The sequence below is a fragment of the Streptomyces sp. NPDC107546 genome, from assembly GCF_055639175.1.
The window spans coordinates 1-44,609 of the sequence record NZ_JBVKBA010000044.1; the positions used below are offsets into that span (position 1 = coordinate 1).

Annotated in this window: 45 protein-coding genes and 8 pseudogenes; 34 read left to right on the forward strand and 19 right to left on the reverse strand. The window is 68.7% G+C overall.

Annotated features, from left to right (window positions below; all coding sequences use genetic code 11):
- Positions 1-91: 91 nt before the first annotated feature.
- Positions 92-1,195, reverse strand: a complete 1,104-nt coding sequence (locus ACZ7L1_RS35215) for a hypothetical protein (protein ID WP_471443253.1) — start codon at positions 1,193-1,195, stop codon at positions 92-94.
- 816 nt (positions 1,196-2,011) lie between these two features.
- On the opposite strand from ACZ7L1_RS35215, the gene ACZ7L1_RS35220 reads away from it, so the two are divergent.
- From ACZ7L1_RS35220 to ACZ7L1_RS35235, 4 genes are all read left to right on the forward strand, one after another.
- Positions 2,012-2,341 carry a hypothetical protein gene (locus ACZ7L1_RS35220; protein ID WP_471443254.1) on the forward strand — a complete coding sequence of 110 codons (330 nt, stop codon included), beginning with the start codon at positions 2,012-2,014 and terminating at the stop codon, positions 2,339-2,341.
- Positions 2,342-2,439: 98 nt separating this feature from the next.
- On the forward strand, positions 2,440-3,003 hold the full coding sequence (locus ACZ7L1_RS35225; RefSeq protein WP_471443255.1) for a PP2C family protein-serine/threonine phosphatase: 564 nt from the start codon (positions 2,440-2,442) through the stop codon (positions 3,001-3,003).
- Positions 3,004-3,601: 598 nt separating this feature from the next.
- Complete coding sequence (locus ACZ7L1_RS35230) at positions 3,602-4,612, forward strand: NADP-dependent oxidoreductase (RefSeq protein ID WP_471443256.1); 1,011 nt, start codon at positions 3,602-3,604, stop codon at positions 4,610-4,612.
- 22 nt (positions 4,613-4,634) lie between these two features.
- Positions 4,635-5,687, forward strand: a complete 1,053-nt coding sequence (locus tag ACZ7L1_RS35235; RefSeq protein WP_471443258.1) for an alcohol dehydrogenase catalytic domain-containing protein — start codon at positions 4,635-4,637, stop codon at positions 5,685-5,687.
- A gap of 44 nt (positions 5,688-5,731) precedes the next feature.
- On the opposite strand, the gene ACZ7L1_RS35240 is transcribed toward ACZ7L1_RS35235, so the two are convergent.
- On the reverse strand, positions 5,732-6,202 hold the full coding sequence (locus ACZ7L1_RS35240) for a helicase associated domain-containing protein (protein ID WP_471443260.1): 471 nt from the start codon (positions 6,200-6,202) through the stop codon (positions 5,732-5,734).
- A 964-nt stretch (positions 6,203-7,166) separates the two neighbouring features.
- Between ACZ7L1_RS35240 and ACZ7L1_RS35245 the strand changes: the two genes are divergently transcribed.
- Positions 7,167-7,574, forward strand: coding sequence for an alpha-hydroxy-acid oxidizing protein (locus ACZ7L1_RS35245; protein ID WP_471443262.1), 408 nt, complete (start codon positions 7,167-7,169; stop codon positions 7,572-7,574).
- Here the strand turns inward: ACZ7L1_RS35245 and ACZ7L1_RS35250 are convergent.
- Positions 7,514-8,212, reverse strand: coding sequence for an SDR family oxidoreductase (locus ACZ7L1_RS35250; protein ID WP_471443264.1), 699 nt, complete (start codon positions 8,210-8,212; stop codon positions 7,514-7,516). The two genes, ACZ7L1_RS35245 and ACZ7L1_RS35250, sit on opposite strands and share 61 nt — an antisense overlap.
- A 351-nt stretch (positions 8,213-8,563) precedes the next feature.
- Here ACZ7L1_RS35250 and ACZ7L1_RS35255 point away from each other — a divergent pair, with 351 nt between their 5' ends.
- Positions 8,564-9,535 (forward strand): ISL3 family transposase, encoded by a 972-nt coding sequence (locus tag ACZ7L1_RS35255; protein ID WP_471443266.1) that lies wholly within the window; start codon positions 8,564-8,566, stop codon positions 9,533-9,535.
- A 237-nt stretch (positions 9,536-9,772) separates the two neighbouring features.
- Complete coding sequence (locus ACZ7L1_RS35260) at positions 9,773-9,979, forward strand: hypothetical protein (RefSeq protein ID WP_471443268.1); 207 nt, start codon at positions 9,773-9,775, stop codon at positions 9,977-9,979.
- Positions 9,980-10,415: 436 nt separating this feature from the next.
- Here ACZ7L1_RS35260 and ACZ7L1_RS35265 read toward each other — a convergent pair whose 3' ends face one another.
- Complete coding sequence (locus ACZ7L1_RS35265; RefSeq protein WP_471443270.1) at positions 10,416-11,060, reverse strand: TetR/AcrR family transcriptional regulator; 645 nt, start codon at positions 11,058-11,060, stop codon at positions 10,416-10,418.
- Between the two features lie 149 nt (positions 11,061-11,209).
- Between ACZ7L1_RS35265 and ACZ7L1_RS35270 the strand changes: the two genes are divergently transcribed.
- The 4 genes from ACZ7L1_RS35270 to ACZ7L1_RS35285 all read left to right on the forward strand — a co-directional run bounded on the left by ACZ7L1_RS35270 (position 11,210) and on the right by ACZ7L1_RS35285 (position 14,402).
- Positions 11,210-11,728, forward strand: coding sequence for a carboxymuconolactone decarboxylase family protein (locus tag ACZ7L1_RS35270; RefSeq protein ID WP_471443272.1), 519 nt, complete (start codon positions 11,210-11,212; stop codon positions 11,726-11,728).
- A 137-nt stretch (positions 11,729-11,865) separates the two neighbouring features.
- Complete coding sequence (locus tag ACZ7L1_RS35275) at positions 11,866-12,516, forward strand: nitroreductase family protein (RefSeq protein ID WP_471443274.1); 651 nt, start codon at positions 11,866-11,868, stop codon at positions 12,514-12,516.
- Positions 12,517-12,640: 124 nt separating this feature from the next.
- Positions 12,641-13,036, forward strand: a complete 396-nt coding sequence (locus ACZ7L1_RS35280; protein WP_471443276.1) for an MmcQ/YjbR family DNA-binding protein — start codon at positions 12,641-12,643, stop codon at positions 13,034-13,036.
- 130 nt (positions 13,037-13,166) lie between these two features.
- Positions 13,167-14,402, forward strand: coding sequence for an IS701 family transposase (locus ACZ7L1_RS35285; RefSeq protein ID WP_471443322.1), 1,236 nt, complete (start codon positions 13,167-13,169; stop codon positions 14,400-14,402).
- 219 nt (positions 14,403-14,621) lie between these two features.
- On the opposite strand, the gene ACZ7L1_RS35290 is transcribed toward ACZ7L1_RS35285, so the two are convergent.
- The 5 genes and pseudogenes from ACZ7L1_RS35290 to ACZ7L1_RS35310 form a co-directional block, all read right to left on the reverse strand.
- A complete protein-coding gene (locus ACZ7L1_RS35290; RefSeq protein ID WP_471443278.1) occupies positions 14,622-15,494 on the reverse strand; it encodes a COG4705 family protein in 873 nt (290 codons plus the stop codon).
- A 478-nt stretch (positions 15,495-15,972) separates the two neighbouring features.
- Positions 15,973-16,705 (reverse strand): annotated as a pseudogene (locus ACZ7L1_RS35295) (response regulator transcription factor).
- Between the two features lie 56 nt (positions 16,706-16,761).
- On the reverse strand, positions 16,762-17,061 hold the full coding sequence (locus tag ACZ7L1_RS35300; RefSeq protein ID WP_471443324.1) for an FtsX-like permease family protein: 300 nt from the start codon (positions 17,059-17,061) through the stop codon (positions 16,762-16,764).
- Positions 16,998-17,549 (reverse strand): annotated as a pseudogene (locus ACZ7L1_RS35305) (helix-turn-helix domain-containing protein); the annotation flags it as partial. The gene ACZ7L1_RS35300 and the pseudogene ACZ7L1_RS35305, both read right to left, overlap by 64 nt.
- Before the next feature lie 103 nt (positions 17,550-17,652).
- Complete coding sequence (locus tag ACZ7L1_RS35310; protein ID WP_471443280.1) at positions 17,653-17,841, reverse strand: SDR family NAD(P)-dependent oxidoreductase; 189 nt, start codon at positions 17,839-17,841, stop codon at positions 17,653-17,655.
- Positions 17,842-18,097: 256 nt separating this feature from the next.
- Between ACZ7L1_RS35310 and ACZ7L1_RS35315 the strand changes: the two genes are divergently transcribed.
- Entirely contained in the window at positions 18,098-19,120 is a 1,023-nt protein-coding gene (locus ACZ7L1_RS35315; RefSeq protein WP_471443282.1) for an LLM class flavin-dependent oxidoreductase, read from the forward strand.
- Between the two features lie 51 nt (positions 19,121-19,171).
- Here ACZ7L1_RS35315 and ACZ7L1_RS35320 read toward each other — a convergent pair whose 3' ends face one another.
- Both ACZ7L1_RS35320 and ACZ7L1_RS35325 read right to left on the reverse strand, forming a co-directional pair.
- Positions 19,172-19,729: a hypothetical protein gene (locus ACZ7L1_RS35320; RefSeq protein ID WP_471443283.1), complete on the reverse strand. Its 558-nt coding sequence runs from the start codon at positions 19,727-19,729 to the stop codon at positions 19,172-19,174.
- A 197-nt stretch (positions 19,730-19,926) separates the two neighbouring features.
- Complete coding sequence (locus tag ACZ7L1_RS35325) at positions 19,927-20,451, reverse strand: lanthionine synthetase LanC family protein (RefSeq protein WP_471443285.1); 525 nt, start codon at positions 20,449-20,451, stop codon at positions 19,927-19,929.
- Between the two features lie 195 nt (positions 20,452-20,646).
- Between ACZ7L1_RS35325 and ACZ7L1_RS35330 the strand changes: the two are divergent.
- From ACZ7L1_RS35330 to ACZ7L1_RS35340, 3 genes and pseudogenes are all read left to right on the forward strand, one after another.
- Positions 20,647-21,108: pseudogene (locus tag ACZ7L1_RS35330) on the forward strand (CorA family divalent cation transporter); the annotation flags it as partial.
- Positions 21,109-21,190: 82 nt separating this feature from the next.
- Positions 21,191-21,484: a CorA family divalent cation transporter gene (locus tag ACZ7L1_RS35335; RefSeq protein ID WP_471443287.1), complete on the forward strand. Its 294-nt coding sequence runs from the start codon at positions 21,191-21,193 to the stop codon at positions 21,482-21,484.
- A 12-nt stretch (positions 21,485-21,496) separates the two neighbouring features.
- Positions 21,497-21,631, forward strand: coding sequence for a hypothetical protein (locus ACZ7L1_RS35340; protein WP_471443332.1), 135 nt, complete (start codon positions 21,497-21,499; stop codon positions 21,629-21,631).
- 482 nt (positions 21,632-22,113) lie between these two features.
- On the opposite strand, the gene ACZ7L1_RS35345 is transcribed toward ACZ7L1_RS35340, so the two are convergent.
- From ACZ7L1_RS35345 to ACZ7L1_RS35355, 3 genes and pseudogenes are all read right to left on the reverse strand, one after another.
- Positions 22,114-23,334, reverse strand: a complete 1,221-nt coding sequence (locus tag ACZ7L1_RS35345) for a metallophosphoesterase (protein ID WP_471443289.1) — start codon at positions 23,332-23,334, stop codon at positions 22,114-22,116.
- Between the two features lie 203 nt (positions 23,335-23,537).
- Positions 23,538-23,906 (reverse strand): substrate-binding domain-containing protein, encoded by a 369-nt coding sequence (locus ACZ7L1_RS35350; protein WP_471443326.1) that lies wholly within the window; start codon positions 23,904-23,906, stop codon positions 23,538-23,540.
- 51 nt (positions 23,907-23,957) lie between these two features.
- A pseudogene (locus tag ACZ7L1_RS35355) lies at positions 23,958-24,080 on the reverse strand (IS630 family transposase); the annotation flags it as partial.
- A gap of 180 nt (positions 24,081-24,260) precedes the next feature.
- Here ACZ7L1_RS35355 and ACZ7L1_RS35360 point away from each other — a divergent pair.
- From ACZ7L1_RS35360 to ACZ7L1_RS35385, 6 genes are read left to right on the forward strand one after another with little or no spacing between them, the layout of a single operon-like run.
- A complete protein-coding gene (locus tag ACZ7L1_RS35360) occupies positions 24,261-25,277 on the forward strand; it encodes a GlxA family transcriptional regulator (protein ID WP_471443290.1) in 1,017 nt (338 codons plus the stop codon).
- Positions 25,274-27,130, forward strand: a complete 1,857-nt coding sequence (locus ACZ7L1_RS35365; protein WP_471443292.1) for a thiamine pyrophosphate-binding protein — start codon at positions 25,274-25,276, stop codon at positions 27,128-27,130. The genes ACZ7L1_RS35360 and ACZ7L1_RS35365 overlap by 4 nt, the downstream gene beginning before the upstream one ends.
- Complete coding sequence (locus ACZ7L1_RS35370; RefSeq protein WP_471443294.1) at positions 27,105-27,755, forward strand: SRPBCC family protein; 651 nt, start codon at positions 27,105-27,107, stop codon at positions 27,753-27,755. Before ACZ7L1_RS35365 ends, ACZ7L1_RS35370 begins: the two co-directional genes overlap by 26 nt.
- The gene (locus ACZ7L1_RS35375; protein WP_471443296.1) at positions 27,752-28,768 is read left to right on the forward strand and encodes a 3-oxoacyl-ACP synthase III family protein; all 1,017 of its coding nucleotides are present in this window, start codon (positions 27,752-27,754) and stop codon (positions 28,766-28,768) included. Before ACZ7L1_RS35370 ends, ACZ7L1_RS35375 begins: the two co-directional genes overlap by 4 nt.
- Positions 28,762-29,796, forward strand: a complete 1,035-nt coding sequence (locus ACZ7L1_RS35380; protein WP_471443297.1) for an aminotransferase class I/II-fold pyridoxal phosphate-dependent enzyme — start codon at positions 28,762-28,764, stop codon at positions 29,794-29,796. Before ACZ7L1_RS35375 ends, ACZ7L1_RS35380 begins: the two co-directional genes overlap by 7 nt.
- Before the next feature lie 18 nt (positions 29,797-29,814).
- Positions 29,815-30,267, forward strand: coding sequence for a hypothetical protein (locus ACZ7L1_RS35385; protein WP_471443299.1), 453 nt, complete (start codon positions 29,815-29,817; stop codon positions 30,265-30,267).
- A gap of 178 nt (positions 30,268-30,445) precedes the next feature.
- On the opposite strand, the gene ACZ7L1_RS35390 is transcribed toward ACZ7L1_RS35385, so the two are convergent.
- Positions 30,446-32,155: an MFS transporter gene (locus ACZ7L1_RS35390; RefSeq protein WP_471443301.1), complete on the reverse strand. Its 1,710-nt coding sequence runs from the start codon at positions 32,153-32,155 to the stop codon at positions 30,446-30,448.
- 458 nt (positions 32,156-32,613) lie between these two features.
- On the opposite strand from ACZ7L1_RS35390, the pseudogene ACZ7L1_RS35395 reads away from it, so the two are divergent.
- The 10 genes and pseudogenes from ACZ7L1_RS35395 to ACZ7L1_RS35440 form a co-directional block, all read left to right on the forward strand.
- A pseudogene (locus tag ACZ7L1_RS35395) lies at positions 32,614-32,769 on the forward strand (hypothetical protein); the annotation flags it as partial.
- Positions 32,770-32,900: 131 nt separating this feature from the next.
- Positions 32,901-33,176, forward strand: a complete 276-nt coding sequence (locus tag ACZ7L1_RS35400) for a DUF4328 domain-containing protein (protein WP_471443328.1) — start codon at positions 32,901-32,903, stop codon at positions 33,174-33,176.
- Positions 33,140-33,753: pseudogene (locus ACZ7L1_RS35405) on the forward strand (transposase); the annotation flags it as partial. The gene ACZ7L1_RS35400 and the pseudogene ACZ7L1_RS35405, both read left to right, overlap by 37 nt.
- 1 nt (position 33,754) lies before the next feature.
- A pseudogene (locus ACZ7L1_RS35410) lies at positions 33,755-34,147 on the forward strand (zinc ribbon domain-containing protein); the annotation flags it as partial.
- A gap of 340 nt (positions 34,148-34,487) precedes the next feature.
- Positions 34,488-35,456 carry an ABC transporter substrate-binding protein gene (locus ACZ7L1_RS35415; RefSeq protein ID WP_471443302.1) on the forward strand — a complete coding sequence of 323 codons (969 nt, stop codon included), beginning with the start codon at positions 34,488-34,490 and terminating at the stop codon, positions 35,454-35,456.
- Positions 35,453-36,253, forward strand: a complete 801-nt coding sequence (locus tag ACZ7L1_RS35420) for an ABC transporter permease (RefSeq protein WP_471443303.1) — start codon at positions 35,453-35,455, stop codon at positions 36,251-36,253. The genes ACZ7L1_RS35415 and ACZ7L1_RS35420 overlap by 4 nt, the downstream gene beginning before the upstream one ends.
- Positions 36,250-37,095 (forward strand): ABC transporter permease, encoded by an 846-nt coding sequence (locus ACZ7L1_RS35425; RefSeq protein ID WP_471443305.1) that lies wholly within the window; start codon positions 36,250-36,252, stop codon positions 37,093-37,095. Before ACZ7L1_RS35420 ends, ACZ7L1_RS35425 begins: the two co-directional genes overlap by 4 nt.
- Positions 37,092-38,699, forward strand: coding sequence for a benzoylformate decarboxylase (gene mdlC, locus ACZ7L1_RS35430; protein ID WP_471443307.1), 1,608 nt, complete (start codon positions 37,092-37,094; stop codon positions 38,697-38,699). The genes ACZ7L1_RS35425 and mdlC overlap by 4 nt, the downstream gene beginning before the upstream one ends.
- 3 nt (positions 38,700-38,702) lie before the next feature.
- Positions 38,703-39,470, forward strand: coding sequence for an ABC transporter ATP-binding protein (locus tag ACZ7L1_RS35435; RefSeq protein ID WP_471443309.1), 768 nt, complete (start codon positions 38,703-38,705; stop codon positions 39,468-39,470).
- Positions 39,471-39,586: 116 nt separating this feature from the next.
- Entirely contained in the window at positions 39,587-40,051 is a 465-nt protein-coding gene (locus ACZ7L1_RS35440) for a hypothetical protein (protein WP_471443311.1), read from the forward strand.
- Between the two features lie 343 nt (positions 40,052-40,394).
- On the opposite strand, the gene ACZ7L1_RS35445 is transcribed toward ACZ7L1_RS35440, so the two are convergent.
- On the reverse strand, positions 40,395-40,685 hold the full coding sequence (locus ACZ7L1_RS35445; RefSeq protein ID WP_471443313.1) for an STAS domain-containing protein: 291 nt from the start codon (positions 40,683-40,685) through the stop codon (positions 40,395-40,397).
- A 66-nt stretch (positions 40,686-40,751) separates the two neighbouring features.
- A complete protein-coding gene (locus ACZ7L1_RS35450; RefSeq protein ID WP_471443315.1) occupies positions 40,752-40,937 on the reverse strand; it encodes a hypothetical protein in 186 nt (61 codons plus the stop codon).
- 393 nt (positions 40,938-41,330) lie between these two features.
- Here ACZ7L1_RS35450 and ACZ7L1_RS35455 point away from each other — a divergent pair, with 393 nt between their 5' ends.
- Both ACZ7L1_RS35455 and ACZ7L1_RS35460 read left to right on the forward strand, forming a co-directional pair.
- A complete protein-coding gene (locus ACZ7L1_RS35455; RefSeq protein WP_471443316.1) occupies positions 41,331-41,651 on the forward strand; it encodes an ANTAR domain-containing protein in 321 nt (106 codons plus the stop codon).
- 455 nt (positions 41,652-42,106) lie between these two features.
- On the forward strand, positions 42,107-42,454 hold the full coding sequence (locus tag ACZ7L1_RS35460; protein WP_471443318.1) for an STAS domain-containing protein: 348 nt from the start codon (positions 42,107-42,109) through the stop codon (positions 42,452-42,454).
- A 259-nt stretch (positions 42,455-42,713) separates the two neighbouring features.
- On the opposite strand, the gene ACZ7L1_RS35465 is transcribed toward ACZ7L1_RS35460, so the two are convergent.
- Both ACZ7L1_RS35465 and ACZ7L1_RS35470 read right to left on the reverse strand, forming a co-directional pair.
- Positions 42,714-43,001: a hypothetical protein gene (locus ACZ7L1_RS35465; RefSeq protein ID WP_471443320.1), complete on the reverse strand. Its 288-nt coding sequence runs from the start codon at positions 42,999-43,001 to the stop codon at positions 42,714-42,716.
- A 454-nt stretch (positions 43,002-43,455) separates the two neighbouring features.
- A complete protein-coding gene (locus tag ACZ7L1_RS35470; RefSeq protein WP_471443330.1) occupies positions 43,456-43,707 on the reverse strand; it encodes a DUF4287 domain-containing protein in 252 nt (83 codons plus the stop codon).
- 276 nt (positions 43,708-43,983) lie between these two features.
- On the opposite strand from ACZ7L1_RS35470, the pseudogene ACZ7L1_RS35475 reads away from it, so the two are divergent.
- Positions 43,984-44,469: pseudogene (locus ACZ7L1_RS35475) on the forward strand (ISL3 family transposase); the annotation flags it as partial.
- Positions 44,470-44,609 lie beyond the last annotated feature (140 nt).

A 44,609-nucleotide genomic window follows, 5' to 3' on the forward strand; every position in this document is an offset into this window, starting at 1 on the left:
AGTGGGCGCTACCGGGCTGTGTGTCTCCCGGGAGTTCGACCGTGTCCTTGGAAAATGCGCAGGCATGTGCGGCCGGGCCCTATGACTCAGATCAGTTGCCGTTGGTGCCCGGGTTCACGGAAACGGTGAACTTGCCGGGGGTGCCGGCCGCGGTCACGCCGGGGGAGTCTTCCGGGTAGAGGTTGTCCTGCGTTGTGACGGTCGGCTGTGCGGGGCTGTGCAGGTCGACGGTGAAGTGGCAGGTGGCCGAGGCGGCGGAGGTGTCCTCGCCATCGCTGGAGGTGACCTTCCAGCTCACCACGCTGCCGTCGGTGAGGCTGCTCATGAACGTTGAGGGAAGCTGCTTGGGCGCGTTGGCGCCGCTGGCGACGGTGGCGCTGGTCGTCGTGGTGGCCGAACCGCTGCCCACCCAGTAGGAGTACGTGGCGGCCAGGGCGTCCTTGTCGGCGTCGCTCACGGTGGCGTTGAGTGTCGGCGGTGTGGTGGCCAGGGTCTTGCCGACGATCGGGTAGGGGGTGGAGGTGCCGCACCCGAGCGAAGTCGAGCCAACCTTAGTGGCCAGGCTGCCGGGCTTGTTGGGCACGTGGTTGTACTCGCTCGACAAGGAAGGGTTGTTGGCGAAGCGCTTGAAGTAGTTGCCGTCGCCGCTGCCTTCGTGACTGTTGACCAGGGCGAAGGTCCAGTTCGTCCAGTGCGCCGCGGCGCCCTTGGCGATGGTGGAGGTCACCAAGAAGCCGCCGGAGGGCTGACGGGCACAGGCGGGACCGAAGTTCCTTGTGGCGACCTTGCTGGTCAGGGAGGGCTTGGTGTTCCAGGTGGTGGTGGAGTTGATCGCGCCGGACCAGTACAGGTAGATGTCCGAGGACAGGCTGCAGCTGGCGGAGTAGTTCTCCTTGGCGTTCACCGTGGCCGACACGATGTGCGCGTCGTAGATGGATGAGGGTACGGCCAGCTGGAAGTAGGAGCGCTCCAGGCCGATGCAGCCCGACCAGCTGTTGTAACCGACGTCGGGGTCGCCGTACTGGGCGGAGTCGTAGTTCTTTGCCGTGGGACAGCCCGCTTGGGTTTCCACGTAGTGCTGCTTGCTGCCGGTGGCGTAGTGCGGGTTCCAGGTCGGGTCGATGAAGACCGGGTACCTGGTGTGCGCATCGCCGAGCAACTTGGTGTCGCGCAGCCGGTCTTGGACTCGCGCCACCCGGGCCTTGGACTCGCGCCACCCGGGCCTTGGGGGCGGGACCTTGTTCTGGGGTGGTGTGCTGGGCGCCGATGCCGCTGGAGTCCCACATCGTCGGTTGCGGGGCGCTGAAGAGCACGCGCCCGTCCCGGGCAGTGGCGGTGAGGTTGCCATGACCGTCGTCGGCGACCGTGACGCCCCTGGCGTCAGTGGTGAGGGCGAGCTTGGCGAGCGCGGGGTTGGCTGCGGCCTTGGCGTCTTGGACGACGAGGACTTCCGACCAGCCGCCCTGGGTGTCGGCGGTGACCTTCAGGTCCACGCCGGGCAGTACGCCCGGGTAGGTCAGGCTGGCGCCGGAGGCGCGCGGGGTGACGCCGGTCCTCGTACACAACTGTGATCCTCTTCAGGACTATGCCGATTCACTGCGGCCGGGAGCCACGAAGAGAGGCCCCCATGTTGCAGTGGAATGCACCTCACCTTCTGGGCAGACTTACTACGGCCATAACGGCCACGGTATGTCGCCGCAAGCTGGTGGAGATCTTGAGCAGGCGATTCAGGAGTCAGGCCATCACGGTGGCTGCGCGGAGGTAATGTGCTTGATCCAAGCCGAAGCCTCCGAAGGTGCAGATGCGATCAGGGGAGGGTCCATGAGGGCAGTGCGAGTGCGGGGCCTCCGATCCGAAGGGAATGCGCACGGGACGCCAATTGATCCCTGCCCGAACGCATGCACACCGCTGCTTAGAATGCTCGGAATCAACGAGTGACCTGATCGCCAGCTGGCGGGCGGTCGCTCTCCAACCGCCCGCCACCTCAGGTCTTGCGCAAGGAGTGCTGCACGTGACCTCATCACTACTTCCACCTTGGCTGCCCGACTGGGAGGGTGCGGTGGAGATTGCTGGCAGAATTGACGCGGACGCTCTGTGTGGGCTAGTCGGCGAACTGCTGGACTTGGTATTCACCGAGGACACGGTCTTCTTGGATTCACTCCCGGAGAGCCTTGAGTCCGCACTGGTGTCCACTCTCAATGTCCTTGCGGAAATCTACGAAGGCGATGCAAGCTCGACGGAGCTAGTTGTGGCCTCCAGGCTTGTCAGGCGTTCGGTGATTCCTTATATCAATGATGGGCCGGAGGAATTGAAGGTTCTGATCGAGGCTCTGCCTGAATGATTGGCCGTCGCATCTAGAACGTCCTGGCCAACCTGCACAAACATCCTCTTGCGAGCGTGGGCGGTTGCGCACCGCGTCGTGACACTTCCAGTTCCGCGGTGGCTGAAAGCGGAGCCGAGGGCCACGGGCTGGCCTCCGTCGGTGAGGCATCGGTGGTGATGGGTGCGTTCCGTGAGTGCGCTCCCCGCTACCGCTCGCTCCCCGAGCTCGTCACCGCCGTCGAAGAGAGCGTCTGCCGCAACCTGGAGGAAGTCGCCGGTACCATGCACGACGCCGGCGAGCACTTCGTCACCGCTGCCATGATCGACGTCCCCGATCAGGGCCGACAGGCCGAGATGCTCAACTGCGGTCATCCACCGTCCCTGCTCATCCGTGGCGGGCAGGTGACCGTCCTGCACTCCCGACGGCCCTCGCCCCCACTCGGCCTGCGTGCCCTGTGCGTAGCAAGCGATCGCACCGACCGGTTCACCTTCGAACCGGGTGACATGTTGCTGCTCTACACCGACGGCGTGATCGAGGCCCGTCGACCGAAGCCTTCTACCCGCTCGCCGAACGCGTCGCCTCCTTCCCCGCACCAAGCCCGGACGCCCTGCTGCACCACCTCCACCGCGACCTGCTCGCCCGCACCGGCGAACACCTCACCGGCGACGTCGCTCTCCTGATCATCGAACGCACCCCCACACACCACCCGCACCGGCAACACCTCGCATCCATGCGGCTACTGAGGGCGGTGTCCGGGCGGCAGTGGGGGCACGCCGGCCGGCACCTGGCGCCGCAGCGCCTCGAGCGCCTTGTCCCGGGTCGCAGGGCGGCACCGCCCGCTCTTGGCGGCCGCGCCAACGGGCCATGGCCGATCACACCCTGGCGATCGCGCGACGAACACCGGCCCATCCGGCGAGATCAGCAGGTGCGGCAGGAGGTGTATCGGTGCTCGTCCATTGAACGGCGCCGCATCAACGGACAGGATCGGCGCGAACCGGTCGGCAGTGCGGAGCCGATGGGCCGGCCTGCGGGGTTCACCTCTTACTGTCTGGTCAAGCCCCTTCCGGGTCTGGGCCAGCCCCATCCCGTCGGCTACAGGCCTGCTGCTTCGGTGGGCTGAGCCTCGTACGTTGCGCGGTGATCCGCTTGCCCCGGGAGGAACGGCACCCTACGCTCACGGGCATACCGACTAGCCGGTATGCCCGTGAGTGCAGGGGTACGCCGCGACGAGCATGCCGACGTGACCGTCGGCCCAATCCACCGAAGGAGCAGCTCGAGATGCGCAGAGTCAACCACCAGGTGCGCCTGGCCGCACGTCCCGTGGGGGAGCCGCAGCCCACCGACTGGGCGCACGTCGACGAGGCGATCGGCGAGCCGGGCGACGGGGAGTTCCTGGTGCGGGTGCTCTATCTGTCGATCGACCCGGCGATGCGTGGCTGGATGAACGCGGGCAGGTCCTATATCCGCCCGGTGGAGATCGGTGAAGTGATGCGCGCCGGTGCGGTCGGCCAGGTGGTCGTCTCCCGGCACTCCGGCTTCGCGGTCGGTGACCATGTGTCGGGCACATTCGGCGTGCAGGAGTACTGCCTGTCGGACGGGCGCGGTGTCACCAAGGTCGACGCCGCGGCGGCCCCCCTGCCGACGTACCTCGGCACACTCGGCATGTCGGGGCTGACGGCCTACTTCGGCCTCATCGACATCGGGCGTCCCGAGCCCGGCCAGACCGTCGCGGTCTCCGGAGCGGCCGGGGCCGTCGGCAACGTCGTCGGCCAGATCGCCAAGATCCTTGGCTGCCGGGTCATCGGCATCGCCGGTGGCGAGCGCAAGTGCCGACTCCTGGTGGACGAGTTCGGGTTCGACGCCGCGATCGACTACCGGACCGAGGACATCCGCAAGGCGCTGCGCGAGCACGCCCCGGACGGCGTCGACGTGTACTTCGACAACGTCGGCGGCGACGTCCTGGACGCCGTGCTGCTGCGTTTGGCCCGCGGTGCCCGCGTTGTCATCTGCGGAGCCGTCTCCCAGTACAACAGCACTAAGCCACAAGGCCCCGGCAACTACATGTCGCTGCTGGTCAACCGCGCCACCATGACGGGCATGGTGGTGTTCGACTACGCCGACCGGTACGCCGAGGGAATCGCGCAACTGGCCACGTGGCGGGCGGAGGGCCGGCTCAAGTCGCTGGAGGACGTGGTGCCCGGTGGAGTGGCGGCGTTCCCCGAGACCCTGATGCGACTGTTCCGCGGTGAGAACAACGGCAAGCTCGTGCTCAAGGTCGCGGACGCGTAGGACAGAGAGGAGGAGGAAAGCAGTGAAGGCACTCACTTACCACGGCCGCCACGACATCCGCTACGTGGATGTTCCCGACCCGGCCGTGACCAGCCCCACCGACGCGGTCGTCAAGGTCACCACCGCCGGTATCTGCGGCAGTGACCTGCACATCTACCACGGCAACCCGTTCAGCCCGGAAACGGGCTACACACCTGGGCACGAATGCGTCGGTGTGGTCGTCGAGACCGGCGGCCAGGTCACCCGATTCAAGCCCGGCGACCGGGTCCTGGTGCCCGCCTCGGTCGGTTGCACCCTGTGCCGGTCCTGCGCGGCCGGGTTCACCGCCCGCTGCGAGCGCGCCAAGTCCAGCACCGAACTCTGCTACGGGGTGAGCCCCCAACTGCCGGGCAGCCAGGCCGAAGCCCTGGCAGTGCCCCACGCCGACGTCAACCTGGTGCACCTGCCCGAGGGGATCTCCGACGAGGCCGCCGTCGTCTTGACGGACAACGCCCCCACGGCCTGGTACGGCTGCCGCCGCGCCCGCATCCGGCCCGGCGAGACCGTCCTGGTCGTGGGCCTCGGCCCGGTCGGACTCATGGCCGCCCAGTCCGCCTTCGCCATGGGCGCCGCCCGTGTCCTCGGCGCGGACCTGGTCGCAGAACGCCGTGCTTTCGCGGCCACCTCGGGTGTTGAGCCGGTCGAGGGCGAGGACACGCGCACGGCCATACGCGAGATGACAGACGGGCGCGGACCGGACGCCGTGGTGGAGGCCGTGGGTTCGGACGCGACCATCGAGCTCGCCCTCAAGGCAGTCCGCCAGGCCGGCCGGGTCAGCGTCATCGGGGTCAGCCAGAGCAAGGCGTTTCCCTTCCACATGGGACTGGCCCAGGTGAAGGAGTTGGAGTTCGCCATCGGACTTTGTTCGGTCCACTATGAACTCCCTCCTTTGATCGCCCTCGCCCAGGCCGGCCGGATCAAGCCGGAGGCCGTGGTCTCGCACCGTTTCGCCCTCTCCGAGGGCCCCACGGCGTATGAGCTGTTCGCCGGCCGCGCCGACGGCGTTCGCAAGATCCTTCTCGACCCCGCTCGCTGACCTGACTCCTCGGGCCCGTCTCATCGGATCTCCATCAGACGCGGCTACGTCCAGCGCATGCCGATGGCGGATAGTTGCTCCACGCGCTCGGGGGAGAGTGTTGCGGCCCGCGAGCGTTGGTTGCTGACCCATGCACCCAGCTTGAGCTGCCGGACCTCCTGATCCTCGCCGTCCCCGTCGCTTCGTACGACGATTCGTTCGACGTGCCGCCTCGGGACTTTCAAATGGCCTTCGCGTTGGTAGTACTGCGTGGCGGCGGCGAGGTTGAGGGCCCACTTGTCCGCCTGCGAACGACGCGGTTTCGGTTTTTCGTCCTCGGCTGCGGGCTTGATGCCGAGGATGTGTCGGCACGGCCACTGCTGGACGCCTGTGAGGTTGTTCCAGCCGAGGCGGACCGATCGCACCCACCGGCCGAGGTCCTCGCCCTGGTGCACGACGACGCCCGGCTCCATCGGCAGTTCGCCGCTCTGTTCCAGGTGCTGTCGGGTGAGGTGGAAGGCGCGCAGCCACTCCACCGGCCAGGCCGGGCACCACGACGGGTCGATGTCCTCAAGCTGTTCGCGCCGCTCCTCCTGTCGTTGAGGCAGTGGGTAGTTGGTGTGTGGGGTGGTGTGTGTGCTGGGGTGTTGTTGGTTGGTTGATAACTGGGTTTGGTAGCCGGGGCTGCTGTGACCTGGGGTTGTGTAGGCTTTAGTGGGAATGGGCGGGGGTTGTGGGTAGTTTCTGTGTCTAAGGGCTCGGCTGGTGTTTTGCCTGGTCAGGGGTGTTTCACCTGGTCAGTGTGTTGCTCTGTAGCTGGTCTTCTGGGCGGGGGTCGGTGAGTGTGCTGCCTGATTCGGGGCCTTACGGGAGGTTCTGGTGGGCGTGAGCTGCCGTGTGCATCTTGAGCAGTTGCCGGCCGTATCGAGGAATCTGCAGGCTCTCGCGTGTTTCCTCGCATGGTGGGGTATGTCCCGCTCCTGCCAGGTTGCCCGTGTGCCGCAGCGGCCGCGCCCTGTGTGACGACATCGTGGCGCGCCAACAGACCGCGATGTTCGAGCAGATCCTCATTCCGCTGGCGGATGCCCTCCGAGCTCTGTCGAGTGGCTGGGCCGTCATGAGGACGCTTTTGCCGTGGCGGCCGACCCGGCTGGTTTCTGTTTTTGCAGGTCGGGAGTGCGGGTGACGGATCGACGGGGTGGTGCTTCGGCCTGAAGGCAGGGGGGTGCCCTTGTCTCGCCGGCGCCGTGGCTGGGCGGGTGGTCGGCGGGCGCGTGTGGGGCGGGTTTGTTGTTCGGCGAGGTGGTCGAGTTGTACCGCGTCGAGGGCGGTTTTGGGGCTCTGGCGCTGATCTTGTGACGCGGTAGGTGTCAGTGGACATCGCCGCCGTGGCCAGCGGCCCGCTGTGGATGCAGTTGTAATGGCTCAAGCGCCGTGACCTGATCCGCCGGGCCGAGGCCGCCGGTTTCCGCGCGCTTGGCTTTGTGCACGAGAGTTCTCATGGACATAGCCAGCGCGCTGGTCCTCACCGTCGACGCGCCCAGGGTGTCGTTCCGGCCGCGGGACGCCGCCAACGGGTTCGCGGTGCCCCCGGGCATCCGGGCGGTCAACGTGACGCACGACGTGATGGCCGCCTTGCACGGCAGCCGGGACGGGGAGTCGGCCATCGCCTGGCAATCCAAGGAGCAGTTCGACGCCTTGATCATCCGGGAGGATCTCGCCTGGCTGCGCGAAGTGACCTCCCTGCCCCTGGTACTTAAGGGCGTGCTCACCCGCCTTCGGCCTGCACCGCGTGGTACGCGGCGGGGCCGAAGGCGCCTTGTCGTACGCTCGTTGGGAGCGCGGCGTCAGTCGACCTGTCCGATCGGCCGCATGGTGATGTGGTTGATGTCCACGCCCGCGGCCTGATTGACGGCGAAGACGACCGTGTCCGCGACCTGCTCGGCGGTCATCACCGGCGCCGCCTCGGGGGTGCCGCCGCGCTCGTCCCAGAACGGGGTGTCCACCACCCCGGGGGCGACGACCGTCACGCCGACCCCGTCCTTGCCGACCAGCAGCCGGGTGTTCTCGGCCAGTGCGTGCGCGGCCCACTTGGTGACCGAGTACAGGTTGCCAGGCGTGTTGCGCACCCCGGCGACCGAACCGATGATCACGATCCGGCCCTTGGACTCCCGCAGGTGTGGCAGGGTCTCCCGCACCAGCAGGGCCGGGCCCAGGACGTTGGTGAGGACCATGGCGCGCATGTCCTCGGGGGCGTGACTCTCCAGGTTGCCGGGCAGTGAGAAACCGGCATTGGCGATGACGTTGTCCAGTCGGCCCCACGCCTCCACCACGCGGCGCACGGCGGAGGCGACGTCGTGCGCGTCGCTGGTGTCGCCGGTGATCGTCAGCAGCCGCTCGCCCGCTGCGGCCGAAGCAGCGAAGGCGGCCAGCTTGTCCGCGTCACGTCCGGTGATGGCCACGCGGTGGCCCTGCTTGAGCAGGGCGCGGGCGGTGGCGGCGCCGATTCCGGTCGAGCCACCGGTGATCAGCGTGACGGGTTCCATGGGACGGCCTCCTCAGCGATGTGGTCATCGGGGCTCCGCCAGGGCCCCGGATGCGGATGAACACGAGGTGGCGCGTGAGGTCGACCGACTCCAGGTCGCCGGTTTCCCGAAACGCCTGCACTATACCCAGCGATCTTCCCGCTAAGCCGGTTCGCCATCGCTGACCGGTCATGATGCCGCACGAATGGGGCCGAACCCGCACTGGTGGTCCCCCTGTTGGGACCTGCGCGGCGCGCAGGTCCCAGGCTGCGCTCACGCTGTCGGTGTCAGCGGTGGCTGTGATCATGGCTCGCGTGTTCTTCGCGGAGTTTCGAGACGTTGTTCCCTCATCTGGCCGGTGTCGTGGTGGAGTTGGTCGAGCGGGCGGTGGCTGGAGTGGTCACGATGCATGCGCGGGCCCGCTCGGCGGGCTCGGACTGCCCGCGCTGCGGTAGTGCGTCGGTCCGGGTGCACGGCCGGTACATGCGACGGCTCGCGGACGCCGCGATCGGTGGGGCCAGAGTGGTGATCGAGCTGCTGGTGCGTCGGTTCAAGTGCCCGAACCCGGCGTGCCCGGCAGTGACGTTCGCCGAGCAGATCTCGGGACTGACGAGCCCGCATGCCCGCTACACGCCACTCGTGCGTGAGCAATCGACCTCGATCGCTCTCGCACTGGCCGGCCGCGCGGGGGCCCGCCTGGCCGGGGTGCTGGGCCTGCGTGTCGCCAAGGACACCTTGTTACGTCTGGTCCGCGCCGCGCCGGAAGAACCAGTCGGACAGATCCGCGTGCTCGGTGTCGACGATTTCGCGCTGCGGAAGGGCGACTCGTACGCCACGATCCTGGTGGACCTGGAGAGACGGCGCCCGGTGGACGTGCTGCCCGGGCGGGATGCCGAACCGCTGGCCGCATGGCTGAAGGAGCATCCCGAAGTGGAGATCATTTGCCGGGACCGTGCCGGGGCTTATGCCGAGGGCGCCCGCAACGGCGCCCCGCAGGCCCAGCAAGTCGCCGACGCCTGGTACTTGTGGCACAACCTCGGCGAGGCCGTCGAAAAGACCGTCTCCGCCCACCACGCCTGCGTCCGGACCGCGTTCGAGAACATCGAACCGGCCGCCCCGCCAATCAGCGACGAGATCTGGCTGACCCCACTGCCGCCGGCACCGGCGGCCGGGATGCTCGATGTCTGCGGACGAGAGCGCCGCCTGGTGACCCGGACCAGGGAACGCTACACCGCTGTGCAGCAGCTCCTGGAGGCCGGCAGCACGCTGGGGGACATCTGCCGGACACTGCAGCTGGACCGGTCCACCGTGCGCCGCTTCGCTCGCGCCAGCAGCATCGACTAACTGCTGGTCAAAGCGACGAACCGGTCCACCATCCTGGACGAGTACAAGTCCCACCTCCACCAGCGGTGGAACGAAGGCTGTCACAACGGTGCCCAGCTCCACCAGGAGATCGTCGCCCTGGGCTTCGCCGGAAGCATCCAGACCGTCCAGCGTTACCTCCGCCCCTTCAAGGCCGCCACCGCCGCGCCGCCCGCGCGCCGACCGCCTCCGCCGCCCCGACGTATCGTCCGATGGATCATGACCGATCCCGGCGACCTGACCGCCGATGGTGCCGCCGACCTCAAGGAAATCCGGGCCAGCTGCCCCGAGCTCGACGCCGTCACCCGCCGCGTCCGCGACTTCGCCGCCATGATGCGCGACCTGCGGGGTGACCAGCTGCCCGCCTGGATGGAGCGCGCCCTCTCCGACGCCCTGCCCGCCCTGCACTCCTGGTCAACGGACTGAGCCGCGACATCGACGCCGTCACCGCCGGGCTCTCCACCCCCTGGAGCTCCGGCCAGGTCGAAGGGCAGGTCACAAGGACGAAACTACTCAAAAGGCAAGGATTTGGACGAGCCAACCTCGACTTCCTCCGCAAGCGCGTACTCCTCACGCCCTGACCCAACAACGTCACAAGATCAGCGCCAGAGCCCTCAAAGCCGCATGATCCTCGCAAGATCAATACGCCGCTGCACTAGCCGCCAGCGGACTCACGCCGTGATCCCCACCGGATCGGCGAAGAGCCGGTAATCCGCACGGGATCAACGGCCTGACAACCGACGACGGGGTCGTCAGGCCCGCTACGCTGCCACGGGAGTTCGTTAGCGTCTACCGACGCCACGGCCTTATCGATCTCGTCACGAGACGTTCACGCTCTGGAACAAGGGCCCCGGGCTTCGTATCAGGTTCGCACGACGTCGTCTGACGTTGTGTACGCGCGAAGATGCTCGACCGCGGCATACAGCGCGTCACGCAATGGCGCTACGTCGCGGGCGATCTGCGCGAGCAGGCTGCCTCCCTGGTAGGCGGCGATCAGCATGTGCGCGAGTCGCGCCGGATCCGCCGACGCGTCGAGTCGTCCGTCATATTGCATCCGCTCGAGTCCCGCTCGGAAGATGTCCCGCCATTCGGCGAAGACACGGGTGAGGTCGTCGCGGACATCCAGATCGGTCTTGACGATCTCGCTCGCGAGGGATCCGAGGCTGCAGCCGTTCTCGAACGGGCGACCGGAGACGACGAAGAAGTCCGCCCACTCCTGGTACGCCTCGATCGTGTCGAAGCCGGCGAACCGTTCGCTTCGGTGGAAGCCGAGCACGCTCTCGGCCTGCCAGTCGATGACGGCGCGCACCAGGCTCTCCTTGTTCGCGAAGTAGTGGCTCAGCTGCGAGCCGCTGACCCCCGCTGCTCTTCGCACCAGCTCGTTGTTCGTCGCGTGGACCCCCCGCGTGTAGATCAAGTCCGCAGCGTGCTCGAGGATGCGACCCCGCGTCGCCAGCCCCTTGCCCGTGCGCCCGCGGAGATCACGCGATCCATCGTTCATCTGCATGTCACCACCCTATCCCGCGGATTGGGCTCAGCGGCCCAACACGAACACGAATTGGGCTTGACAGCCCAATCCGCGTCGCGTTTACTGCGAGTGGGCCAAACAGCCCAGACTGAACCGACCCGAGGACCGCCACCATGTCTCGTCTCCGCATGCCCGAGCTCACCGACATCGACGCCAAGACGCAGGGCACGCTCGACGCCATCGCCAAGCAGTTCGGCTTCGCTCCGGGCATGTTCACCACGCTCGCCGCCAACCCGACCGTCCTTGAGATCGTGATGGGCCTGCAGGGCAGCATCGCGAAGCTCCTCGACGCGAAGACCCGCCACACGATCGCGCTGGCCACGTCCCACTCCAACGACTGCGACTACTGCTCGGCGCTGCACGGATACATCTCCGCGAACCTCGGAGGCATGTCCACCGAGGAGATCGAGCTGGCCCGCACCGGCGGCTCCACCGATCCCAAGCTTGCGGCCGTCGCCCGCTTCTCCCAGCAGGTGATCGAAACCCGCGGTCAGGTGGGCGACGAGGACATCGCCGCGGTCCGCGAGGCCGGGTACACGGATCCCGAGATCCAGGCGATCGTCACGGTCGTGGTCGTCACGCTGCTCACGAACTACCTCAACAACGTCAACGACACCGTCGTCGACATCCCCGGTGCGGGCGCGTAACCAGCGACGTCGAAACCGCGTCGACCGGCACGGAGGTCGCCCCGATGAGAGCGACGTTCACCACGTACCGACGTGACTCCGACGCCCGGAAACCACCTCCTGACCCGATCTCTCCGAACAAGGAACGAAAACCAAACATGGATCTCAACAATCTGATCACCAAGCACCTCACCCGCTACTTCGACCCGAACAAGAAGATCCCGGAGGAGACCTTCCAGCTCCTGCTGCGCTACCTACGCAGCTCGCCGACGACGATCAACATCCAGCCCAACCACTTCCATGTGCTGGAGACGCAGGCCGGCAAGGACAAGCTTGCGGACGCTCTCGTCGGCCGCTTCGAGGACAACGCGGAGAAGGTGCGGAACGCGTCGCACGCGATCGTGTTCACGACCCGCAAGACGATTCCCGACGAGCACTTGCAGGAGATCTTCGCGAAGGAGCGCGCGGACGGTCGCTTCGCGGACCTGGAGACCCAGGCGGGATGGGAGGCTGGAGCGTCCGGCTTCGTGAAGATCCAGTCGGAGAACTATGGCGGCGACGTGCTCCACTGGCTGGAGAAGAACACGTACCTCGTGGTCGGCGCGACCATGATGGCCGCCGCTTCTCTCGGAGTCGACGCCACCCCGCTGGAAGGGTTCGACCGCGCGACGATCGACGAAGCGTTCGGCCTCACCGACACCGACTTCACCACGACGCTGCTCGTCGTGCTCGGGTACCCGGACGAGACGCGCGTCTCTCGCCAGCCGGTCTCGCGCTTCGACGCCGAGAAGATCTTCACCCACATGTGACGAACTGAGCGGGTGCGCGATCGGCGCGCCTGGCTCGGTTCTGGGGGACTCGACTGTCCGGCGCCCGCACCTCGGCCCGACGGACGCCGGGCAGTCGACCTCCACCGACCTCGAGGAGGCCAAGATGGACGCAGACAGGACAGTTCAGAACCGCGCGGCCGCGCGCGCGGCAGAGCTCCCGGGTTCAGAGCACACGCACCAGTTCACCGGCGACTGGGAGGTGTGGAAAGTCGGCGGCAAGGTGTTCATGCTGCAGACATCGATGCCTGGGGAGCCGGTCGTGATCCTCAAGGCCGATCCCTCACATGCGGAGACGCTCCGCGCGTCGCACACGAGCATCTCTCGCGGCTACCACATGAATAAGAAGCACTGGATCACCGTCAGACCTGGTGCGGATATCGGGCAGGCGTTGGTGGACGACCTCGTGACCGAGTCGTACCTGCTCGTCGTCGCGGGCCTTCCCAGACAGAACCGCCCGGTCGCCCCCGACACTTTCAGCTTTCTGCCGTCCGCCGACTGACCGACGCGGCGCCAGACAAACAAAACCGGCTCTTCGCCGATCCGGTGGGGATCACGGCGTGAGTCCGCTGGCGGCTAGTAGTGCTTCGCTACGTTGGGTGATCTCGCCTGGTTACGGGCATCTTCGTGGCATGAGGCTGGGGGAAGTGGAACGGCTCCGGGGCGAGTTATCGGAGTTCGTTGCCGATGTGTTTGGTTCGCTGCCGCGGCGGGATCAGCGGCGGTGGGGTGCGTGTTATCTGCGGGGCTTGATGCTGGATGGTCGTCGTAAGTCGATCCAGCCGATGGCCGAGAGGCTGCCGGACGGGAACATGCAGGCTCTGCAGCAGTTCGTGAACCAGTCGCCGTGGGATCCGCTGCCGGTCAGGCGGCGTATCGCCGAGCGGCTGGCCGAGGTGATCAGGCCTGAGGTGTGGGTGGTCGACGACGTGTCGTTCCCCAAGTGCGGCACGGCGTCGGTCGGGGTGGCCCGGCAGTACTGCGGGGCTTTGGGCAAGCGGGCGAACTGCCAGGTCGCGGTCAGCGTGCACGCGGCCACCGACACCGCGTCCTGCCCGCTGAACTGGGAGTTGTATCTGCCGCGTGAGTGGACGGATGCGCCGGGCCGATGCCGTAGGGCAGGAGTGCCGGACGACGTCGTTCACCAGGAAAAGTGGCGCCTGGCGCTCGGTCTGCTCGACACGCTCGGCGAGTGGCGGCTGAAGGCGCCAGTCGTGGTCGCCGATGCCGGCTACGGCGTCAGCACCCCCTTCCGGCTCGGTCTCGAACAGCGGGGGCTGTCTTATGTCATGGCGCTGACCGGAAAAGAAGTCGTCCACCCGGAGGATGTCGAACCGCACCAGCCGGCTTACGGCGGGCTCGGGCCGCCCACCCTTCCCCGCTACCGCACCCCACCGCGAGCCGTCTCGGTCCTCGTCGCGGAGGCCGACGCGGACCGCTTCACCGAAGTGACCTGGCGGCGGGGCAGCAAAGGGGCGTTGACCTCACGGTTCGCGGTGCTGACAGTGCGGCCCGCAGGCAAACAGCCCCTCGCCGCAGCCCAGGAAGCGGGCGGCGGCCGCAACCGGTGGAACGGTGTCTTGCCCACCCGGACGCTCATGGTGGAGTGGCCGAACGGCCAGGACGCTCCGTCGGACTACTGGATATCGAACCTGCCCGCCACCACCCCGGTCACTGACCTGGTGCGGTGGGCGAAAATGCGCTGGCGGATCGAGCACGACTACCGCGAGCTCAAGCGCGGTCTGGGCCTGGACCACTTCGAAGGCCGCACCTGGCGGGGCTGGCACCACCACGTCACCCTTGTCACCGCCGCCCAGGCCTTCCTCACCCTGCGGCGGCTCGACCCAAAAGCCCAGATGCCGGCCTGAGCCTCTACCAGGTCCTCGATGTCGCAGGACCTGTTGAGGTGCTGGACCGGCACCTGCACCACCTGCGGCCGACCCCTGCCGACCAGCAGAACCAGAGCCAGAACCTAACGAAGCACTACTAGGAAGTGTCGTTCGCTATTCCCCATGCCCGGCACCGGCCGAAATCACCCGAGCTCGCGTTCGGCGGACACCAATCAAGATCGAAAAGACAACAGCTTCTTACCGTTGACTTGATTCCTGGCGGGCCGCTGCGACCTCCGGGCTGACAGCCTCCAGGCGCGGTGTGACGGCCTTGCGCTCCTGGGTGTGCGCGTAGGCCATCAGGCCGAACAGGACCGCGAGCAGCACGGCCGAGGAGCCCGCGGTGCCGAGGTTCAGTCCGCCCTTGGCGACCGGCTTGGTGAGGAAGTCGCCGGCGGTGGCGCCGAGGGGGCGGGTGAGGACGAAGGCGATCCAGAACAGGAGGACGTTCGGGACGGCGGGCGCCTTCATCAGGACGATCAGCACGACCAGCACGCTGGACACCAGCGCCGCACCGCCCAGGTAGCCGAGTCCGGAGCTGTCGGACAGGAAGTCACCCATGGAGGTACCGAGGGTGTTGGAGACGAGGATCGCCGCCCAGAACAGGGCCTCGCCCTTGAAGGTGACGATGTCGCGGATCTGGAACGTCATCCCGCTGATCCTCCAGGCGAGGAAGATCGCCAGGAGGATGGAGACGAGGATCGCGGCTCCCTCCGGGTAGCCGAGGCCGAGGCCTTGCGGGCCCCAGCCGAGCGAAGAGGCGCCGCCCGAGAGGTACTTGTCGCTGGCGTCGCGGTTCATGAAGTCAGACATCGTCGTGCCGGCCATGCTGGTCGACAGGATCACGGTCCAGTAGAAGAACGGGTTGTACCGCGAGGACCGCAGCTGCACGACCAGCGTCACCACGAAGATCAGGAACAGGGCGATCGTGGTGAGGAAATAGCCGATTTTGAGCGTCTGGGAGAACAGGTCGCCCGCCGTCTCGCCCAGGGTCGTCGCGGCGATCTTCATGATCCAGAACGCCAGCGTGACCTCGGGCAGCTTCTTCATCACAGACTTCGTCGACGTCAAAAGGGTGCTCCTGTGCTTGTGGGGGGTTGGATCTCCGTTCGACCCTGACAAGGTCAACCTGAAGGCATTCTGGACGTGCGTAGTCAAAGGATCTTGCGTCAGCGCGCCGCTGTGCTTCTCCTGTCAACCTCTGCATCGTCCGCACCTCGCGTAGCAGCCGCCGCTCCAGCTCGAAACACTCACGCCGGAAGCGGCGGAGGCCAAGGATCGTCAGGGCGCCGGAAGGCCTCCGGTTCTACGACTTACGGCGGTCGGGCTCGCCGCGTTCACGGCGGCGGGTGGCTGGCGCTCGCTCACGCAGACACTCCAGCGCGGCCGGGCTCTCTGGTCAGCACTGATAGTGCCGTGGCTCCACATGTTCCGGTGACGACAGATACGACACCACGTCACATACCGCCCTCTCAGGCCGACCAGACGGTAGTTGACGGCTTCACCTCACGGCGTACTCTCGTACAAACCCGCCGTCAACAAACCACCGCTAGGAGCGGCTCTCCAGGCGGTAGCCGTGTCCTCTCAGGGTGGTGATGCGGGGCAGACGACAGGGACGGCCGGTTGCTTCGGCGGCTGCAGCGAGGCGGTGGCGCAGGCTGGCCATGGTGACGTCGAGGGTTTTGGTGGAGCCGAACCAGTTCTCGTCCCAGACCTCGGCCATGAGGGCTTCCCGTGATACGGCTTCCCCGGCGTGCCGCCGAGGAGGACGAGGAGTTCGAACTCCTTGGGGCGCAATTGGACCTCTTCGCCGTGGAGGCTGCAGTGCCGCGCCGTGGTGTCGACCACGAGGTCACCGAGCCGGAGCAACTCCTGAGGGGCGGGGGTGATGGTGTGGCGGCGCGGGTGGGCGCGCAGCCGGGCCAGCAGGACGGTGAGGCTGAAGGGCTTGACGAGGTAGTCGTCGGCCCCGGCGTCCAGACCGGCAATCACGTCGATGTCGTCGGTGCGGGCGGTGAGGATGATGACGAGCAGGTCGGGGCAGCGGGTGCGCAGGGTGCGGGCCACGTCGAGGCCGTCCATGTCGGGCAGGCCGAGGTCCAGGAGGAGGGCGTCGTAGGGGGTGCGGGCGGCTTCGGCAGGCCGCTTGCGCCGGTGCGGCTCCACGTGGGCGCGTAGCCGTTGCTGTGCAGGCCGGTTTCCAGGTGGCGGCCGATGGTGTCGTCGTCCTCGATGACCAGGACGCGAATGCGGCTGCGGTCCGGTACGGCGGGGGTGCGCATGGTCGACAGCGTAGGAGGGCGCGCGGGGATCGGCTTGGTCAGCGGCGGTGGAGTGTTCACAGGTCACGCAGCTCCTCCACGGGCGGGCGCTTCGCGCGCCGGATGCCGTTCAGCGCGGCTGCCATGACGGCGATCAGTGCGGCGAGCGCGGTGAGCGCCAGGTAGGAGCCGGGGACCGACAGGCTTGCGGGGGGTGGGTCGAAGACGCCCGTCAGTACCTTGACCAGCATTTCGGACAGGGCCCAGCCGATGAGGGCGCCTCCGGCCAGGCCACCGACGGCCAGGAGGAGGGCTTCATCTCGAAGAGATCGCGGGGAAGCAGTGCGTCGGCCCGGCTGTGGAGGAAGCCGGCCCAGGTCGTGTTCTGTCGTTCGGGTGCGGGCGGGATGCCGTACTCGCGGAGGATCTCCAAGACGGTGGAGGCGGCGACCTTTATGCCGAGAGCCGCGAGTTCGCCGTGGATCCGGCGTTATCCCCATGAGGGATTCTCCGGGGCGAGGCGCAGGATGAGAATGCGGATCGAGTGGACGGTGGACGGGCGGCCGCGGCGCTTGGGCACGCAGGTTGCAGCATGGCGTCGCTTGAGAAGGTCACGGTGCCATCGCAGGATCGTGTCTGGACGTATCAGCAGCAGGAGGTGCCGCAGCTTGTCCATCGGGAGGTGGTGGAACAGGCCGGCTCGGTCGGCGGCGGGGAACGTGGGCTTGGCGACCTGGCGCTGCAGGACCAGCAGCTGGTGGCGCAGCACCAGGATCTCGATGTCCTTGTCGCGGTCGCTCATAGGCAGAAGGCGCAGGAGTGCCAGGGTGTTGGGCGCGGCGAGATAGGCCAAGCGCAGCAGCACGAAAGATTCATGATGGTGTACGCGCCTGTGCACGTGAGGAGACCGGGGTGGGCCGGGGCACGGCCGGAGCTCGGCGGTCAAGGCCGCGACCTGGGCGGATGATTTATCGGCACCCGCAGACCTCGCGGCCAGCGAGGGACGCGCTGGTGAGGTTGGTGGCCAGGAGCCGCTGCCAGTCCTCGTCGGTGAAGTCGAGGAGAGGAGCGCGGTGTTGGACGCCGGTGTTGTTCACGAGGATGTTGATTGGCTCGGCTTCGTCCTCGATCCGCGCGGCGCCCGCGGTGAGCCGCATGGACAACATTCTCGGCAGGCGCAGGCGCAGGCGCAGGCGCAGGCGCAGGCGCAGGCGCAGGCGCAGGGACAGGCGCAGGTGCGGTCCGGCCGATGCTCATGCGCAGGGCGGCTCGCACCTGTATGAAGCCGTCCGCTTTCGCTCATGGGGCCGCTGGTCGTCGGCGACGGGTGGTTCGGCACTCCGGCACAGCCGAGTCGATCACAACGTGCCGGCTCCGGGAATCAAAGGCGGTTGCTGGAGGCTGTGAACACATGTGAAGAAGATAGGTTTCCTCTCGTTCGGCCACTGGTCGCCGAGTGCACACTCCAAGACCCGGTCCGCCGCCGACTTCCTGCACCAGTCCATCGATCTGGCGGTCGCGGCCGAGGAGCTCGGCGTGGACGGTGCGTACTTCCGCGTGCACCACTTCGCGCAGCAGGCGGCCAGCCCGTTCCCGCTGCTGTCGGCCATCGGGGCCCGGACCTCGAAGATCGAGATCGGCACCGGCGTGATCGACATGCGTTATGAGAACCCGCTGTACATGGCCGAGGACGCCGGTGCTGCCGACATCATCTCCGGCGGCCGACTGCAGCTCGGCATCAGCCGCGGATCACCGGAACAGGTGATCGACGGCTGGCGTTACTTCGGTTACACCCCCGCCGAGGGGGAGACCGGCACGGACATGGCCCGCCGGCACACCGAGGCCTTCCTTGAGGTGCTTGAGGGCAGGGGCTTCGCGCAGCCGAACCCACGCCCGATGTTCCCCAACCCGCCGGGGCTGCTGCGCATCGAGCCGCACTCGGAGGGGCTGCGCGAGCGGATCTGGTGGGGCTCCGGGTCGAACGCGACGGCCGTCTGGGCCGCGAAGCTCGGGATGAACCTGCAGAGTTCCACGCTGAAGGACGATGAGACGGGAGAACCGTTGCATGTCCAGCAGCGCAAGCAGATCGAGGCGTACCGCGAGGCGTACGAGGAGGCAGGGCACGCGCGAGAGCCACGGGTGTCGGTCAGCCGTAGCATCTTCGCCCTGACCAACGACCTGGACCGGGCCTACTTCGGCCGCGACCGCAACTCGCGAGACCAGGTCGGCATGATCGACGACACGACCAGGGCGATCTTCGGACGCTCGTACGCCGCCGAGCCGGACGTGCTGGTGAAGCAGCTCCGGGAGGACGAGGCCATCGAGGCCGCGGACACCCTGCTGCTGACCATCCCGAACCAGCTCGGGGTCGACTACAACGTCCACGTGATGGAGAGCATCCTCACCCACGTGGGACCGGAGCTCGGCTGGCGCTGAGTATCGTCTCCCGGCCTGCGCCCGATGCGGGCCGGGCCGCCGCTGTCGTCGTCACGACCCGGCGCGGCAGGTCGAGGTCCTCGTCACCGTATCGGGGCCTGAGGAGTTGACGGCCTGGCTCATGGAGCACGCCGAGGCGTCGGCGGCACAGCGCGCCTCGTGGCCGCCAGACACATACCGGGCCCTCCTGGGCATGGACACCCGCGCCGCCCCTGGGTTCGATCGGAGACGTGCCATCGGCGAGGTGCGGTCTCTGCTCGCCGAGCGCGGCTGCACCGTCAGTCCCGGTGTGCGTCCAGGAGCCAGCGGGCGTAGGTGGTCACTTCGGGGTCGATGTCGCATGTCGTGACCTGCCCTTAGGCGCCGGTGAGGTTCTTGAGCAGGGCTGCGTTGTAGCCCGTTCCGGCATCCGGCACCGACCTCGAAGACGCTGTCACTTTCCCGGACCGCGAAGTGGACCAGCATGAAGTAAACGACGTCGAGCTGGGAGGCACAGCTCAGCGGGAGTGCGTCCTCGTCGGGGTTCTCCTTGATCGTCACGCTCCTGTTGGCGTATGCCTCATCGAGGGGCGCCTTGGGAAGGAAGGCATGGCGGGGTACGGCCCGCATGGCGTCTTCGACGCGTGCGTCGCGGAGGCCGTAGACATCCTCCTTCAGGATGGGGATTCGACCAGGCGGTTGCGCAGTGGGTCGGCGGTGGTGTCAGTGGTGGGGTTCATTGTGTCCTTCCCGAATGTGCCCCACCGCGCGTGGGGCAGGGGCTGATCGTGCTTGTTTTGTTCTGGTTCGAGGGTGTGTGCGCGCCGTTATCCCGCCAGGAGCAGGCAGCGGTCCCAGGGGACGGGCGTTGCTGCTTTGGCGGGGTCGGCGCGGCGGGCCAGGTGGACGCCGGCTGTGCCTTCCATGAGGCTTGCGCCGTCCGGCAGCCCGCGGTGGTCCAGGTGCTCGTTCAAACGGGCCCGCAGGCCGGGCAGGTGCGACGCGAGTTCGTCGTCCACGGCGTCGCCGGCGGACCGAGAGGCGGTCTGTATGAGCCCTGCCCAGCCGTGGCAGAGGGAGGGGGCGGCGAGCTGGGCGAGTCGTTGATCGTCGGCAAGGCATCCGGCCAGGGCCTGTTCCGCCAGGCGCTGCCGGTCGTGGTCGCCGAGGGCGAGGCCGGCGAGCTGCTGGGCACGTGCGATCAACCCGATGGCCGCCGCGCCCTGCGACATGGCATTGCACATCGGGATGACCTCGCGGCCGGCCCAGCCCCGAAAGGGCGACCGCGGCCGGCAGATCGCCCTGCGGTTGACCGGCCCGCCCGCGCCGTCGCCGCCGACGTTCAGCGCCACGCGCGGTTGCTCCGCGCCATCTGGGCTTCTTACCAGAGCGGTTTATGGTGCGTCGCCATGACTCGCACACGGCTCTACCGCAATGGCTCCCTGGTCCTGGAGGACTTTCCGCCCGGTGACATTTCGGAATACGTGAACGATCCGGATGTGGCGGTCTGGCTCGACCTGTGTGATCCGTGCTCCGACGATTTCGCCATGATCAGCGAGGAGTTCGGCCTGCATGAGCTCGCGGTGGAGGACGCACGTCACGAGCATCAGCGGCCAAAGCTTGATCGCTACCGCACCCATGCCTTCCTCAGTGCCTATGCCATCAGCGCGGATGAGACCAGTGGGCAGCTGACCGCAAGTGAATTGTCCGTTTTTATAACGCATACGGCGTTGATTACCATCCGCCCTGACCACAAGTTCGACATCGAGAAGGTCGTCGAACGCTGGGACAACAACAACGATCTCGCCAAGTACGGAGTGGGATTCCTGCTGCATGGACTGCTGGACCACATAGTCGACGGGCATTTCGCCGCTGTGCAGGACCTCGACGACCGTATCGAAGCAGTGGAGGATCTGCTCTTCGACGAGGGGCGCGAGCAGATGGACTCCGTCCAGCGGGACTCCTACGCGCTGCGCAAGAACCTCACCAAGCTGCGCCGCGTGGTATTGCCCATGCGGGAGGTCGTCAATAGCCTCCTCCGGCGCGACCTGCATATCGTTGCCGAGCCCTTGCTCCCCTATTACCAGAAACGTGTACGACCACGTCCTCAGGGCCACCGAGTGGACCGAGTCACTGCGGGACATGATCACGTCCATCATGGAGACCAATCTGACCGTTCAGGGCAATCGCATGAACCTGATCATGAAGAAGGTCACCAGCTGGGCGTCGATCGTGGCCGTGCCCACGGCGGTCACCGGTTTCTACGGACAGAATGTTCCGTATCGGGGTGTCAACACCCACGCCGGCTTCCTCACTTCCACCGGCGTCATGGTCATCGCGTCTGCGCTGCTCTACCGGGTCTTCAAGCGCAAAGACTGGATCTGACCTCTTGCCGCAGTGAAGGCCCTGTCCCCGAGTCGCGGACACCTGCCGGAACTGCGCTGGACCTTCGGCTACCCCCTGGTCCTCGGCGTCATCGCGACCGCCTGTTTCCTGCTCCACCGCAGCTTCAAACGCAACGGCTGGCTATGAGCGAGCAGACGCCTTCCGACAGCGGTCGGCGTATGGCATCGCGGTACGCGTGAGGGCCCGCGGGTACTCGGTCGGAGTGACTGGAGTCACTGGAGGTGTGACCTCCTTCCTGTCTCTGCCGGGCCGGATGCTGGGTCTGACCGCCCACTGCCCTGGCACCCGAGGTCGTCGAGACCATGACCCGTGCCGGGGCCGGCGGCGTCGAGGCGCTGGGCAGATCGGCCGTTCACACCGCCGTGACCGTGGGGCCGGCGGCGGTCAGGACGGTCGGCGGACTGACGGCTGGAGTGACCAGGGCAGGTCTGCGAGCTGCCGGAGGGACCACGCGCGTCGCGGTGTCGGCCGCACGGCAAGGGACCTCGACGGCCGCGGCGATATCCGGGCGGATGGTAAACGCGGGACGTACTTTGCTCGTGAACCGGTCGGTTTCCAGGCGCAAGCCATCGTGGACTGCTTCAAGCGGATGTGTTGGGCCGCCCCGTCTACGGCGAGGTGGACATGTGCGGGGAGCGGAGCACGAGCAGGGTGATCTCGCTGGGGGCGAAGACGCGGAACGGCGGGCCCCAGAAGCCGGTGCCGCGGCTGGTGTAGAGGAGGGTGCGGGGGCCGTGGTGGCTGAGGCCGGCGAGGGCGGGCTGGTCGATGCGGACGAGGTGGTGGAAGGGCCAGATCTGGCCGCCGTGGGTGTGGCCGGAGAGTTGGAGGTCGATGCCGGCGGCTGCCGCCTGGTCGACGAACTTGGGCTGGTGTGCCAGGAGAAGGACGGGCAGGTCGGGGTCGGCGCCGTTCAGGGCTCCGGCGAGGTGGGCGCGGTGGCCTGCCAGGCCGGAGGACTCGGCGGTGACGTCGTCCACGCCGGCGACCACGAGGGTGTCGCCTCCGCGTTCGAGCAGCAGATGGCGGTTGCGCAGCGGCTCCCAGCCCAGCTCGTCCATCAGGTCGACCCAGCCTTGGGCCTCGCTGTAGTACTCGTGGTTGCCGGTGACGTATACACGGGCCCGGGTGGCCCGCACGGTTCCGAGTGGTTCGGCCTGGGCGCGGCGGCGTTCGGCCGTGCCGTCCGCGATGTCGCCGGTGTGGCAGACCAGGTCGGCTTCCAGAGTGTTCACCGTCTCACACACCCGCGCCGACCAGCGGGCGCGATCGAGTGGGCCGTAGTGCGTGTCGGTGATCAGGACGACCCGGATGCCGTCCAACCCGGCACCCAGTCGAGGGAGTTGCACGTCGAGTCGGCGCACGCGCGGCACGCGGCGGGCCTCGGCGTACCCCCAGGCGAGCAGTACGGCGGTCACGCCGAGGACGGCCCAAGTTACGATGCGGGCCCGGTCCTGACTCTCCCCGACGCCGGCCACGGTCAGAGCGAGCCGCAACAGGACGCCGATCAGAACGGACCAGGTGAACAGGACCCAACTGGTGCCCAGCAGGGTGTCACCGACGATGGCCGCCCGGTCCTGCTGGCGCTGGCCGTGGCCGCGCAGCATCGCGAGCGGCATACATATGAGGCCGAGGGCGAACACGGCGGTGCCGACCAGCGTGACGGGCAGCGGCCAGTGCTGGCCGGTGTACAGGAGCACCCCGCAGGGCACGGCCCACAGCAGAACGGGGGCGATCAGCGGGATGTAGCGCATCAGGCGGTGCAGTCGGCTCTGCCGCGGCGCTTGCGCTTCCCCCTCGGCGGGCCGGGTGCTGCTGGTGTCGGTCACGCTTCCCCTCCCTGACCGGGCTTGCCGTCTCGCGCACTGTATCCGGTCGCCCTCGGGCCGGCCGGACCGGTGTTCATGGGCGCGGGCCTCGGGGCGAAGGGGGCGAGCGCGGTGGCGACGGCGGAGTACCTGAGCGCCGCGGACCATTCGGAAACGTCGTTCAACCGAACGGTCGAATGCCGGCGTACGTCCCGGCTGCAGACCTACGCCGGCGGCGGGGCGGCAGTGGTGCGGCGTGGGACCAGAGTGAGGGAGAGCTTGACCTGGACCGACGGCTTGCCGCGGTCCGCGATCCGCTCCGGCAGCAGCCGGGCGGCGTTCCTGCCGATCTCACCGCCCGCCTGGTCCACGCTGGTCAGAGAGATGGGGCCGAGCGCGGCGAAGGACGTGTTGTCGTATCCCGCCACCGAAAGGTCGCCGGGTACCGACAGCCCGGCCTCGGCCACCGCCTCCAGTACACCCATGGCGACGATGTCCGCTCCCGCGAACACCGCCGTGGGTAGGGTGCCCTGTTCGCGGGGTCGACGAGGTCGGTGCGCTGCCGTCCGCCCATCATGCTCCCGGCCTTTCACGAGGAGCTGTGCTGGGCGGGAGGTACGGTCACGCCGCGGCCTTGAGGGGGCGCGCCCGCCCCAGCGGACGCCTCTCTCGCATCGGACGCGGACGCGTTCCTTGCGCTCGGCGGCCAGGACGTCCCGGTGGCGGGCGTTGGCGTTGCGCCAGCGCAGGTAGGCGTGTAAGGCCCGGTCGCTGCAGTTCAACCCCGCCTGGCGGCCGACTCGTCGGTCTCGCACCTTCCGTGATGTGTCTCACCTTGAGCTCGCCCGGAGTCTTTTGCCCGGTCAGCGCAGTGAGCCCGGCGTGTGGCAGGAATGGTCAACAGCCCGTCATTGTGGACGGTCCTCCGCTGGGAACAGGCTGTCACCATGAGACAACGACGTGTTGTTATCGTGGTCTACCCCGGTGCCCAGACCCTGGACATCAGCGGACCGCTCGAAGTCTTCGACACGGTGAACCGACTGATGACCGAGCAGGCAAGCGCCTACCGTCTGCAGTGCGTTTCCCCTGATTTTCCGTCAGTGGCCACCTCTGCGGGCCTCGTCGTGCAGACCGACCCCCTGGACGCTGCGGAGGGGGCGATCGACACCCTCATCGTGCCCGGTGGACCGGGCCTCAAAGAGACTTTGACGGATACGTCCCTCGTCACGTGGATCAGGCGCGCCGCGGCACGGTCCCGACGCGTGGCCTCCGTGTGCGGCGGGGCCTTCCTGCTGGCGGAGGCCGGTCTCCTCGACGGACGACGGGCCACCACACACTGGGCCTTCGGGGAGCAGATGGCGCGTCGCTACCCCGAAGTGACGGTTGATCCCGAGCCGATCTACGTCCGGGACGGCCCCTACATCACCTCGGCGGGCGTCTCCACCGGTATCGACATGGCCCTGGCCCTGGTGGAGGACGACCTGGGAGCGGCGTGCGCCCTGGAGGCGGCGAAGTACCTGGTGCTGTACTTCAAACGGCCCGGTGGCCAGACGCAGTTCAGCATGGTCCTTGACACACAGCTGACCGATCAGGAGCCGATCCGGTCCCTACAGGACTGGATCCAGGAGAACCTCCATCGCACGCTGCCGGTGTCCGAACTCGCCGAACGCGCGAATATGAGTCCACGTCACTTCGCCCGTGTCTTCGCGCAGGCTGTGGGGATGACACCGGGTCAGTACGTGCGGCGATTACGTATCGCCCGGGCCCGTCAACTCCTGGAGGCGACCGATCTCTCGGTGCGCCAGATCTCGAGCCGCTGCGGATTCACCGCAATCGAGACGTTCCTGCGCGCATTCGCCGCCGTCGTCGGTCTCACCCCCGCACAGTATCGGCACCACTTCCAGTTGCGGACGCACTCCGGCCCGACCGTCGAGCCTGCATGGGCGGAACGGAGGTCGGCATGACCTGCCGGATGCGTCTCGTGGACTACGTCGCGGGCGAACTGGAGCGGATCGGCGTCCGGTATGTGTTCGGCGTGGGTGGAGCCAACATCGAGGACCTGTACGAAGCGGTGCACCGTGCCCCCGGCCGCATCCGCGGTGTCGTGGCCAAACACGAGTTCTCCGCGGTCACCATGGCGGACGGGTATGCCCGGACCACCGCGCGCCTCGGCGTCGTCGCAGCCACGTCAGGGGGCGGTGCGATGAACCTGGTTCCGGGACTGGCGGAGGCCCACGCCTCGCGCATTCCGGTACTGGCCCTGGTGGGACAGCCGCCCACCTTTCAGGAGGGCCGGGGCGCCTTCCAGGACTCCAGCGGCAAGGCGGGCTCCTTCGACGCCCTGGACGTCTTCGCGCCCGTCTCACGCTTCTGCGCCCGGGTGACCGAACCCGACGAGATCCCCGGGCTGCTGGCCCGCGCGATCACCGTGGCGCAGACCGAGCCCCGGGGCCCCGCAGTGCTGCTCCTGCCCAAGGACGCCCAGCAGGGACACCTCGAGGTCCCGGCGGTCACGGGATCCGCGGTACCCGCGAACACCGGAGCATCCGCGAGTGCCGCGCGAACCTCTGGAAAACGCACGGCGGCGCACACACCCCTCGCGGTGAGAGGAGCGGGCAGGGCGGCGCAGCGGGCAGTGGCGCCTCACGCGCTCGCCGGCCCGCAGCCGGATCCCGCCTGCCTGGGCGAGGCGGTCGGCGTGCTGGAGGAAGCCTCCCACGTCATGGTGATCGCCGGGGAAGGCGCGGCCGGGACGAGGGCGCGTGAGGAACTGGCCGGCCTGGTGCGGCACCTGGGCGCCTGCGTTGCTGTGTCCCCGGACGCCAAAGACGTCTACGACAACCGCAGTCCCCGCTTCGTGGGCGTGGCGGGGGTCATGGGCCATCCCGAGGTCGGGGACTGCTTGCGCCGCGCCGACGTCTGCCTGCTGGTGGGTACCCGCCTGCCCGTCCTGGCTCGGGGAGGACTGGAGTCGCTGCTCACCGGGATGCCCGTGGTCTGCGTCGATCCGGAGCCGCCCTTCGTTCCGGGAATCCCCCTGCGCGGGCCGGTGGCCGACACTCTGCGGACGCTTCAGCGCCGCCTGTCACCGCGGCCACCGGCCTGCGCAGCCCATCACCCGCCGTCCCTCCTGCGCCCTGCTCGGGATTCCGGTCCGACCCCCGGCTATACCTCGGTGATCGGCGCGATCGCCGAGGCGCTGCCACGGGACGCCCATGTCTTCGTGGACGCCGGCAACGTGGGGGCCGCCGCCATCCACGCTCTGCCGGCCCCCCGTGACGGACGCTTCGTCGTGGCGGTGGGCATGGGAGGCATGGGCTACACCTTCGGCGCCGGGACAGGCGCCGCGCTGGCCACGGGCCGACGGACGTACGTCGTGGCCGGTGACGGCGCGTTCTTCATGCACGGCATGGAGATGCACACCGCCATCGAGTACGGCGCGCCGGTCACCTTCGTCATCCTGAACAACAACGCGCACGCCATGTGCGTCACGCGCGAGGAGCTCTTCCAAGGCGGCGCCCGCCTCGAGAACGTCTTTCACCCCTCCCGCATAGCAGCCGGCGCGTCGGCGATGTTCCCCAGGCTGCGCGTCGCTGCGGCCGGCAACCCGGCACAGTTGCGAGCCGCGTTGCTGCACAGCAACGACTGCGGTGGACCGGCCCTGGTGGCCGTGGACCTCGACCACCGCGAGACACCACCGTTCCAGCCGTTCCTGACCGCCTTCGCAGCCGGTCCGGGAGCCACCGACGCGCCCGGACACCGGCCGATCCACGACGAGGAGAAAAACACCCATGACCGACCGATCCACGTTGGCTGACATCCCGGGCCTCGTCCGGGTGGAGAACACCAGCCCGGAGGAACTGGCCGCCCGCTGCCTGGAGATGACCTCGGACGTCTACCCGCACCAGCAGGTCTACGGCGAGTACTGCACCATCCAGGAGTACGTCGACTGCCCGCCGGAGGCGACGTACGACTATCTCAGCCGCGGCCACCACCTCGAGGAGTGGACGTGCAGCCTGCGGGGGTTCGAGCCCGCGGGCACACCGGGGCTGTGGTTGGGCCACGACCTGCTGGAGAAAGGCACACGGATCTACTGCCGGACCGAGGCCCACCCCGGCGCGATGACCGTCGACTACCACTGTGCCTGGGACCAGGGCGACGAGCTGTGGATGGTCTACCTGATGAGGGTGGTTCCGGCCGCCCTCGTCCTCGGCTGCTCCGGATCGGTGGTCACCTGGACCAACTGCCGCCACCCGTACTACCGCCGCAATCCTCACCCGGACCTGGCACCGCACCCCGACCGGCGCTGGGTGGGTGAGTACTGGGACCTGTTCTACGCCGGTCACACCCTCGAAATGCACAATCTCAAGGCGATTCTCGAGCACCGGCACCGCAACGGTCTTCCCGTCAGCACCTCCCCGGCCAAGCAGGTGACCCGATGACGTCAGTGAGTCTGACCGACGTCTCCACGTACCTGCCCGGCGATCCCGTACCCGCCGACTTCTTCACCGAGCACCCGGCGGCGGAGGACAAGCTGCGCCACAGCCCCATGTTCAAAGTCCCCCCGTCACGCCACCACGTGGCCCCCGGCGAGACCAACGCGGACATGATCGAGCGTGCCGTCCAGCCGCTGATCGAACGACACGGCCGCGCGGCGATCCGCCGCGTCGACGTCCTGCTCGTGCACAGCCAACTGCCGGACCAGCCCTTCGTGGGCGCCGGCACCGAAGTGGCGCGCCGGCTGGGTCTGGCGCCCCGGTGGCTGATCGATGTGGCCAACGCCGGCTGTGCCTCCTTCGTGCACATGCTCGACCTGGCTCGGCAGATCCTGCTCGACGGCGACGCCCGCACGGCCCTGATCTGCAACGCACAGAGCGCCGCGGGCCAGCTGTTCACGCAGTCGCAGGTGCGCGGTCTGTCCCAGGCCGCCATCCCGGGCGACGGCTGCGGAGTCGGCTATGTGACAACCTCCGCACACGCCCCTGTCCTCGGGATCGAGAGTCGGCACATCGCCGCCCATGCCGGCGACATGACCATGGTGCGCCACGACGGGCGCAAGTACTGGGAGGCCGGTGAATCCCAAGTCCACATCGGGTTCACCGAGAGCGGAGTCACCAACGTGCTTCAGCGGGGCAACCGCCTGGTGCCGCAGGTCGTACGAGACCTGTTCCGTCGCCTGGGAGGGAAGACCACCGACATCGACTCCCTCATCACCAACCAGCCCAACCGCACCTTCTTGCGCAACTGGCGTGACGCCCTGGGCCTGCCAGTCGAACGCCACCCCGATACCTTCGACCGGTGCGGCAACCTCTTCGGCGCCGCGATGCCCATCACACTCGACGACGCGATCCGCTCCCAGCGGATCCGGGAGGGCGACCTGGTGGTGCTGGCCGGATTCGCCCACGCCGGGGACTACGCGGGCGCCGCCGCGATCCGCTGGGGGCAGGGATGGTGACCGCGGTGTTCCCGTCCCCGCGCCTGCTGGGACTCAACGAAAGCCCTTACCCGCCGCTGCCGTCCGTGCGGAAGGCGATCCGGGCAACCGCCGACCGGGCCCACCGGTACCCACCGTTCCACCCCGACCGACTGGCCCGGCGGATCGCCGGCTGGTGCGGTGTGGACGGCGACGCCGTCGCGGTCGGCAGCGGTTCGGTGGGCGTGGCGCTCCAACTCCTCCAGGCCGTTGTCCGGCCGGGCGACCGCATGGTGTACGCCTGGCCCGGGTTTGACGCCTATCCGATGCTGGCCACCATGGCGGGCGCCGAGCCGGTTCCAGTGCCACTGCTGCCCGACGGGCGACAGAACCTGGCCGCCCTGGCCGGGGCGATCGACGCGACCACCAGCGTGGTGGTGGTCTGCAATCCGCACAACCCGACAGGCAGCCTCGTCACCGCGTCTGAACTCGCCGAGTTCCTCGCCCGCGTACCGGAGCGTGTCACCGTGCTGCTGGACGAGGCGTACATCGAGTTCGTGCGCCACCCCGCCGCTCCCGACAGCCTCCCCCTGCTGGCCGGCCGGCCGAACCTCCTGGTGCTGCGGACCTTCTCCAAGGCCTATGGACTGGCCGCGCTGCGGGTGGGCTACGGCCTGGGCGATCCCCCTCTGGTGGCACGCATACGGGAGCAGCAACTGCCCTACGGCATCAACGCCGTGGCCGCCGCCGCGGTCGAGGCCACGTTGGAGGCCGGCGAGGAGCTCACCGCACGCGTGGACGCCGTCATCTGCGAACGGGAACGCCTGCACCGCCGGCTCGCGAGGTACGGGCTGCCCGTCCTGTCCAGCCAGGCCAACTTCCTCTGGCTCGCCGCCGGGCCGGATACCGGCACCGAGCGGATGGTGCACGCGCTCAACACCGCGCGGATCCACATCCGTCACTGGGCCGCGGAGGGCATACGGCTGACGGTCGGCCGTCCGGAGGACGGGGATGCGGTGCTGTCCGTCCTGGCACCGGCGGGAAAGCGGCCCGGACCGGCGAGCGGGTGACCGCGCGTCGCCGTCGGCATGCGGATCAGCGTCGAGGCCCGTGAATTCGGCAGCGACATCGCGGAGTTCATCGCGGTCGGTCAGGTGCTCACCGGGACAGTGCCGGAGGCACTGCCGCCGGGTGCCGTCACCGTCGAGCGTGAACCGAGCACGGCCGACCGGCTCGCGGGGCGCGAGTGCCGCGTCGAGCGGATCGAGGTCTTCCTCGGCGAGCAGCGTCTCGTGCTCGACCTGGCGGGCACCCATCGCAAGGGCGAGGCGCGCAAGGAGGTCCGCGGCGTGGTGGTTTCGCGGCGCCCGGTGGCGCTCGACGAGTGGGTACGGGAGATCGCAGTTGCGGTCACGGCCCGGGCACAGTCCGACGCGCGGGCGCGGGCGGCGCTGGAGCGGCTTGTGCTCGGGGTGCAACGACGTCGCCTCCCCACCGACTCGTCCGCCAGTGGGGCAGCCTGGCACACGTTGAGGCAGTAGGCACCCTGCGGGTGGTGCCGGCACAGCCGGCTTGCGGCTGGGACCGTCGGCGAGGCGGACCTCTGTCCGTGCTCGTACGGGTTCCGGCCGAGCGGCGTGCGCACGGCGCGATCGCCGAGCCACGGCCTTGGTGGGCAGCCCTTGCGCTGCCCACCAAGGCTCGAGGGTGGCCGTGGGATCAGTCGCCCTCATCGGCGAGGGCCGCCAGTTGACGCTCAACGGCGCGCTGGTGCTCCACTGCCTCCTCGCGTGCCTTCCGCGGGCTCCAACGGCCGGCCATGACGAAGATGAACGGCAGGAAGAACACTTGTCCGGCCATACAGATCAGCCACCAGGTGCGCCACTGTTCCGGACCCTGGGCCGCGGCGCTCTTCACCTGGGATCCGTAGCGTTGCAGCAGCGCCAACTGCGGCTGGGCCTTGCGCACGGTGGCCAGATCGTCGGCCCCGACCTCTCGCACCGCCCGAGCCGCCAGTGCGGGCGGGACCGCGGTCGGAGGGTACGCCTCGAGTTCGGCGAAAAGCCGCGGGTGCGCGTCGATGACGGCCAGAGCGGGGGCGGCCTGGACGCTCGCGGCCTTCACCTGGGCACCATGCTCGACCAGTGGCGTGGCCGACGTGACCACGACCGGGACGAACGCCGTGGAGATCGCGACCACCGCCCGGATGATCCATCCCCACACGGCCAGACCGGTCGCCGTGGCGGCCGGGTTGTGTTTCTCGACGGTCTCGGTGAAGCTCGCCATCCAGGGGGCGTAGGTGACGCCGGTGAACACACCGATGGCGACGAACAGTGCGGCAAAGGTGTAGTAACCGGTGTCCTGCTCTGTGGCGTGCAGGGCGAAGAGCGTGGTGACCGCGATCGAACCGACGGCTCCGGCGGCCATGAACGGCTTGCGCACCTTCAGCTTGTCGGAGACCAGCCCGGCCGCCACCAGCGCGACGGCGTTGGCCGCCCAGTACCAGTTGGCCAGCCCGTTGGTGCGCTGCTCGCTGTAGCCGAAGGTCGCGGCGAAATAGACGACGAAGTTTCCCACAGCGCCGAAGTAGAGCAGGAGGAAGAGGCTGACAGCGGTGGCCGAGCCGACGACGTCCAGCCGCAGCATCTGCCGCCAGTGGCCCTCCGCCGCCGTCCTCGGATTCAGGCCCTTGGCCCGCGCTTCGACCAGCGCACGGTCGCGGAGGCTGACCATGATCTGATCACGCAGCCCGGGCGACAGCTCGCGCAGCCCCACCAGCGCCAGAACGAAGACGGCAAGCCCGGCCCAGCCGGAGTAGCGCAGCTCGTCCTGCCAGCCGGCGAAGGACAGGGTGCTGCTGGTGACGACGGTGACGACCAGGCTCCCGATGACCGGGCCCATGGTCCAGTAGCCCATTGCGGTGGCTCGGCCGAGTTGTGGGGAGAAGTCCCGGATCAGTGCCGGAGTGGCCACGAGCACGATGCCCTCGATGAAGCTGAGGCAGGCGAAGAGCACCAGGTAGGTGCCCTTGTCCGGGGCGTTGGGCAGGGCGAGGAGGCTGAGCAGGGCGGCGATGAGAAGACCGTAGACCACCATGTTGGCCCGGCCCCAGCGGTCGGCGAGGCCCGCCACGAGCGAGGCGAACGCGCCGACCGCGTTGCCGATGACGGATACCCATACGAAATAGCTGTAGGTCATGTGGAAGTGCGTGATGATCGACGTGGCGACCGCGTACTGCACGTAGAGGGCGTAGTACAGGACCACGGTGGTCAACACCACGATCGCCAGGTACGCCAGGCGGCGTGAGGTGACGGGGTAGTGGTTCAACTCCCGACGCCACAGCCGGGCGGCGCGGCCGGCTGTTACCGGCGTGCCGGTGTCGGTCGGTCCAAGTTGCGTGTCGTCGGGCGAAGCAGGCATGGCAGTCATGCGGCGGCTCCTGGGTCGGGCCCGAGGGCCCGGTGCGGTGGGTGCGGGCAGTGCACGTCGTGCGGCGCGGCGAGGCGCGAGCGCTGTTCGGCCTGGTGGGCCGAATCCCGGGTCGCTGTGTTCGGGGAAGGTGTGCGCAGAGGCTAGTACCGACCAGTCGGTACGGCCTAGAGGTGTGTACGGCGATGCCGAAACGTGACCTTGTACCCGGAGGGCGGGGGATCCGGTCACGCCGGGACCTCTGAGGGGGTCGATGAATCACCCGGCCTGTTTCAGGCCGCATGTTCGTACTCGTGGAGGGGCCCACCGAGCCCATCTGGTCGGCGGATCTCCAGGCGCCTTATCTGTCCTGCCTCGGTGGTTGGTCGGGCCAGGTGAAGCCGAGTCGTTTGGATTCACGGCTCGGTGCGGCCGGTGCTCGTTGTCGTACAGGGCATCGAGCAGAGGGCGCTCGTCCCATGGGAGGGTGCGCTCCAGCAGGACGTGCACGGGAGGCGCGGTTCTGCGCGGCGCTCGTGCCCGCCGGAGCGCGGGTGCTGGATGCCGGGTGCGGTACCGGACGGGTCGTGATCCGGCTCGTGGAGCTCGCGTACGACTGTATCGGGGTTGATCTTGATGCGTCGATGCCGGCAGTGGCACGGCGGCCGGCGCCCGAACTGCCGTGGTCCCAGGCCGATCCCGTCGGGTTCGAGCCGAGCCTGATCGGCATCGCGCGGATTTCGATCTCGTGGTCGCTGCGGGCGACGTGCTCCCGCTGCTCGACCTGGGGACAGCCATGTTGTTCCTTGTGCGGCTGGGGCGTTGTCGGCGTAACGCGCAGATCCTCTCCAGGACAACTGCCGGTGCGTCCGGTGCCCGGTCTGTCGTGGCTTGGTTCATCCCCGTGCTCAACTGGTGGTTCCCGCGCCAGGTCGTGCTGGACATCGAGCGCGCGAGTGCCGGGGTGTCGGGAAAGTCGGTGCTGGCGATCCGGGTCGTCAAACACCTCACCGGCTACAGGGTGCTGCGCTCCGGGGCGTGATCTGGCGGTTCAAGACCGGCGGCAGTGGCGGGAGATGCCGCAGGAGTTCGGCGCCTGGCCCACTGTGCACAACCGTTTCCGGCAGTGGCGTAACGCGGGTATTTTCGAGGCCCTGCTTGAGGGACTGATCGCAGAAGCCGCGAAGCGGGGCGAGGTGGACCTGTCCCTGGTCAGCATCGACTCCACCACCGCGCGCGCTCACCACGACGCCGCTGGCATGCACCTGGATCAGGACGTCCTCACCGCCCTGGGGAAGGCCGCGGCCGGGGAAGAGAAGGCCAGATCAAAGGGGGTGGCTCCGAAGAACAAACCGGGCAGGAAGTCGAAGCAGATCCCGAACGGGAAGAGCGACGACGCATCCGGCGCCGACACAGAGTCCGCCTGAAGGCCGCCCTCCTGGGACGTTCCAGGGGCGGGCAGACCAGCAAGGTCCACCTCGCCGCCGACCGCAAGTGCCGCCCGCTGGCGCTCGTCCCGACCGCGGGCCAGGCGGCGGACAGTCCGCAGTTCGTCCCCGTCCTGGAAGAAGGTGGGGGTGCGCGGACCTGCCGGCCGCCCCCGCACCCGGCCGGACGCGCCTGGCGGTCAAGGGCCTCGCCCGCACCAACCTGGCCAAGTCCGTCCACGACGCCGGATGGTCGGCGTTCGTGGCGATGCTGGAGTACAAGGCCGCCAAGTTCGGCCGCATCTTCCACCGCATCGGCCGGTTCGAGCCGACCTCTCAGGTCTGCTCGGCCTGCGGCGTCAAGGACGGCCCCGAGCCCCTCCACATCCGCGTCTGGACGTGCGGGGCCTGCGGGACCGTCCTGGACCGAGACATCAACGCGGCAGTCAACGTCGCCAAGGCCGCCGGACTGGCGGTATCAGCCTGTGGAGCGCAAGTAAGACCGGTGCCCGTACCGGCGCAGCGCGTTGAAGCAGGAACCCACCGAGACGGTCAGCCGACCGTGGCAGGAATCCCCGGACTTTAGGCCGGGGAGCGGAAGTCAATGTGTCATGCTGTCTTACCTGGTCAGCGTCACGCTGCTGTGTGCTTGCTCCTCCTCGTGATGCCCCATGCCGGACGGTCCGCTCACGCATCGCGCACGCATCACAGGCCCCCGGTCAGGGGAGACTGCGCGAACAGTGGTACTCGACGGCGCCCTGCGGACGAACCGCCTCGGTGCGGCACGCTAACGCGCCCCACGCCCCGCTGCACGCCCCCGCCCGGCTTGCGTAGCTCCCCGGCGCTCGGTTCGTATTTCTCCAAAGACCCCGAAGCCCGCCCCGAATATGTAGCGATCATGACAAATTCGGGGTAGTCATGCCGACATGCCTTTACGTCGATCGCGTTCGGGAACCAATCGCCTCGCCGCCCTCGTCGCCGCCGCGGCGCTGATCCTGGTGGGCTGTGACAGTGGCGGCACACCGCACTCCGGTGACGGCCGGCAGCAGCTGACCGTGGCGGCACTGCCGCTCACCGACTCCGCCGCCCTCTATCTGGCCCGGGACCGTGGGCTGTTCGCCAAGGAGGGCCTGGACGTGCGCATCCAGCCCGTGCAGCAGAGCATCCAGGCGCTGCCCGCGCTGCTCAAGGGCCAGGTGGACGTAATCGCGAGCGCGAACTACGTCACCTACTTCCAGGCGTACGAGAAGGGCACCCTGGACCTGCGCATTCTGGCCGAGGGCGTGCGGATCGCCCCGCACATGATGGATGTCCTCGTGCGCAAGGACTCCGCCCTGAAGTCGCCCGCGGACCTCGTCGGCAAGAAGGTCGCCGTCGCCGTCCTGAACAACATCCAGTCCCTGACCCTGAACGCGATCCTCGACGCCCGGCACGCCGGGCGCCCCGTCTACCGGCAGATCCTGTTCCCGCAGATGGGTCCCGCTCTGCAGAGGGCTCAGGTGGACGCGGTACACGCGGTCGAGCCCTTCGACACGGCCATCCAGGGCGAGCTGGGCGCGAGGGTGCTGCTCGATGGCGGTTCGGGGCCGGCGAGGGGACTGCCCGCCAGCGGGTACATCACCACGGCCGACTTCGTGAAGAAGAACCCAAAGGCAGCAGCGGGCTTCCGGCGTGCCGTCGAGGCGGCGTCCAAGCTGGCTGCCGAGGACCCGGCGGCTGTGCGAACCGAACTGCCCAAGTACACCAAGGTGACGGCGGACCAAGCCGCGTCGATCCACCTGCCGGCCTACCCACCGGCCGCCGATCCGTCAGCCCTGCTCCGGCTTATCCGGCTCATGCGTACCCAGGGAATGCTGAGCAAGGACATCGACCCGGCACTCCTGCTGGTGAAATGAAACAGCGTCAGGAACTCCTGTTGGGTCTGCTCGGCGCAGCGGTGGCCTTCGGGATGTGTGAGGCGGTGGCCCGGGCGGGGATCGTCCGGCGCAGCTATCTGCCGCCCGCATCCGAAGTCCTCATCCGCGCCGCGCGGTTGGCGGGTGACCCGGCCTTTCTCGACGGGATCGGGGTGACCCTGCGGGCGTGGGCGCTCGGCCTCGGGCTCGCTTGTGCGCTCGCGGTGCCGCTGGGACTGCTGCTGGGCGCGGTGCCGGTGGCGGAGGCCGCCGCACGTGCCGTGATCGAGTTCCTGCGGCCCCTGCCGTCCGTCGCGTTGATCCCCCTGGTGTCACTGCTGCTCGGGTCGGGCACACAGACGGAGGTGACGCTGATCGCGTACGCCTCGCTGTGGCCGGTGCTGTTCAACACCGTCTACGGCCTCGGCGAGGCCGACCCGCTGGCCAGGGACACCCTGCGCGCCTTCGGGTTCGGCCGGCTCGCGGTACTGCTGCGGGTGGAGCTGCCGGCCACCGCCCCGTTCATCGCCGCCGGCGTGCGGATCTCGGCCGCGGTCGCCCTGATCCTCGCCGTCGCGACGGAGATCCTTTCCGGCTTCGGCCAGGGCCTCGGCATCTTCATCGCCCAGGCCCAGACCGGGACCGACGGCACGCGGGACGTGCTGGCCGGGGTGGTGTGGGCGGGCGGCCTCGGGTTGGTGATCAACGGCGTACTGGTCGGCGCCGAGCGGCGGTTGTTTGCCTGGACGCAGGAACCACGCCCAGCGTCGGGGAAGTCGGAGCGGGGTCGCCCATGACGCAGACGCAGGGCAACGCACAGTCCGGATCCGCACCCGGCTCGCCTCGCACCCCCGCCGTGCCCTTCCTGCTTCGCTGGTCGGTGTTCCTCGGCGCCGTCCTCTGCTGGGAGCTGGCCGCCCGTGCGCAGGACAGTGTGTACTTCCCGCCGCCGCTACGGATCGCCAGGCACGCTCGTGACCTGTGGTTCTCGGGCCCAGTCGGCCATCTGTTCCTCACCTCGGGCGCCGTCGGCACCATCCTGCCGAGCCTGGGCCGAATGGCGGCCGGGTTCACGCTCGCCGCCGTCGCCGGGATCGCCCTGGGGATTGCGGTGGGCCGCTCACGCTGGGCGTACGCGCTGTGCAACCCGGTGCTCCAGTTCGCGCGGGCCGTGCCGCCGCCCGCGCTGGTGCCGGTCTTCGTCGTCGTCTTCGATGTCGGTACGCCCATGCAGGTGGCGTCGATCGTGTTCGGCGCCGTGTGGCCGGTGCTGATCAACTCGGCCGAGGGCGCCCGTGCCACCGATCCGCTGCGGCTCCAGGTGGCGGCCGTGCTGCGACTGACGGCACCCGAACGGCTGTGGTTCCTGATCCTGCCCTCGGCGTTGCCCCGGATCTTCGCGGGGCTCCGGCTCAGCCTGTCGCTGTGCCTGATCCTGATGGTGTTCTCGGAGCTGCTGCCGGGCAGTGACGACGGCATCGGGTTCACGCTCACCGACGCCCAGACGCGCTCCGACCTGCTCACGGTGTGGTCGGCGCTGCTGCTGCTCGGCGCACTCGGGTATCTCCTCAACACCGGACTGCTGGCGGTCGAGAAGCGGCTCGTCGGCCCGGGATCGTCTGCAGGGAGGACAGCATGACAACAGCCACCGTGCGCGAGGCGGTTGTGCGGTTTCTGCGCGACACCGGCATGACCACGGTCTTCGGCAATCCGGGCTCCACGGAACTGCGGATGTTCCGCGACTGGCCGGACGACTTCACCTATGTGCTGGGTCTGCAGGAGTCCGTCGCCGTCGGCATGGCGGCCGGGCACGCGCTCGGCACCCGGCGGGCCGCGTTCGTCAGCCTGCACTCGGCCGGCGGGGTGGGGCACGCGCTCGGCACGATCTTCAACGCCTTCCGCGACCGGGTGCCGCTGGTGATCGTGGCTGGTCAGCAGGCGCGCTCGCTGATCCAGCTGCGACCGTTCCTCGGCGCCGACGAACCGGCCCTGTTCCCGCGCCCGTACGTCAAGTCCGCGCGCCAGCCGGAGCGGGCCGAGGACGTGCCGGCCGTGCTCGCCGAGGCGTACCGGGTCGCGATGGCGCCGCCACGCGGCCCAGTGTTCGTGTCCGTGCCCGAGGACGACTGGGACCGGCCCGCCGAGCCCGTCACGCCCCGCACGCTGCACTCGGGTTTCACGGCCGCCCCGGCCGCCCTCGACGCGCTCGCCGCCCGGCTGGAGACCTGTGGGCGCCCGGCGCTCGTGGTCGGTCCGGGCGTGGACGACGAGGACGCGCTGGAACAGGTGCGGGCGCTGGCCGAGCGGATCCGGGCCGGGGTGTGGATCAGCCCGCTCTCCGGCCGCTCCGGCTTCCCGGAGTCGCATCCACTGTTCCAGGGCTTCCTGCCGCCGGTCGCCCGCCAACTGTCCGCGCGTCTCGCGCCGTACGACGTGGTGGTCGCCCTAGGCGCACCAGTGTTCACCTATCACGTGGCGGACGGCGGTCCGCCGCTCGCGCCCGGTACCGAGCTGTTCCATCTGGACTGCGACCCCGGCCAGGCCGCCTGGCTGCCCACCGGCACCAGCATCGTCACCACCCTGCGGGCCGCCCTGGAAAGGCTCACCGGGCTGCTGAAAGAACCCGACCGCGCCCCGCCGCCGCCCCGGCCGGCACCCGTCCCGGCCCGCGCCGGGGGGCACATCACCCCGGAGCTGATCTTCGACTTGCTGCGCGCCCGGCTGCCGCGCGACCGGGTCCTCGTAGAAGAGGCACCGAGCCACCGTGACGCGCTCCACGCACGCGTGCCCATCGAACTGAGCGGCGGCTTCCTCACCACGGGCAGCGGAGCGCTCGGCTGGGGCCTGCCCCTCGCGGTGGGCCGGGCCCTCGCCGACAGGCGCCGGGTGGTGTGCGTGGTCGGGGACGGCTCGGCACTGTACTCGGTGCAGGCCCTGTGGACCGCGGCCCGCCACACGGCACCGGTCACCTACGTCCTTCTGGACAACGGCGGTTACGCGGCCGTCCGCGCGCTGGGCCGCCGGATCGGCATCGCGCCCGTCCCCGGCACGGACATCGGGGGTATCGACTTCACAGCACTCGCGGAGTCCTTCGGCTGCTCCGCGGCCCGCGTCGAGCACCCCGAGGAGCTGCCGGCCGCCCTGGACCACGCCCTGGGCCGGGGCGACGACACCGGCCCCTTCCTGCTGAACGTCGCGGTGACCGGCAGCGCCGGCACCTTGTACGAGCCCTGGGCCGGGTGAGGAATGCTGCGCCTCGATTCCGTCAGCCGGCACTTCGGCGACCAGCACGTCCTGGACAGGATCAGCCTGACCGTGCCCGACGGGCAACTCCTCAGCGTGGTCGGGCCGTCCGGCTGCGGCAAGTCCACGCTGCTGCGCACCATCGCCGGGCTGCTGCCCGCACAGGACGGCACGGTCACAGTCGACGGGACACCGGTGACCGGCGTGCCGGAGCGGCTCGCGGTGGTCTTCCAGGAGTACGGCCGATCGCTGCTGCCGTGGCTCACCGTCCGTGACAACGTGGCCCTGCCGTTGCGCCGTCGGGACCTGGCCCGCGCCGCCCGCCGGGCCGAGGCCGAGACGATCCTCGAACGGGTCGGGCTGCACGGGGTCGCCCGGCGCCATCCCCGGGAGCTGTCCGGAGGTATGCAGCAGCGCGTCGCCATCGCCCGCGCCCTCGTCTGCCGGCCCTCGCTGCTGCTCATGGACGAGCCGTTCGGCTCGCTGGACGCGGGCACCCGCGAGGATCTGGAGGACCTGCTGCTCGAGGTCCATCGCGCCGACGACACGACCATCGTGTTCGTCACCCACGACATCGACGAGAGCGTGTACGTGGGAGACCGTGTCGTCGTCCTCTCTCCTGGCCCCGGCTCCCGTGTCGTCCGGGACCTGCTGGTCGCCCTACCGGGCGAGCGTGACCAGATCACCACGCGCAGCTCTCCCGGTTTCGTGGCGCTGCGCACGGAGGTGGGACGGGCGGTGCGAAACACTCCGCCGGGAGGGCCGGAATGAGCAACTGCGACGATGTGATGTGAACCGCCCCCCATCCGGAGACCCTGGCGCTGGGCTCGAACCGCGCCCGGACGCTGGCCTCGCTCGGCCAGCACGCCGAATGCGAGGCGGAGTGCGTGGCGCTTGCCCAGGTCACGGCCCGCGGCAGAGGGCTGGAGATGCGGATGCTGGCGGCAGCCGCCTGCAACGGGCTGATCTACGCTCTCAATGGGCAGAGTCGCCACGCGGAGGCCGAGGCGCTCGCCCGCGAGGCCCTTGCCGTTCAGCGCCTACCGGCAGGTTCACCTTGGCCCCTGCGGCTCGGCTTGGCCCGCAGTCTCAATGGCCAGGGCCGCCATGAAGAGGCTCTCGGCGAGGCAGAGCACGCCGACGAGCTGCGCCGCAGCCTGCCCGAGTCCGAGTGCCGCCCGGAGACCGGCGCCGTCGAGCTGGCCCTGGCCACCGCCCTGCTGGGTCTGGGCAGCAGTACCGAGGCCCGCACCCTGGTCGAGACCGCCCACGCCTGTCTGGCTGCCTTCGGCCCGGACCACCGCCGCACCGCCGAGGCCCTGGCGCTGTTCGATCGCATCGACGGCTCATGACCCGGGCGCAACACCATCGACCGCACATCGCCGAGCCCTTCACCTGCGCACTGAACCACCCGGACCGACGACGGCGAGGAACGGAAGTCCACCAGGAACCCGCAAACCCAGCACGGAAACTACAGACAACGCGAGCCACGTTTGAGCAGGTCAGCGAGTTCCGTCGGTGCCCCAAGCCGGGCAGCGCGTGCCTGCGGAGGCGCCATGCGCTCAGCGGGTGGTGCGGGAAGCCGAAGACCTCGTGCAGGGCTGCTGGCGCCAGCTCAGTCCCCGCTAGCTGTCCAAGCGCGATCACCGTCAGCACTGATCCTGCCGGGCAGCGCATGGCCGGTAGGGGGACGGGTCAGGTGGTGAGTGCTTGGCGCAGGGTTTCGCGGCAGTCGATGATTGCGTCGACGCCGACGATTCGGAGGGTGCGCATCACGGCCTCGGTCGGTGCGGCCAGGCGTAGCCAGCCGCCGGCCTCGGTGAGGGTGTGGTGGGCGGCGATGAAGATGTTGATGCCGCTTGAGTCCATGAAGGTGACCCGGCTCAGATCGACCACGATGCGGGGGAGGGGAGCGTCGGAGGCGTCCAGGGCCTGGCGGAGCGTGTGGCCGGTGTCGTGATCGATCTCTCCCGCCAAGGTCAGCACGCGGAACTTGTTCGGGGCGGAGGCTGGCGCGATGGCCAGCAGGCGGCAACTGGCGGGGATGCCTTTTCAACCCTCGTATGCCGGGTCGAGATCAGAGCTGTCGCTGTGATCGGCGGTCGGTGCCGGCTGCTCGGGGATCGCGCTCTGTGTCGGAGGCGAGGAGGAGGGAGGGAAGAGGAGATTTTCCAGGGCGTCCAGCGCGAATGCCATCAGGAGCAGGATCACCGGGACGAGCAGGGCTATCACGATCACGGTGCCTCCCTGACGGAGCAGTGAGCACAGCCGCGGCGCATCAGCAACCGTTCAAGCTCAGCCTGCGTCCGATCGGGGTGCACCGCATGCCGGGGGCCGGGGGCGTGTGGGCCGATCGGGTGACGTCACCGTGTGCGGATGCACGTCCTGGCCCTGGCCGTGATCCTGGGCGTGGGGTCCTTCCCTCCCTTCAGCCCGGGCGCCACCCACGCAGGGCGCCCGGGCCTCAGGAAGTCCGCCCAGCGCTGCGCGGCTGCTCACAACGCCTTCCGTAACAACAGAGTGCGGTATTGCAAAGAACAGAGTGCGGTATTGCACAGTTTCGGGGGATGTCGAGTGGTGAGCAGGGCAGTAGTGGAGTTGCCCGCGTCCCCTCCCCGCCGGTGGTTTGCCATGCTGCCCGAAACACAGGCCGCTGTGTCCGCCGACGCGAGCGTGGCCGAGGTCGACCGATTGCGGGCAGAGAACGAACATCTGCGGCAGGCACTGGCGTCCCATGCCGTTGTCGACCAGGCCATCGGCGTCCTGCTGGTACTGGGGCAGATAACCCCGGATGACGGATTTACTGTGCTGCGGGACGTGTCCCAGCACACGAACATGAAGCTTTCCGCCATCGCGGAAGAGATCATCAAACACGCCCAGGGCGCGGCCCTGCCCGCCCTGCTGCAGGGCGAAGTCCACGCCGCCGTGGCCCGCCACCGACGGCCGGTCTGACCGCACGCTTCAGGGCGAAACCGTATCTGTACGCCCCGGCCATGTCGATGACGAGGCGGCTTCCACGGCGTCCCTGAGCTGCTCGTCTTCCTGGAGTAGTGCGGCGGCGGTGGCCGGCGTCAGGCCGTCGATGTCTGTGCTGGCCGCTATGTGGGATGCGCCGCCGGGTGGAGCTGCGCCCCGTTCCGTGGCTGTGCTGACGTGAGGAGGTCGTATACGGATCCCTGCCCGCTTCGGGAGCACGTGCTGGTGGACGCTGACCCGCATGTGCGACGCTGCGCGGACAACCAGCCTGGTCTGGTGAGAGGCCCCGCGCCGCCCTTACAGGTCATTTCAATGGCCGGGGCGCGGTACGGGTTGTCTTGCTCGGCTGCATGCGGCCCCACGCCGCGTGCTTGATGCCCTCCCCCACGGAGGGCGTGATGGGCTCGACCCCGAAATGTGAGGGGCGAACCATGAGCGATTTCACCGTGGTGACACAACAGCACCCCGACCGAACCGTGATCACCGTGCGGGGAGAGATCGACCTGCAGACCTGTCCCCAGCTGGAGCAGGCCACCTTAGACACCCCCCTGGGAGGCAAGCCGCTGTACCTGGATCTATCCGGTGTGTCCTTCATGGACTCCAGCGCGCTGAACCTGCTCCTGCTGCTGCGCCAGCGCCTTCATGCCGAGGGAGGCCACCTGGCCGTCACCGGACTCCAGCCCCAGCCCGCGCGCCTTCTCGAGATCACGCAGACCTACGACCTGTTGGCGGCCGACACCACGGCCGCGGACGGCCCGGATGATGCCCTGACGGCTTGAATCACTCCGAGGGTCTTTCGCCGCTGCGGCGGCGAAGGACTTGCCGGGTTCGTGCGCTCTCCCGACACCGGGAACTATCAGCGGTCACGCTCGCGTCACCCGCATGGCAGCGCACGCGGGCCGTGCGTCCAGGCGCGCTTGGGTGTGGTCGGATGCCCGGCGAGTGTGCTGAGGCCGTCGTGCCGCGCCCGGCGTCCACGACCGCCGGGCGCGGCACGGCGGCCCCAAGAAGACGACGTCTCAAGGCCACCCGCTGCACTCACTGGCCGAGATGAGAAAGGGCCAGCTGGTCCTTGACCCAGGGATCGAACACCGCCAGCTGGTGGGCGGCCGAGGGGTAGAAAGCTGCCAGCTGGTCAGCGATCCACGGATCTGTGGGCTGCCGCGCAGTGCGGTGGCCCGCAATGCCGGCTGTGGCGCTGGCGACCCGGTGGTGCTTGCCCGTCCCAGCAGTAGCCGCCATCGCTGAGCTGCCGCCTGTCACTGCCAGGCCTCCCGCGATCGCGGCACACACGCCTGCGCTCGCGATTCGTCGCGTCAACTTCATGCTCTTCTCCTCCTGCTCGGCTCGCCCTGCGTCCTATCACCGTGCGACGCGGTTCCTATGCGGATGTAGTCATTCCGGTTGGCTCGCGTACCCCCTCGCCTTCCCCGCACACCCGCGCCGCCTGATGTGAGCGGTGCTGAAGGGATCACGACGCCCCAGCGGCGGGCTGGCTCGGCCGGGGTCTTCGGCGCCGTGGAACACCTTCAGCGGTGACGAGCTGGTCATGGTCGTCAGGCAGGGCGTTGATCAGGGCCTGCTCATCCGGTCGTGGAGCTGTCCCGATGCCGTCGTGACGGATCAGGGGAGCCGGGTGGTTCTGTTCACGAGAACTACAGCGGTTGTTCGTCACTCTGTGAGGCCCCCGCGGTCGGCGTATTCGATGTTCATGAGAACCGACAGCACCGTGGCCGGCCGTGGGTCCCATCGCCCGCAGGAGCCACGGCCGGGTCTAGGGTTAGTTGCTGCCGCGTTGGCCGAGGGTGTGGGCGACAAGGGCGTTGGCGTGCCCGTGTCCGACGCCGTGCTCTGACTTGAGCCATGCGACGAGTTCCATGCAGCGCTGGCTCGAGCAGAAGGTCCAGGACGAAGAGGACCGCCCGGACGGCGACCAGTAGGGCGGCACATCGGACGCAGCCGACGGGCCGAGGAGCGGGCGGCTGTTCCCTGCCTGGTCCCACGGGCGCCGCGCCGCTGGGGTACGGCGCAGCCGGCTGGCTGGTCCCACGGGCGCCGCAAGCTGTTGCGGCGCCTCGGGGGTCCCCGACCTCGGGGTGAGCCCGCCGGCGCCATCGTGCAGTCCGCGAGGATCGGGCAGGCTGCGGCGCCGGCACCGCACCACGGCAGCACTTCCCCCGGAAGCCTGCGCGAGGCCGCACCTCTTTCCGGGGAGCGGAACCGCGTGCTCGCACGAGACTCGGCAGCCAGGAGGCGGCCGCTCCCAGGATCGCCGCAGTCTTTGCGCCTGGAGGGGGCGACTACTGTCGAAGAGATCAAGGCCCTCGGGTTCGCCGGCTGCCTGAACCTCCTACACAAGTACATCAACCAGGGCCGCGCGGACGCCGACCGCAGCCACGTCTCCCCGCGTCGGCTCGCTCGGATGATCCTCACCAGGCCCGACAACCTCATGCCCGAACATCACGATCTTCTCGCACGGCTCACCGCCGCCTGCCCCGAGATCACCCAACTGGCCGCCGTTGTTCGGGGCTTCGCCAAACTCCTGACGCCTTGCGCAGGAAATGTCGACGGGCTCTCGCGCTGGATCGTCGAGGTTCGCTCAGCCGATCTGCCCCATCTGCACGCCTTCGCCCGGGGCTTGGACCGAGATCGCGACGCTGTGGACGCCGCACTCACACTTCCGCACAGCAACGGTCCCACCGAAGGTGTCAACACCAAGACCAAGCGCATCGCGCGCCAGATGCACGGCCGAGCAGGCTTCTCCCTCCTCCGCCACCGCATCCTCCTCGGATAGCGCCACCCTCCGTCACCACCGAATGTGGGACAGGGCCGTTAAGTTGGCTCTGTCTCACATCCGGTGGCGACGTTGTGTCACTGTCGAGACTGTCGTGGCCTCGGAGTGCCCATCGTCGCCGTCGTAGCTGGCCGGCGGGC

What these genes read in the sequence shown, in the direction of transcription:
- ACZ7L1_RS35275 (WP_471443274.1), top strand. Translation starts at nt 11,866, where the DNA reads ATGGATCTCAACAATCTGATCACCAAGCACCTCACCCGCTACTTCGAC.
- ACZ7L1_RS35455 (WP_471443316.1), top strand. Translation starts at nt 41,331, where the DNA reads ATGCTGCCCGAAACACAGGCCGCTGTGTCCGCCGACGCGAGCGTGGCC.
- ACZ7L1_RS35285 (WP_471443322.1), top strand. Translation starts at nt 13,167, where the DNA reads ATGAGGCTGGGGGAAGTGGAACGGCTCCGGGGCGAGTTATCGGAGTTC.
- ACZ7L1_RS35415 (WP_471443302.1), top strand. Translation starts at nt 34,488, where the DNA reads ATGCCTTTACGTCGATCGCGTTCGGGAACCAATCGCCTCGCCGCCCTC.
- ACZ7L1_RS35420 (WP_471443303.1), top strand. Translation starts at nt 35,453, where the DNA reads ATGAAACAGCGTCAGGAACTCCTGTTGGGTCTGCTCGGCGCAGCGGTG.
- ACZ7L1_RS35245 (WP_471443262.1), top strand. Translation starts at nt 7,167, where the DNA reads ATGGACATAGCCAGCGCGCTGGTCCTCACCGTCGACGCGCCCAGGGTG.
- ACZ7L1_RS35310 (WP_471443280.1), bottom strand. Translation starts at nt 17,841, where the DNA reads ATGCGGCTCACCGCGGGCGCCGCGCGGATCGAGGACGAAGCCGAGCCA.
- ACZ7L1_RS35360 (WP_471443290.1), top strand. Translation starts at nt 24,261, where the DNA reads ATGAGACAACGACGTGTTGTTATCGTGGTCTACCCCGGTGCCCAGACC.
- ACZ7L1_RS35425 (WP_471443305.1), top strand. Translation starts at nt 36,250, where the DNA reads ATGACGCAGACGCAGGGCAACGCACAGTCCGGATCCGCACCCGGCTCG.
- ACZ7L1_RS35370 (WP_471443294.1), top strand. Translation starts at nt 27,105, where the DNA reads ATGACCGACCGATCCACGTTGGCTGACATCCCGGGCCTCGTCCGGGTG.
- mdlC (WP_471443307.1), top strand. Translation starts at nt 37,092, where the DNA reads ATGACAACAGCCACCGTGCGCGAGGCGGTTGTGCGGTTTCTGCGCGAC.
- ACZ7L1_RS35375 (WP_471443296.1), top strand. Translation starts at nt 27,752, where the DNA reads ATGACGTCAGTGAGTCTGACCGACGTCTCCACGTACCTGCCCGGCGAT.
- ACZ7L1_RS35365 (WP_471443292.1), top strand. Translation starts at nt 25,274, where the DNA reads ATGACCTGCCGGATGCGTCTCGTGGACTACGTCGCGGGCGAACTGGAG.
- ACZ7L1_RS35265 (WP_471443270.1), bottom strand. Translation starts at nt 11,060, where the DNA reads ATGCAGATGAACGATGGATCGCGTGATCTCCGCGGGCGCACGGGCAAG.
- ACZ7L1_RS35465 (WP_471443320.1), bottom strand. Translation starts at nt 43,001, where the DNA reads ATGAAGTTGACGCGACGAATCGCGAGCGCAGGCGTGTGTGCCGCGATC.
- ACZ7L1_RS35270 (WP_471443272.1), top strand. Translation starts at nt 11,210, where the DNA reads ATGCCCGAGCTCACCGACATCGACGCCAAGACGCAGGGCACGCTCGAC.
- ACZ7L1_RS35280 (WP_471443276.1), top strand. Translation starts at nt 12,641, where the DNA reads ATGGACGCAGACAGGACAGTTCAGAACCGCGCGGCCGCGCGCGCGGCA.
- ACZ7L1_RS35460 (WP_471443318.1), top strand. Translation starts at nt 42,107, where the DNA reads ATGAGCGATTTCACCGTGGTGACACAACAGCACCCCGACCGAACCGTG.
- ACZ7L1_RS35390 (WP_471443301.1), bottom strand. Translation starts at nt 32,155, where the DNA reads ATGACTGCCATGCCTGCTTCGCCCGACGACACGCAACTTGGACCGACC.
- ACZ7L1_RS35250 (WP_471443264.1), bottom strand. Translation starts at nt 8,212, where the DNA reads ATGGAACCCGTCACGCTGATCACCGGTGGCTCGACCGGAATCGGCGCC.
- ACZ7L1_RS35320 (WP_471443283.1), bottom strand. Translation starts at nt 19,729, where the DNA reads ATGCGGGCCGTACCCCGCCATGCCTTCCTTCCCAAGGCGCCCCTCGAT.
- ACZ7L1_RS35260 (WP_471443268.1), top strand. Translation starts at nt 9,773, where the DNA reads ATGACCGATCCCGGCGACCTGACCGCCGATGGTGCCGCCGACCTCAAG.
- ACZ7L1_RS35380 (WP_471443297.1), top strand. Translation starts at nt 28,762, where the DNA reads ATGGTGACCGCGGTGTTCCCGTCCCCGCGCCTGCTGGGACTCAACGAA.
- ACZ7L1_RS35230 (WP_471443256.1), top strand. Translation starts at nt 3,602, where the DNA reads ATGCGCAGAGTCAACCACCAGGTGCGCCTGGCCGCACGTCCCGTGGGG.
- ACZ7L1_RS35435 (WP_471443309.1), top strand. Translation starts at nt 38,703, where the DNA reads ATGCTGCGCCTCGATTCCGTCAGCCGGCACTTCGGCGACCAGCACGTC.
- ACZ7L1_RS35385 (WP_471443299.1), top strand. Translation starts at nt 29,815, where the DNA reads ATGCGGATCAGCGTCGAGGCCCGTGAATTCGGCAGCGACATCGCGGAG.